Here is a 45,109-nt window from a genome sequence, read left to right as displayed (position 1 = left end):
TTATTAAGGAAAAAGCCGCAACACAGCCTGTTTCTTCTGATTCTGAGCCTAAAGATGATGAGGAATGTCCGTTCTGATGAAATTTATTTGTTTAGCAAGTAGCAGCTCAGGTAATTGCTGTTACGTTGAAATAGATAGAACAAACCTACCTCCAGTGAAATTGATGCTGGAAGTAGGTATCCCTTTTAAAGAAATCATGTATAAGGGACTTAATCAAGGAATCAAAATGTCTGAGATTGATGCAGCAGTCGTAACACATGGACACGGTGATCATTGTTGTGCTGCAAAGGATTTTGTAAGCCACAGAATACCATTCTATGCAAATGAAGATGTGCTTAGTAAATGTGGTGGAAATCCAAAGAATAGGCTCGTACACAATGAAATGCGTTATCTAGCGAAGGATACGCTAATCATACCGTTCAACGTAGAACATGATGCTCCCAATAGTCTTGGTTTCGTGATTTGTACAGACAAGGAAACATTGCTATTTGTTAATGATTGCAAATTCTTCAAAGCTGATTTGTCTGATTATAAATTCGATTATGTTTGCATCGAAGCGAATTATGATGGTCAGCAAATGCATTTTGCATATGAAGATGCGAAACAGAAAAATGATTATCAGAATATAGCCAGATATGAACGCTTGTTCGATAGCCATATGTCATTAGCACATTGTCGTGACCATTTAAAAAAGCTGAATTTATCTCAATGTAAGGCAATCTTTCTGATGCACTTGTCGGATAGACATGCCAATGAAAATAAATTCAAGGAGACTATTTTTGAAGCAACTGGAATCAACACTTATGTGTGTAAAAAGAATGGAGGTATTGTATGAACTTGTGGATAGAATCTCAGGATAAAGAATACTTAGGAATTTTCAAAAAGTTTCAGCAGTGCCATGCAGAAATACTTGGATATGATGAAACATGGGAAGATGACAGCAAAGTTGTACTTGGTTATTATGCGTCACCTGAGCGGGCTAAGGAAGTTATGTGCGAAATTAAAGAATTTCTTGGTACGCCGGCCATGGAGGATGGTGCATATTTATATCTAAACAATGTATTTGAAATGCCGCAAGAGTAAGGAAAGGGAGGGAATAAAATGAAACAGACAAAGAAATCAATTATCGAAGCATGTCATGGAAAAATCATGGAGAAGGCTGATTATGCATTAGAACAGGTATTGGCAAATATCAATGATATGAATACTGACGAAAGAAAAAAAAGAGCTATCACGATAAAGTTGGAATTCGCTCCGCAGAATGAGCGAAAGGAAATCAAAATGGCGGTTCAGGCATCGGTAAAACTTGTGCCGGCAAACCCAATCGAAACAACGTTATTCAATGTCATGGAGCAGAATAAAGAAACTGGTGAAGTGGTTAATGTTTTAAAGGAAATGACAGGGCAGGCACCAGGGCAGATCAATTTTGAAGGTGACATCATCGAACCGGAAGTATTTGTAATCGGCATGGAAGCAGAAAAAATCATCACAAAGGAAGAAGCCAATAGGGCAGGAGGAGAAGCATTATGTTAAAAGAAGCATTGCAGTATGTAGCTAGATTAGCTACCGATTCACAGGAAATCATCGTAAAAGATATTAACGGTGAAACTTATGTAAAGGGAGATGCACATCGCATGCCTACAGACATGGCATCTAAAATGAGACTCAATAGTTTGGATTCCACAGTAGACTATATTAAAGATTGTATCAGTGGTTGTAAATTTGTGCTTCCGTATGTTGTCAATGTTGGATATAAAGAAATTGATGTATATAGCGGACTCAATGAACGTCTGGAACGTAATGTTTTGATCGAAACAACACCTTTATTGCCTCGTATATCATTTGATCATTGGATGGACATGGAATCATTTGTAATCCAGTTGAAAACTTGTTTTGTTGAAACTGACAATTTGAATAAGTTGGTCGCTATTGTATCATCCATTACCGATGAATCGAAGGTTTCAATGGAGGATGATGGATTTGGACTGAAAGTATCTCAGGTGAGCGGCACCACCATTAAAAAACCGGAAGAATTCCAGATTAACCCGATTGTGCGACTTGCTCCATACCGTACTTTTACCGAATTAACTCAGCCAGAAAGTAGATTCCTGTTACGTGTTCGAGACGGCGGTAAAATGGCACTTTATGAAGCTGATGGAGGAATGTGGAAATTAGAAGCACAGCGAAACACATCGGATTATCTGCGTGAAGCTCTGGCTGAAGAGATTGCAAATGGCACAGTGGTGGTAGTCGGATAATGCAATTTACCGTCTATGGTGAACCAGTAGCAAAAGGAAGACCTAAGTTCAGCAGACAGGGAAATTTTGTAAGATCATATACTCCGACCAAGACAACGAATTATGAGAATTTAGTGAAGCTCTCATATGCTGAAGCGTGCCGTGGATTGAATAATCCTTTAGAGGGGGAAGTGTCAATGAGAATTGATGCTTTCTTCTCTATCCCAAAATCAACCAGTAGAAAGAAAAAAGAGTTGATGAACACTGGATTGATAAAGCACACAAAGCGCCCTGATGCAGATAACATTGCTAAAGCCATATGTGATGCACTGAATAAGGTTGCCTATGCCGATGACAGCCAGATTGTGCATCTTGAAGTAAATAAGTATTACAGTGATATCCCAAGGGTAGAAATCACGATTGAGGAGGTACTACATGAACGATGAAAGCAATGAAGTTATCACTTTACAAATTAATGACAAACTACGCATTTTGAATGGTGATAACGACAGCTTTATTTTACAGGAAGCTTATATATCAGAAAAAACGAACACTTTACAGTGGCGTAATAAGAGCTATTACAGCGACATTTTGACTTGCCTATAGCAATCCTCCGGAGAATGCCAATCGAGCAGGGAGATACCATTGCAACGTACACAGAGCGTTTTGAAATGTTGTATCGGTTTCTATATATTGATTTTCTCGGAAAAGTAAACTTGAATGCGAAAAGTCATGGGGGTAAGGGGGGCAGTGAAAGAAGGGGATGAAGAAAATGAAACTGAGTGATTTAAAAACGGGTATGTGGGTTAAAACAAGGGATGGGTGTATGTATCTTGTTTTGAGAGATCACGTATCTATAGGAGATGGCATATTCATTGATAATTCTGGATTTTTAAAATTCAAAAATTATAACGATGAAATGATAGATGTTGATAGCACTGAATACGATATAATCGAAGTGTTTATACCAGATTTGGATACGTATACATTAAATGGAGATGTTCTAACATCTATCTGGAAAAGAAAAGAATTGCCGAAATTAACATCATTTGAGAAAGAATTTCTAAAAGCTTTAAAGCCTAAATACAGAAATGGTTGGATTGCTAGAGATAACAATGGACATTTATATGTGCATGATAGAGAGCCAATAAAATATGAGCAAGGTTGGGCAGGCGGAGAATGTGATGAAGTTGGTAGTTCACCCATATGGTCATTATTATCTGCTGATCAATTTGCGTGGTGCAAAAGGGAAGACGAAGAACCGTGGCATATTCCGGATTTGTTAAAGGAGGCATAAAGTATGGCATCATATAAAAGGCATCTGAATAAAGACTATACTGTCATGCCTAATCATCATTTACGAAATAAAGATTTATCGTTAAAAGCAAAAGGATTGCTTAGCATGATGTTAGGGTTACCTGATGATTGGGATTATTCAATCAACGGTCTGGTGGCAATATCCAGAGAAGGCAGAACAGCTGTTGAAAATGCTTTGAAAGAATTAAGAGAAGCAGGTTATGTTGTCATACGTAAGTTATATCCTAATCAAACAGATAGTAGAATCATTGAATATGAGTACAATATCTACGAATTTCCACAAGGCGAAAATGTAGCGTGTCAAGACATCATATATCAAGAAGCACATAATCAAGGCACAGGTTTTCAGCCCCTTGAAAACCACCAACAATTAAATACTTATAAATCAATTACTAAAGAATTAAATACTTATGATAATAAAGAAAATATAAAAAGAAAGAATCAAGGCGAGATTATGGCACTTTTTGATTCCTTCTGGAAGACCTATCCGAGAAAGATTGCAAAGAAGAAAGCGCAGCAAGCTTGGAAGAATGTATGCAAGAATAAAGAGACATACAATGCCATCATGAAAGCATTGACAACTCAGATAGTTGCATACAAGTGGGATAAGAATAATCGGTATTGTCCTCATCCTACAACTTGGTTAAATCAGGAACGTTGGAATGATGTTGTGGAGGTACCAAATGGAGCAGTTGAAAAATCTTCTGCCGACTATGGAATCAAGGTCGTGTGATAACTCTGATGAACGACCTTATGAAGAAAAAGCTGCGGAATGGAAAAACGATGAAGTTGGAATCCTTGATAAAACAGACGGTATAGATTGTCCTATATGTAAAAACAAAGGAATCATATTCGTGGCAGAGAAGGGGAACCCTGTTCTTAGTCAAAAGCCGTGTGAGTGCATGGCAAAAAGAAAATCAATACGTTATGCGAAAGATAGTGGTTTAGCTGAATTGCTTAAGCATCGTGTATCAACATACGAAGCTAAAGAGCAATGGCAAATTGACATAAGGAAAATGGCAGCTGAATACATCATGAACAAGCATAATGAGTGGTTTTGTCTTCTGGGGCAATCAGGGGCAGGGAAAACGCATATATGTTCTGCGGTTGCAAAAACGTTTATAGACAGAGGTATTGAAACTAAATATGTTGTCTGGAATACATTCATTCGTGAGCTGAAAGCGGATATGCTGAATGACAAACGTATGATGTACCAATATCAGGTGGTGCCAGTGCTGTATATAGACGATTTTCTGAAAGGGAGATTTACCGATACTGATATAACGTTGGCTTTCGACTTGATCAACTACAGATATAACAATAAATTAACTACGATCATTACAAGTGAATTGACATTCAGCCAGTTAATGGGAATTGATGCTGCTATTGCAGGCAGAATCAAGGAACGCAGTAAGGGTTTCTTTATGGAAATCAGTAAAGGTGATGATAAAAATTTCAGGCTTAAGTAATTTGTACGTGTAGCGGTGTTATAGCGAGGTGAAAGGTGTTGCCCCTTCGGTGCTCACTTCCGCCCGTTACACGCCATGGAACAGCCATATGAGGCGCTGATAACGAATCAGAAGGGAGTGAGGGATATGCGGATAGCTAAAAGAGCAGAATTGCTAAAAAAATGGGAGCAGGAGCATAAATCGTTCCGAAGTGAATTGGCAGAACGGATAGGTATTACTCCGGTAAGCATCAATAATTATTTGAAAATATACACAGGTACGATCAAGCAGAAGGAGTTCTGGAAGGTTGCAGGTGAAATGATGGGAGTAGATTTTGAAGCTGAAACTGAAGAACCAAGAAAATATGAGAAGGTTGTATTACCACCTTACATTGCAACAACGCTTAAATCAAAAGGTAGGACTGTGATTGAAAGCAAGTACATATCACGATATGGGAAAAAGAGAATTATGAACTATTTGGCTAAGCAAGGACTGAAGTGCAGATTTGACGTAGCCGGTACAGAAGAAGATCCGACTAATATTTTGGAGATAGTGTGTAGATAACAACACGAGGAAGGAGAGAGATAAGTGACTGAAACTAATATGACAACTTACGATAACATCCTGGATATCATCATAAGACGTCAAGGTGAGTTAAACATCAGCAACCGTAAACTTGCAAAAATAGTGGCTGTTGGTTATCACTCAATGAACAATTATTTATCGTATAAAAACAGGATGCCAGTCGATGTGATGTTTGCTACTATGCACGCATTAGGCATTAAGATGGTAATTCAAATATGCAAAGAATAAAAAAAGCTCTGAAAAACAAAGGTATTGTATACAGTCAATCGTATGATGGGAGTCAAATCACCATTGGCGAATATCCGAAATATATCATCGTCTATATGACAGATATAGATTACACTTCACTCGATTATCCTCATACAGGGACGTTTTACTGGCAAATATCATGGAATGACTGGAAGAAAAGCTCAACACCTAAAAGTAATCAGGCTAATACATCAGCAGAAGTAATAAAAATCATAAAACTAGCCATGTACGAGCTCGGCATATCAAAGAACACAATACAAGAGACACTGTTTTTTTGAAAGGAGAAGAAATGAAAAAAGTAATCAATCAAGTAATTACAGAACATTACGCATTATACAACGGAGATTCCTGCGAAGTAATGCAGGGTTTACCGGATGAATCAATGGGCTATTCAATTTTTAGTCCACCTTTCGAGGATTTATACACTTACAGTGACAGCCCGAGAGATTTAGGCAACTGCCGCAGTACAGAAGAGTTTTATAAACAGTTTGGCTATATCGTAGCTGAACTATTCCGGATAACCAAACCAGGGAGATTAGTCAGCATCCACTGCATGGACCTTCCTACAACAAAAGCAAGCGATGGATTTATTGGTTTACGAGATTTTCCGGGCATATTGAGAGAGTTATTCCAGGATTATGGATTTTACTACCATAGCAAAATCACAATCTGGAAAGATCCGGTGGTTGCTATGCAGCGAACAAAACATATAGGATTGTTGCACAAGCAGTTAAAAAAAGATAGTGCTATGAGCCGTCAGGGCATTGCCGATTACATTGTTACGATGAGGAAACCGGGAGAAAACAAAGAACCGATAACGCACACGAATGAATCATTTCCGGTAAGCAAATGGCAGGAATATGCATCGCCGGTATGGATGAACATCCGACAGAGCAACACTCTCAATCGTACATCAGCGAGGGAAGAACGAGACGAAAAGCACATATGCCCTTTGCAGTTAGACGTTATAGAGCGATGCGTTGAGCTGTGGACAAATCCAGGTGATACAGTGTTTACCCCATTCTTGGGTATCGGATCAGAAGCATATCAATCCATAAAGATGCACCGTAAGGCTGCAGGGATAGAATTAAAAGAATCATATTTTGGACAGGCAGTGAAAAATTGTGAACGTGCTGCAAACGCAGAAGAACAGCTGGAGTTTTTGTTTGAAGGTGATGAAGAATGACATATGAAGAGTTTTTAAAGACTAAAGAATACACAATAGAACCATCTGGATTTACTGCCACAAACCTTAATGAAAACCTATTTGACTATCAGCAAGCAATAACAAAATGGGCGCTCAGAATAGGAAAAGCTGCTTTGTTCGAAGATACCGGGCTGGGTAAGACCATCCAGCAATTATCATGGGCGGATGCGGTAGCAAAACACACAGGTGGTACTGTGCTGATTCTGGCACCATTGGCGGTGTCAAAACAGACTGCACAGGAAGCTTCAAAGTTTGGTATCACTTGCAATCTGGCAGAAGGTCAGGAAGATATAAAACCAGGCATAAACATCACAAATTACGAAAAGATACACAAATTCGATACGGATAGTTTTTCCGGCGTTGTCCTAGATGAAAGTTCGATTTTGAAATCATACACAGGGGAAACAACAAAAGACCTGCAGGAACGTTTTGCTTACACACCATACAAATTATGCTGCACAGCAACACCAAGCCCTAACGATTATACAGAGATAGGGACAACAGCTGAGTTTCTCGGTGTCATGCCGCGTGGCGAAATGTTAGCGACATTCTTCATCAATGATTCAATAAAGAAAAAAGGAAAGAATGATCGCATTGGATGGCGCCTGAAACGCCATGCGGAAAAAGAGTTCTTTCGCTGGATGGCAACATGGAGCATGATGATAAAATCACCGGCAGACCTTGGATATGATGGAGAAAAATTTGTATTGCCGAAATTGCATGTAAAAGCAAATATATTAAAAAGTGAGCCAGATGCAGAGAGCTTATTTGTGGAATACGCAGAAACGCTGCAGGAGCGCAGAGAAGCTCGAAAGCACAGCCTTGATGAAAGAGTGATTATGGCGAAGAATATCGCTCAGACAAAAGAGAATTGCTTGATATGGTGCGATTATAACAATGAGAGTACCGCATTACATAAGGCTATACGTGGATCCGTAGAAGTGAAAGGATCTGATACGCCAGAACATAAAGAAAAAGCTATGATGGGATTCACATCCGGAGACGTGAAGTATCTTGTAACAAAACCATCTATCTGTGGATTTGGGATGAACTGGCAGAACTGCCATGACATGATATTCTGTGGATTGTCTGACAGCTACGAACAGTTTTATCAAGCAATACGCAGGTGCTATCGTTTTGGTCAAAAGCATGAGGTGAATGTGCATGTCATTATCTCAGAAAAAGAAATGAATGTGCTGAACAACATCAAGCGAAAGCAAGCTGACCATGAACGTATGAGTGCCGAAATGGTAAAAGTAATGAGTGAAAGCGCAAAAGTAGAATTGTTCGGTCAGCAACGTAAGAAGACCGACTACATACCGGAAATCGCTATGGAGGTACCGAAATGGCTACCATTTTAAATAAGAGACAGCAGTCAGTAATAGCAGGTCATGCCATAGTAAAAATTGAGGATATACTCAAAAAGTGCGGTCTGGAAAATGTCCTTGTCACTGTTAATGATAAAGATTATGTGGCACTAGATGAAGTAAAGAAAGCGATAAGAGAGTTATATGAAGGAGAAGAAAAATGATGAAAAGGATATTAGACGTTTGCTGCGGAAGTAAAATGTTTTATTTTAATAAAAATAATCCTCTTGTGCATTTTAATGACCTCAGAAAGTTAGAGGAACCGCTTTGTGATGGAAGAATGCTTAAGATACATCCAGATACTCAGTGGGATTTCAGACACCTGCCTGTACCGGATAACACCTATGACATGGTTGTGTTTGATCCGCCGCATTTAGTAAAGGTTGGAGATAATTCATGGTTGGCAAAGAAATATGGAAAATTACCGCCAGAATGGAAACCATACTTGAAACAGGTATTTGATGAATGTATGAGGGTGCTTAAACCATATGGAACGTTGGTATTCAAATGGAATGAAACAGATATAAAGCAAAAAGAATTGTTTGAAGTATTAGATACTATACCGATATTTGGAGATAAAGGTAGAGGGAATAAGACTTATTGGTTTGTGTTCATGAAGGAGAGTGAAGAAAAATGAAAGTATTAAAATTTAGAGCATGGGATTTAATAGAAAACAGAATGCTGCAATGGGGTGACATCATGAATCTTCCTGCATGGGAGATTTTTCCGGGCACACCAGAGCAACGTGCATTTATCGTCATGCAATATACAGGATTAAAAGACATGAATGGCAAAGAAATCTATGAGGGAGATATCATAGACATACACCAAACCGTTAATGGATGTAATATGTTTTTGATTGTGTGGAGTGATGTTGGATTCGGTGCTCGATATTTAATTGACGGTGAAATATCAAGAGAATACGAATATGGCATCGAAGAATTGTTGGACGTGTACATTGGAAAATACGAGAAAAGTGTCGAAGTCGTTGGGAACATTTATGAAAATCACGAATTGCTGGAGGTTGTGAGCTTATGATCAACAGAGTCGTATTAGTCGGCAGGCTTACAAAAGACCCAGTACTGCGTAAGACTGCAAACGGTGCATCGATTGTTTCTTTTACTGTAGCATGTACCCGCCGCTTCAAGCAGGAAGGACAGCCGGAAGCTGACTTCATCAACACGGTAGCATGGAATAAAACAGCGGATATCGTAGCGCAGTATACACATAAAGGCTCACTGGTCGGCGTGGAAGGAAGGATTCAGACACGCAGCTATGACGATCAGAGTGGGAAACGCGTTTATGTAACAGAAGTTGTCGCAGACAGTGTACAATTTCTGGAAAGCAAAAGCACAGCTGCAAGCAATGCGAACAGCAATGCCTATGTACCTGATTATGATCAGGTAAGCAATCAGGGCTACCAGAGTGACAACGGACAGTCCTACTCCAATGACTTTACAAGCAGTAGTACACTGGATATCGCCAGTGATGATCTACCATTTTAAGGAGGGTGTAAGATGCAGCTATTGATAAAAGATTTAAACATCAGTGATACTATCAACAATCAGTGGATTATGGATAATTGTTATATAGCAGGCGGGGCGTGTGTGAGTAATGCCACACGCCAACCTATCCATGATGTGGATATCTATTTTAAGACTAAGGATGCAAGAGATTTATTTATCGAGCAGGCAGGTGATGATAAATACATCACTAAAACATCAAATGAGTGGCAGGCTTTACTCATGTACGACAGCCTGCTCACTGGTAAAGTAATCGAGGTTGGAGACGATAAATGTTTTGATGAACTTAAGATTAAAATTTCATCAGACAAAAGAAAAGATAATGTTATCTACCTCATTGAAGATTACGCCGGATGGATAGAAATACCAGAACCATTATTTCAGAAGCAACGATGGATGTTTGACAATGGATATGATTATGTGCTTTTAGAGAGAAATCATTTTGAAGTAAATGATAAAGATTTCCTAGGAAACAAAAGTATCACTTTAAAAAGAAATGATATGGTTTATCAATTTATCTTACGATTTTATGGTGACGCGCAGGAAATGATGGATAAAACGTTTGATTTCCAGCATTGTAAGATTGCATATGATCTGGCAACCAGAGAGTATATAACCACGCAGGAAACATGGGAAGCTCTGTCAAAGCGGGAGCTGCATTATGTTAACTCATTTTATCCAGTGTCATCACTTAAAAGGCTTTATAAGTATGGTGGCCGAGGATTTAGCTGGAATAATGATGAGTTTGTAAAAATTATCCGAGATATTCACAAGGTTGATACGGACAACAAATTCGTGATGGAAGACCAGCTTATCGGATATTATGAGGATTTTGATTATAATGATGTATTCTGTGATTAGGAGGTAAAAAATGAATAAATACCAAGAAGCATTGAATATATTTTGTGAACAAAACACGTTCAAAGATATTTCAAAAGATGTTTTAAATGAAAACTATAAATTACTGCAAGAATTAGTTGATAAATCCACAACTAAATGGATACCGGTCGAAGAAAGACTGCCAGAAAACGAAAAAGATATCGGACGTAATTATTTAGTCACGCTGAAATATAGTAATTTAAATAGTATTATTGCCACATGTGCTAGGTTTGAGCCTAGCGGAAGATGGTTGCGATATTGTGCAATCGGGGAAGTTGATGTAACCGATGAAGTTATTGCATGGATGCCGTTGCCGGAGGCATATGAGCCACAAGAGATGATTTAGAATTAAAAGATCGGAGTGATAATTTGTCTGACAATCATATTGAAAATGGGTATGAAAGAGAATTGAATATTGACGTGCCGATGAGTGTTAAACCTTATGTGTCAGCAGTTTATGGAATTGAAAAGAAACTGAATGATCTACTGTCATTTAAGGTTGGCACAGTCTGTAAAGAGCAACTAATGGATTACGTGGAGCAGGCTATATATTACGCTCTTCTGGCAGGTATGCAGCAACAGAAAGAGATTAACACAGGAATCATGATGGATATGCAAAGGCAACTTGATATCTTAATTAAAAGGGATGGACAAGCTGCGAAAGAAAGGAAAGAGAAGGTAGGATGTTGATTAGAATAACAAATGAGTTAACCGATATATCGGAGAACTTGCGGCCGATTAAAGGAAGGGTGTATGAAGTTGTCGACACAATAGCAGGGAAGTATAGGCCGAATGACAATTACCGGCATGTGATTGAGGTAAAAAGGCAGCAGATATCCATTGCTCCGGATGAGTATAAGGTGGTGAGAATATGATTAAATTACCTGAAATTAAATTCCCTCCGGAGAATGTCATGGCATATAACACATGGCTCAGAATGGTTTGTAATCCAAACAATTTTAGTTTCTGGTATGAGAGAGTTAAGGATTGCGGATTAAAAATACCGGCAAGTGCTTATTATCAGTTTACATATGATGATGTAAGAAAATATATTGGATATATCTATGGCGAAGACAAAGATATGAATGCAAAGAGAAAAGAATTTTGCCGAAAAATATTGATTCCATTGCTTGATGATTTCCTTCATATTAAAAACAGAAAGAGTGATGAAATCTTTATTAAAAATGCTGTGTTTTCAAATAAATTTACATTTTCCGACTGCCATATTATTGATTTTGTGCCTTTGAAGGATGTGGTAAAGAAATTAGAGAATATAAATTATACAGGACTTCTTGTTGGAGCAGAAGGATTTAATGAAATTGTGTTGAGAGAGTATATTCATCCGAAATTAAACTTTGGAGAAATATATAATGGCATGGCTCTTCGTCCGGAGTTTAGAGTATTCTATGATTTTGATAAGCAGAAGTTGTTGTATACGGTGAATTACTGGAATTATCAATACTGTGAAGAACATTTAAGCGTAGAGGATAAGGCTGTATTTTCAAATGCTGAAGCACAGTTAAATAAATACTTTAAACAGCATGTAGACGAAGTTGAAAAATTGGTTATTGAGCATATGCCTCGTGCATGGCTTGAAGGTAAATGGAGTATCGACATTATGATGAATGATGAAAATGATTTCTACCTTATTGACATGGCTCTAGCAAAAAACTCAGCGTATTGGAATCCAGAACATGAAGGTAAAAGTAATGAGTAGGAATACACTGTCACGCAAGGCGGTGATTCATAAACTGCTTGAGATAAAGCAAAGTTTTAGCCTTCCACTGAGCAAACAAAAGGCGATTTACAAGGCGATAACTGATGTTAATTACAGGATTGCTGATGATTGTAAGGTTGAAGAAAAGCCAGTAAATATGTTTGTAAATTACGGCGATAAACCGCATGAACTTAAGACTATCATGCTTAAAATGTATGTGTGCCCAGCGTGTGGAACTGGAATTAGGGAAGTGAATTATCATGGTATGCTCAATAAACCATTTCCAAAATTTTGCTCTGAGTGCGGCAAGGCATTAAAAGCATCATCATAGGAGTAATAAAAAAGGACTGCCCCTCGCAAAAGCAGTCAAGAAACAATGTATAACCTATTGCTAATTATAGCATAGGAGGAAAACAAATGGTAGAGATAACAACAGAAGAAATTGGCTACATGAAAAAAATCTTAGAGTGCTATTACTTTGCACAGGATCAGCAACAGAAAGAATTACATAGTGCTCTTGAACTTCAAATGCTGCTTGAACAGGAATGCAAAGTGTCTGGTATGTCTTATGATAGCTATGGCAATGGATGTTCAGTGAGCTTCCCAGAAGGCTCATATTTGCAACAATTGAGTATCGAAATCGCAACTCATGATGTTGAGGCTAAACGCTGGATGCAGAAGTTTAAAGGTCTGGACAAGACACACAAGATAAATTACCGCCTTAACCGGCTTCCAAAAGACCAGAAAGAAACCCTGCTGAACGTATACCGCCGTGGTATCAGCGTGTACAAGCTTGCAGAGAAGGCTGAGATAAGCACTCAGGCATATCATGATCGTATCAATACAGCGATTAGACATATGCTGAATGTAGAATAGAAAATCATAATTTCAATAGAGAAAGTAGGCTAGGTGACTGGTCTGCTTTCTTGTACAAATTTTTCAGGAAATTTTCGCTGTTGCGTAGCAGGCCGGAACAGTTTTTACCTATTACACCCCCTTTTCCCTAGCACATAGGGGGTACACACATATTTTACGAAAACCCTTTATTTAAGGCGTTTTTCGTCACTTTGAAAATGCGAAAGTAAGTGAAAAGTTGTTGACTGGATAGCATAATGTAGGTGCAAGGCAGGAGATACCAAACAGAATGACCACGAATCATTACCTGTCTTGCATCATCCAGAAGGTGGCAGAAAATCCTTAGTATAAAGCCGTTACAAAATCCCGGGACGTGCGGACATTATACAAGGAGGTGATGCCATGACACAGCTTATCAAAGAGCTGCGGCTGTTGATCAATGCTATTGCTAGATTGATCCAGACAATAAAAAAAGAAGGCTAGCCCACGACAGCCGCCTTCTGGTTCTATTTTATAACAATTTGCCAGTAATGGCAAGGGAGGAAACAAAATGACAAGAGAAGAATTTGTAAATAATACTGGGTGGAAAATGACATATGAAGAATTCCTTATGTGTGATTGTACAATTTGTAATAAAAAGGATTGTGTGCACAGGGATGCATTTAGAAGAATGCCCCGCATAGATGGCGGTTTGGGGCTTTGTCCTAATTTAAAGAAAGTGCAATGAGTAATTATGAGGGGTTCTTCCCCTCTTCCCTAAGTGGGAAAGGAGGAAAACAAAATGGATGAATTAACAATTTTACGAAGAGCTCGTATACAAACGCTTAATCTCATTGAACAGACAAAGAAAATCAATGAAAGAACTATCAGAGAACATGGCAGAGAAAATGGCTTATCGCTCTACTGGCTACAAAAATTTGGCGATGAAGAAAGATATTTGCATGATAAAATCGTGGAATTAGAAAACAAAGGATAGCTTTATCAAGTCACTGAAAAAGGGGAGAGCGGTAGGACACATCCATGCAGTGGCAGAAAGACAAAGACAGAAGCGAAAGCAGGAGGAAAATGAAAATGGAAAAAATCTATTATGAAATCAATGAGGAAATGGCGAGACAAGCGAAGGCTATGCATTCAATGGATGATTATATTGCAAATAGTGAAACAGACAGCTATAGAAAAGTTGTTGATGAAGTATATGAAATAGGACAAGAGGCAAAGAAAAGAACAATAGAGGATAAACATGAATATGTTGATTATTTATGTGATAAATTTGCAAAAAAATACGCTGAGTATGTTAATAAGGGGCTTAGCATTAAGATGCAATGTCCCTCAATGCTGGTATGCGGCCCTGCGAATTTTCCTACCAGAAAAAAAGAGAAGCAGAACATTGCAAGAGATAATCATAGGAAATATTATGATGATAAAATTGCACCTATCGTTGCAAAACTCGAAAAGTTGGGAACAGGCGCAGATGTTATTTGTGCCGGCGATCCATTGGCAATTGAAAAATTGAATGACAAGTTGGAAAGTCTATTGGAAGACCAGGCGAGAATGAAACAGGAAAATGCCTATTACAGAAAAAATAAAACAATGGTCGGATGTGAAGGAATCAGCGATGAAGAAGCTGAAAAGATGGATCGTTATATTGCTGAATACAATGGATCAAGAGCGCCTCACATGAGTTTCTCGCTAACCAATATCAATAACAAAATCAAGGCAGCAAGGCAGCGGATTCAGGAACTTTCCAAAATCAAAGAAAAAGGTACTGAAGAAATTGCAACGGAATATTTTAAAGTAATTGAAAATGCGGAAATAATGCGGTTGCAATTGATGTTTGATGGCAAGCCTGACGATAAGATCAGAGCTATATTAAAATTAAACGGCTTTCGGTGGTCACCTAAAAATGGAGCATGGCAGAGGCAATTAACAAATAACGCTAGATGGAGCGTTAAACGAGTGATTAGCGCTATCAAGGATATGGAGGCAACATCATGAAAACAGTAAAATTACAAGGGATATACTCACCACAGAAAGCTAAACCAGCGGGTATGCTGGTTAAGGGTGATGTCGTGGTGTGGAACTTTGGCTATAAAAGCGAAGTTGTAGACATCATTATGAGCAAAACCGGCAAAACGATAACCGTCTTGCTAAAAAGCGGTGATGGAATCACCAGAACAAGGCGATTAGGCGTCAATACATTAATCACTATTGAGGAGATGGGCAAAAAATGAACAAATCTAGCATAATAGGCATTTATAACGCCTCAGCGCAAGAAATATCCATTGATTACAACGGATCTAATTATCTTATTGTATTTGGAGAGCATGTAAACGGAGGATATTTTGCGATTATAAATCATGGTGTTTGCGGGGATCTGGCAGGGCTTAAGGATGTTGACTACAACGCCGAGAGCATCGGCAATGCTGTTAAAAATTATGATACAGGTAAGATCCTTGCACTTGCTATAGCGGCGTTTGCGGAGGTGTAACATGCCTTTACAAAATATCATATTTATCTATGTGTTTTACAGAGTATGCCGCCTATTATGGGAGGCGGGGATGGAGGAACAGAGAAAATGAAAGATAAAGTGTTAATGGCTGCCGGAATCGTCATTGTAGCGGTTATCAGCTTTGTGACTGGATTATATGTGCAGCGTGAGCGTATTACTCACAACGCTGTTGTGACCTACGAGGAGCGCAATGGCACTACATGGGTTTATATGTCTATTGATGGCAATGTGTACGCATACGACCCCGTAACGGGGCGCAAGGAGGAATAAAAAATGGATAATAAAGTGATGACATGCAAGAGTTTAAAAAGTAATGGTGTAAAACTATTTGAGCGTGATAGGTATAACGACGGCCTGTATATCGGCAGTTATACATATTACTACTGCCAAGGTGATAGGATATTCTGCCACGAATATAACCGTAATGATCTCACTTACACAGGTGGGGAAAACTGCTGCTATCCTGTGGTTGTTGATGCAAGCAAAGAAGATAACTGGTTTGAGATAATAACATGTGATATTAGGGATTTATCTATATTTGATAAAATCAATGATATGATGGATTATGTATCCTACCATCACGATATGGCGTGGGATAAATTAAAAATTGAGTTATTAGCAATTTTGGGATGGGATGTTAAAAATGATTAAAGTAATTTTTAAAATAATGGGATGGTGCATCTTGGCACCTGTAGCTATCGCCGTTGGTATGCTGCAATGGGTACTAAAATCATACAAATGAGTCGGCCTGATCTGGTCGGCTTTCTTTTGGTTTTCCACCTGATTTTACTGAGTTTTCCACTTGACTCATCAAGTTGACAAATCTTCAAAATTGTGTTATTCTTTGGCTAAGTTATAAAAGGCAGTGCTCTTGTGAGTGCTGCTTTTTTTGTTACTCTCTGGTTGATTATAAGCTTGTTTTAAGGCTGTATAACTACACTCGTTAAAGACACTATTACACTGGTTAAACAGCTCTTAGATAGCTTTAAAACAGTGATGTATAGAGTATATAGCTACTACCTAGGCTAGTAGTTTTTTAAAAGCTTTAAAAGCTTTAAAAGATCTTTAAAAGATTAAAAGATTTAAAAAGAAAATAACACAAAAGAAAAAAAGTGAGGTGAGAACATGAAGCCACATTACAAAGGATTTTACCAGTATTGCAAAGGCAGAGCGCTGAAGGATATTGCCAAGGATTTGAACACTACAGAAGGCACTGTAAAGAGCTGGATGACCAGATACCACTGGGTTGATAAACGCAATTCTTGCAGGACTGATGACGGTTCGGTGGATCTGGAAAAAGCCAGAGGATTTCTGAAGGGGAAAGGCAACGTGGAGCCAGTACCAAGATGGGAAGCTGTAGAAGAAGACCAAGGCAAGAAGACTCTTAACGACATGTTAGCGGAATCACCTCATGACGATGATTTCAAGCTGTTTGTACAACAGACATTAACTAATTCAGTACGTAGTCTAGGAGTATCTAAAGCTACTACAGATTATGAATGTCAGTTGCGTATAGTAGAGTATTTTAAAACATGTATTCATGATGGTTATATACCAACAATGGAAGGTTTATGGCTATGTTTAGGTATTGGTCAGACTTGTTTTTATGATTGGTGCAACGGAAAATCGGGAACAGTTCGTGCGGAGCTATTACAAAATGCAAAACTTTGTATTCACGAGTTCAACACACAGCTAGCAATTGCGGGGCGTATGGACAAGGTTTTATACATGTTCATATCCAAGAACCGGCAGGACATGAAAGACCAGGTGGACACCGTTGTAACTCACAACAACGTTCTAGGCAGCACAGCAGATAAAAACGAGATAGCTAACCGGATAGCTGAGCAAGCTGACAACCTGCCTGATGATGGCTGATTAATGGCTATAAAGAGCCGAATGTTAATAGATACTTAACAAAAAACACGATAAATAAATGCTTTATAGCTGTTTTTGTTAGCTTATATGCTTTGGTTTGTTAGCTTATAAAGGCTACGCGTTAACATGCTGCATCCGGTTCTGTGGTAGCTTGCTTCATGGATCAATCCAGCTGATCAAAAGGCATGACCCCACCCCCTCCCTATAGGCCAGAATGCATATACCCCCTTCTCAGTCCCATCACCAAATTTTTTGTAAAAAGGTGCATACTTTTCTCTCCATTTTAGCCCTTAAAATCTATCATTTGAGACCTACTTGGTGTATACTTAAAACAGCAGGAAAAAGGTGGTAAATTGCATACACGGCTATGCATACTGATAGGAGAGGATTTCTATGATATTTGAACAAAATGAATTATGTGAAATATATGTAAACCTTTTTAATTGGCTTGCTGGTCATTCTTCAGGGAAAAGCCACGCTTATAAAAGTTACCATAACAGTATGGATAAAAAAATATGGAAGCCATTATTCTCTAAAATTGAAGAAATCCAGATTAAAGAGACAAAAACAAAAGAAGAAATTGATTTTTTAGAAAAAGTGATATATAGAGGTGATATGCATAGGTTACAAATCGCAAAAAAAATGAAGAACGGATATATTGACCGTAGAGAAAATTATTTTTCATGGTCTAAAACAATTAATGGTGTTACAGCAAAACCACTTTCATACTGTGGTAATTGTCTACATATATTAGCTAACACAAAAAATGAATATGCGTTTGATGTATTTGGATTCTTATATCATATTATTACTTATAGATATAAATTTATGCCATCTCAAGATTACGATATAAGAATTTTATGCCGGTACGAGGAGGAAGAAGAAATAGTATTCCCTGTTGCAAAAAATACTATAATTTCTGTAAGTATTGAAAATGTTAAAGATTTAAGCAAATATCCTAATAATAATTTGATTAAGGAGAATGAATGGTTTAGAAAGTAATAAATACTATTCAATCACAATTTATGTAGAAATAAAGCGGGAACACTGGCTCATCGGTGATGCGGTGAGTGACGAAGCGTTAAGTGTTGGTGTACAAGAGGCGGTAAGGTACACAAAAGACCTTTCAACTTGCGGGAACTGCATTAGTGCCAACATAGCGGCCGTAGCGCCGATAGTAGACTGAACACCTCTCATGGAAGTGTCCCATTCAGTCTTTTTTATGGCTTAGCTTGGTATCTGGAAATCTTTCGGAGGTCATGTTGTTGGCAATAAATACTTTCCATTAAGCCAATAATAACCAAGTTCACAGTTATGGAAGCTGTGAAACCTTTAATTGGGTATCGTTACGAGTTTGGAACCGCATATATAACGATGCCTACCTATCAGTGATGATGACTTGGCGGTTCAAGGAATTTAGCTTGATAGGATTATTTGTATCAGTGGCGGAATAGGTAGACGCATAGTATTACAACAGCTTGCGTGGTAAAGTACACGAAGAGTATGGCGAGATGCATTTCGACTGGTGCATTATGCAAGGTTCAAATCCTTGCCTGATACAATTTATCTGATCCACGAACGTGGAAACAGGATCGAGAACGCATTGCGTTGTCTGAACAGCGGTAAGGAATCCTACGGGACTTACTGCGGCCGTGGCGGCAGGCTGAAGACCGTTGCTCTGGAGTGTATGCTGAACACTATCCCCTCTACGGCAGGAGGAAAGCCAATTGTAAAGCACATAGAAGCCGCCCGTTATATGGGAACCGGTTGTACATGTGCTTTTCTATTTGCTCAAATTGATAGATTCCATAACCTCGGCATAAGGGGAATCGCTTACTGAAACCGGATGCCAAAGACGATAGCAGACAGTAACCGGCTTAAAATCTGCACATACACGGAAAAAGGGAGAGAACCTCCCTTTATATACCTCTGGTATAAAGGAAACATGACGGTCTCCAAAACCGTTGCTCTCAGTTCGATTCTGAGGAGGTATGCCAATATTTCCGATTAGCCAAATGGAAAGGCAATGGACTTTGAATCCATGAGTTCTGGTTCGACCCCAGAATCGGAAACCATTTAACACTTCTGAACGGTTGTATTTGGGATTGAAGTAGCTAGCATTAGGATGGGCTTGCCTAAATACGTAGAACGATACCACGTTCATTCGTATACACGGTTTCACTCAAATAATAGAGTGATGTGGCAGTACATGGTTTTTCTCCTCCAACTTGCGTAAATATACCTCCCTTTCTGTTTTTATCCTTTATGTTTATGTACTGCAAAATACAAAAAAGCTGCACAGTACCTATCGCCTTGTCTGTGTGGCAAATCATTAACTATTTTTTTATATCCCTTTTCATGTTATATTATTATAGAAAGGGTGGATGAAAATGATTAAAGAATTTTTAAATTGTTTAACGGCAAATCAACAGCCGAAGTATCACGTATCAGAAGAAAGGGATATTACATTAGATAGAAAAAAGATAATTTATTTAGTTAATCAAATTGAATATTTTACCAACTATAGAAAAGAACGTTTCTATATAGCGATTTTCCTTTTTGTTTTAGTAGCATTAGAAATTGCCATGGTTATTGTGAAATATGAGGTCATAATAAGGGTAATGGAAAGCATAATGGCTCCTCTGATAATATCAGGAATGATACTCTATATGGAAACTAAAGGTGATTCATACATTGCTCTAATGAATTATGAAAATGAATTATATGATATATGTGAATACATAAGGTTAAATGATAGCCTAAAAGAAAATGAATATTATATATTATTATATATCAATACGAATAAAGAGAAATATACAAGAAAAAATCCATTTGATGCAGATAAAGCGAGAGGTTTAAAATGAAAGTGAGATGATGGTGATGAAAGTCATGTATTATATGGAGGTTAAATGAAGACGATTGAATTAATTAACATCCTTCTTGAACAACGTGACTGCAAAAGATACCAAAATCTGGATGATTTATTTGAACTTCTACGAATATATGAGCCTGAAGACATGGTGCATGCACACCGGCTTAATAAGGTAGTTCGTGATGTGTCTGTAAAGCAATCAAAAAATGCATTTTTACCAATATCAGAGAGAGAACGTTTCATACAACTGTATAAGCGTTCTCTTTTATTTGATGCGCCGATAGATTTTGATGCGTATTTGCTTTATGTAGAATTTGATCGGGACCCAGATAAACGATTCTATTTGCCACGGCGAAAAATTCTAAAGGATAAGCTTATTCGGCACCTTCAGGACTTAGCCGATGATGTGATAGACATATTAACGATTTCAATGCCACCAGGTACCGGTAAATCAACTGCCGGTATTTTCTTTTTATCATGGCTAATGGGAAGGAATCCAGAAAAATGTAATCTAGCATCTGGTCATGCTGACGGATTGACCAGAGGTTTTTATGATGGTGTTATGTCTATAATCACTGACCCCGAGTATCTTTGGCACGATGTGTTTCCCGATGTTCAATTGGTCAATAAAAGTGCAAAATATGAAACACTTGATTTGGATAAGGTTAAGCGATTTCCTTCGTTAACTTGTAGAGCTATAGATGGATCCTTGACTGGAGCAACACGATGTGAAGGAATACTTTATGTCGATGACCTTGTATCCGGTATAGAGGAAGCTTTGTCTATTGATCGTATGGACAGGCTGTGGATGAAATACTTTAATGATTTGAAGTCACGTAAGAAAATGAAGTGTAAAGAACTCCATATAGCAACACGATGGTCTGTACATGATCCTATCGGTCGGCTTGAAAGAGACAACGAAAATAATCCTCGAGCAAGATTTATTTGCATTCCAGCTCTGGATGAAAATGGTGAATCCAACTTCAATTATGATTTTGGCGTAGGCTTTGATACTGAGTATTTCAAAAATATTGAGAAAGATATGGATGAAGTATCATTCTTGGCGCTTTATATGAATCAGCCTATTGAGCGTGAAGGACTACTGTTTCCGGAAAAAGAACTCCGGTATTTCAATGGGATACTTCCGCAGATTAAACCAGATTATATATATTCCGCATCTGACGTTGCGTGGGGCGGTGGAGATAGCTATTCACAACCATTTGGTTATCAGTTTGGTGAAGATGTATACATCCCTGATTGGATATTTGATAAAGGCGATAAGACAGTGACAAGACCAAGAGTAATTGGCAAAATGTCGATACATAAACCACACCTATCGAAATTCGAAGCAAACAATGGTGGTCATGAGTATTCAGATAAAGTGGATGAAGAATTGAGGAAGATTGGCGTTCATATGAATATCACATCGGAAGTGTCTCCGAGCAATAAGTCAAAGTTATCAAGGATAATCAGATGGGCACCGGATATAAAACGCTTCATCTTTGTGGATAAAGCCAATAGAAATAAGGAATACGACAAGGCAATGAAAGAATTGACAACGTTTCTTCAGACAGGAAAATCACCACATGATGATTCTCCGGATAGCCTCGCTATGCTGGCAGAATTGATATATGAAGGTGGAATAAGTTATGAAATCGGGGATAGGCCGTTTTAGAAAGGAAAAGGGTATGGAAAAGAAAAGCAGAGAGATTAGAGCAGCGCCGCCTGCACCATGCAGTAAGAAAACAGAGTGCAAAGGTAGAGTATGCAGCAATCCGGCATGTGAAGACTGGCGCATCTATAGAAACAAGTATTTAATCAAAGGGTAAGCAGCACTATATGTGCTTTTTTATTACCAGAAGGGAGGTGGATAGATGATAGAAATAGAATTGTTTGGCAGACAGGAAATATTCATACCACGGCAAGAAATAACGGAAGAAACACTTCCTAAAATATTGGCAAGGGCAATGGCTATCCATTCTACCAATGCAGCGCAGATACATTATCTTTGGAATTACTATAAGGGAAAGCAACCTATTCTTGAAAGAGTAAAGAGAGTACGACCCGAAATATGCAATAAGCTAGTAATCAATCATGCGTATGAAATCATGAATTTCTACATGGGATATGTTTTTGGTGATCCTATCCAGTATGTGCAGCGAGGAATACACGGCGCAAAAGAAGGATACTCCGATGTAAACAATGTATCTATGCTTAATGAGCTTATGGCTGATGATGATAAAGCTTCAAAAGACCGGGAGTTAGGTGAATGGATGCTTGCCTGCGGTGTCGGATACCGGATGACAATGCCGGCAGTTGATGACGATGCAGTATTTGAAACTGAGATATTAGACCCTAGAGTTACATTCGTTGTGAAGGATACTGGCTTTGGTAAGAAGCCTTGGCTTTGTGTGACATTTAATAAAAAGATGAACAAGGGATTTGAGTATTATGAAATGTTCGGATATACCAAGGATGTGTTCTTCGCCTGTGAGGAATTCAATTCCACGTTTCGGAAGTATCGAATTGTAAATCATGTCTTAAACCGTTTACCTATTGCTGAATATCCGTTAGGTACCGTCAGGCTTGGCGCTTTTGAACCGGTGCACTCTATTATGAATGCTATTAACAATATGGAATCAAATAGAAGTGATGGTGTTGAACAAAAAATTCAAAGTTTCTTAAAATTTTTAAATTGTGATATCGTCCCAGAAAAATTCGATGAATTCAGGGAAAAAGGCATGATAAAGATTAAGGTTCCACAAGGTAGTAGAGGCGATGTTGAATATGTAGAGGTTGATTTAAACCAAACGGATTCACAAATATATGTAGATTCCTTATACCAAAAAATGCTGCAAATTGCAGGTGTACCAGACAGAAATGCTTCTGCCGGGGGAAATACCGGGCAAGCACTTATTATCGGTCAGGGATGGTCTAACGCCGAAGCTAGAGCGAAATCCATAGAACTTTCATTCAAGCGTAGTGAAAAGCTGTTTTTGAAGATGGTACTGAGAATTATCCAGGATACGTTGAATGTAGAGCCACAATTAAGGCAGCTGAAACTTTGGGATATTGATATCAAGTTCACACGAAATAAAACGGACAGCATACTAGTTAAGGCACAAGCGTTACTTAATCTGCTGGAAGCAGGAGTGCATCCACGTATTGCATTTACTATTTGTGGACTGTTTAACGACCCAGAGCAGGCGTATGTTGATTCACAGCCATACTTAAATGCCAAGTGGCTAAGAGATTTGAAGACGAATGTACAAGAAGGCAATATCAAAAATGAAAATGATGTATTGCCTAAACTTCCGGTAACCGGATAATGACCTGAATAAGTCATTACGAAAATAAACTGTTCATTTTTTATTGGTCTTTTACTGCTAGACCTAAAACAAGAAGACGTCAGGAGATGGAGAACTCCTATAAAAGCCTAGATGGAAAGGATTGAGTAATTATGACAAAAGAACAATTATTAGCTGCCGGGCTTACAGAAGAACAAGCAGACAGTGTACTTGCAATGAGGGGAAGCGAGTTGACAAATCTTAGAAACCAGATTTCTGATTTAACACAGCAAAATACGCAGTTACAGGCTGATTCTGCTGAATTAGCAACCTTGAAACAGCAGAATTTAACAGCAGAGCAATTACAGCAGCAGGCCATTGACGAAGCTAATGCTGAAAAAGAAAAATATCAGAAGATGGCAAATAAACTGGAAGTTGAAAAAGTCCTGATTACTGCCGGCATGCAGGAAGATGATTATAAGGATTTTATCGACGGTATTGTTACAAGTGATAAAGATGCATCTGTATCTGTAGCAACAGCTATGGCAACGACCTTTAAAACAAAAATGGCGGCCGCTGAAGCGCAGGCAAAGAACGATCAGCTGAAAAATACACCACGCCCAGATGGCGGAGATGGTAGCAACGGAGAAACGAAACCAAAAGATGTTCAGTTGGCAGAACAACTGGCTCAAACCGCTAATACGCAGGGTGGATTCACAGCATATTTGAAAGGAGAATGAAATAATGAAGGTGACTTATAGAGAGTTTGGTAGTGGAATCAACGTAGTAAGTAATGAGCATTTTGTTGCTATTCCATATCATGTTGATTTTAGCGAAGTAACAGAAATAGCGTATGGTGAAGTAAAAGTAGTTAAGGCAGGAACACCAATGGCAAAGAATGGCATCAAGGCCACGGTAACAGAAGGAAAATCAAACGCTATCGGTATACTGATGCATGATGTGTATGATGATAACCCAAATACTTCATTGATAGTACATGGTTTTGTCGATAAAGCAAAGGCAGAGAAAAATACTGGTGAGACTTACGATGAAGCTACACTGGCGGCATTGCCGATGATTCAACTTTTATAGGAAAGGAGATTGAAAAAAATGAGATTGATTGATGTATATAGCGCCAAAGCGTTAGCAGCTTATTTTACGCATGCGCATAGTAATGACAGACCATATCTTGGACTGACATTATTTCCGAGAAAGAAAAAGATGGGATTGGATTTAAAATGGATCAAGGGATATAAGGGGTTGCCTGTACCACTGAACCCAAGCGCATTTGATACGAAATCAAAAGGCAGAGGGAAATTGAAAATGCAGGATGTTAGCACACAGATGCCTTATTTTAAGGAGCATGTAATGGTTGATGAAGAAGATGAACAGGAAATCTTACGTGTTACTGAGGCTGGCGATCCGTATGCTCAGCAGGTACTTGACCACATCTATACTAAAGCAGATGATTTAATTATTAGCGCAGATGTCGTAGCTGAACGTATGATTTGGATGCTTCTGGCAGCAGAAAATGGTAAACCTGGTATTGATATCACAGCTGATGGTGCGAGCTATCAGTATGATTATGATGAATCTGGTGAGTACAAGGCAGAACACTTTGTGGAATTGACAGGCACAGATATGTGGAGTGACCATGAAAATTGTGATCCTATTGCAGATGCTCAGATGGTAATTGATAAAGCATTGGCAAAAGGTGTTATTCTTAAGGCAATGGTCATTAGTCCTAAGACGATGAGTAATCTTGTTAAAAGTAAGAAAATTGCTTCATATATCCTTGCTCAGAACTCAACAGCAAACATTTATATGAACAAAGCCAGAGTCAAAGAAGTCTTTAAAAACGAACTCAATATTGAAATTATTGTTTATGAAAAGCTCTTTAAAGACTATGATGGCAAAGACAAGGCATATTACCCTGATACGATGGCCACATTCTTACCAGAAGGCGCTTTAGGTAATCTGTGGTATGGAACATCCCCGATTGAGCGAAAGGCGTTGGGATCAAAAGATGCCAATGTATCTCAGGTTAATACTGGAGTAAACATTATGGTAACTCAGGAACATGATCCTGAAAATACAAAGACAGTGGTAGATGAAATCGTATTGCCGTCATTTGAATGTATGGATTCAGTATATTTGCTGAAGCATAGTGCGTAGGAGGTAAATGAATATGGGAAGACCGACTAATGCTGAAATCGCTGCAAAGAAAGCCGCAGAAGAAGAAAAACGTAAAGCTGATGCATTGGCTCAGCAAATTAATGGTGCTGAAGAAAGCGAGAGTGATTATGCTAACAATGCAAATCCTGATGTCGCTCAGGATGACGGTAAAAAGGTTCCGACTGACCTGCCAGAAGATAAACCGGAACCGGTAACCGCAGAACCTGTAGAAGATATGCCAGAATCAACTATCACAGCGCCTACTTCTAAAGCAGATTATGTAACATACGATCACACGGTCAAAGTAAACGGAAAATTCTACGCAACTGGTGAAAAAGTACCAGTACACTAGGTTGGTTCATGATGACCTATGATGAGCGAAAGCAATTACTCTTCCGCCGGATAAAGGATGGTCTTCCTGCTGATCTGCTTGTGAATCAAGGAGATGTCATGCCATTGAGCATTGACACTCCTTTGGTTCCATTTAATGCTGAATTGAGTCAGTATCTTGATGATTTAATGCTCATGGCTAGAGAAATCATCTTTGAAAACCAGTATCCATTTGACGATCAAGAGAGACCGGCTGATGTCATGCCAAGATATCACATGTTGCAAATACGTATCGCTATAGAAATCTTTGTTAAAGAAGGGGCGGAGGGAGAAATCGTTCATTCTGAAAGTGGTGTATCCAGAACTTACACAAGTTCTGATATATCACCTGCACTTTTGAATCAGATAACTCCTATGTGCAGCGTATGAGGATGTTGAGCAGAAACAAGCAGCGGTTATATATTGCATCACAAATTATGGATGATGAGCTTGTGGATTCACATGGAAATCGACCATTTGATAAACCGTTTTTATTTTGTGAAAATCTGGCCAGTGTAGATGGGAAATCTGAAAAAGAAGAATATGGTGATCGTGTGAGAAATATGTATAAATCGGTTGTCATGCGTAAGAAGTGGGAAGGCAGCATCAAAGAAAACGATGTAGCATATCTGGATGGCATTACACCGGATGGAGAAGCTCAGAACGGTGCACATGCAAATTATCGTGTCGAATCCGTAAGAAACACATCATTGAACATGATGACTGTTTATTTTGATAAATTGCCGTAAAGAGAGGGGTAATGCAGTGAAATTGGTAAATGTTAAGAATCCGAATGTTGAAATTGATATTCGTGATTATCTGGTGCCGGACTATCTTGGCACCCATGAATGGAAGTTGCCTGATAAAAAGGTGAATAAGAAACAGTCAAGCAAGCAATTTGATATTCAGAAGGATAAGAAAGAAGATAAGTAATGTCTGTAATCAAAAGACACTTTCAAGTCAATTTGAAAGGTATGAAGCTCATGCAGAAGAAAATTGATAATCTGCAAAATGCTATGCCACAACTTGGACAAAGATTCATAGAAATGTCGCTTGATTATCTGTATGAGAGAGCTGCTTATTACATTGAGTCTTCTACTGGCAACGGTGGATATGAACCAACTGCTGAATTATTGGCTGGCTTGAAAAGGGATTATGAGTTAGGGAAAGTGTTTAATGACTGTGTTCATGCAGCTTGGGTTGAATATGGTACTGGAATGATTGGCACCGGTACACATCCAAATCCTCCGACCGGTTATCAGTATGATGCCAATGCACATGGGGAACAAGGTTGGACATATCCAGGTGAAGATGGTAAGTTTTATCATACTCAGGGATTACCAGCACACCGGTTTATGTATAACGCTATTACTGATTATCGAATGAACTATAAAAAGATTTTCAGCAAGGCGTTCAACGAAGTTGTGGGAGGTGCTATCTAATGAATCAGGAATATTTTGATATCGTCTTCCAAGGATTGAAAGATCATATCAAAACACATAGTGAAATTAAGGCAAAGGTATTAGACAGGCCGAATACGGAGATATATCCAAAAATCGTTGTTACTGAAATAACTAATACTTCTACGTTAAATCTGGGTAGGATGGAGTCATATTCGTTATTGGGGTATGAAATAGGTATTTACGCAAAAAACGCAACTATCAATGGTAAGGCTATGGATGCCATGGATATTGCTCGCTATCTACAAAGCGTAGTGGCTGATTATATGGATTATGAAATTCATATGAAACGAGCAATGACCGACTATAAAGATAACATTGATAATTCGCTGTACTGTATCATCATGCGGTATAACGCAAATGGGAGCGACTATCGAAGTCGCTTCTTTTAAGGAAAGGAGTTCATTATTATGAATAGTTTGGATTTTGGAATTCAAAAAATGACAGAACGCTTTTTTTCAGGAATGGGTTCATGTCTTTGTTACAAAAATGAAAGTGGTAAATTTTCTGTTCTAGTATTAACAGAAACGGTACCGGCTTTTGCTTCAACACCTGAAGCTATTGAAGCAAAATATACTACTTCTGATACAACAACAAAAATCGAGGGTATGAAAACATTGGAGGATAAGGAATTTGAATTTTTTGTTCACCGTGATTCAATCAATCGTCTAGAGAAACTTAAAGGTAAGGAATTAGAATTACTGCGTGTTAACGCTGATCTAACTGGTGAACGTGTCAATGGTACATTGTCTTATACTATGTCTGATAGTCAGAATGGCGAAGCTCAAAAAGGTAATATCAAGATTACTCCTACGGACTATATTGGTTATGTTGAGAATGTATTACCTCTGGTACAGGCTACTGTCACCTTTAAAACACCGATTGATTGGAAATGCGAGTTGGATAAAACGGATGGTACGTATACAAAGGATATCGAATTGAATTTTGCCGAAGGAACATTCACAGCTACAGTAAAAGATTCAACTATTGCTACAGCTGCTGTTTCAGATAATAAATTAACAATCACAGGTAAGGCAGAAGGCTCTACGATTGTTACCCTGAAAGCTTCTTGTGAAGGTTATGCTTCATGGGAAACTACAATCTTAGTTATCGTTCCAAAGGCAGTCGTAGCACCTGGATCGTAAGAATCGAAACAACAGCGCTCGGTCAATGCCGGGCGCTTGTAATTTAATAGGAGGAAAACAAAAATGAATATTTGGACATATAAGTATAACGGAAAGGACTATCCTTTCAAATTGACTCGTGCCGCTCGAAAGGCCATCAATGAATTACAGTTTAAAATCTTTGATGAATTGCAGAATCCTGAAATCCTGACAATGGCAGGTGAACTTAGTGAAATCCAGCAGAAACTAAATGCTGCTAAAATGGAAGATAACAAGAGTGAAATGGAAGATAACAAGAGTGAAATGGAAGATAACAAGAGTGAAATAGCTCAGTATGAAGCAGAATTGAATGCTCTTTCTATCAAAATGATGCCACTAATGAAAGACTTTGTTAAGTTGCAGTCGAACGACATTGATCCTGAAGAAATTGCAGCTATCCTGCTGAAAGAAAATAAAGACCTGAAAGGGGAAATGACGGATCAGTTCATTGATGACATGTTCGATGATATGGTGAACACTCTTGGTATGGAGAAATTCGATGAAAAGATGGTTGAGATTACCGCTAGAGTTTTTACAGTAATCCAGTTACTGAAAGACAAACTGGAAGCAATCAACACTGTGAAAAAGGAGAAAACCAAGAATCCTCTGCCGATGTCGTAGTTTATAAGAGCTATGAAGAATACTGCTATGCAGTAATGATTCCAATAGCTATCGAAGCAGGTATGCCATTGGATGAATTTTGGTACGGCGAAGAAGAATTATTCTATTCTTATGTAAAGGCGTATCGTAATCGTGTCAATTACACGTCCTGGATGAATAATCTCTATGCCATGAAAGCATTAGAGGTTGTTGTGAATAATCTAATGCCTAACGCTGTAAATATTGGATTTGGTGGCGGAAAAATAACTCCGGTTCAATATTATGAGAAGCCAATTGACTTTGAAGCTGAAGCAGAGAAGCAGAAACCTGTTACTAAAGAAGACCTTGAATCAGAGTTTAGGCGGAGAATGAGTGTATTTTGATAGAAAGAGATATTCAGTATTTCTACTACCTGTGCTATGATATTGGTATCTAGGGAGGGCATGGAAATGGAAACAATAGAAATATCATTTGACAGTAAAAGAGGCAGCAACAAAATATTAAATGATATTGTGTTATTTACAGGAAAAACACATATTGAAAATTTATTTTATGGAGTATGTACATTCGATGTAAATAAATTAGAATATATTGCATTTTCAAGGAAATATATATATTGTAGATCATTAAACAAATTTAAAATTTCTGGAGAAGATGTCTTTTGTTTGATTATAGTTCCATGGATACAAATAAAAAAAGCAATGCTTTATTCTGGTCAAATCAATTTGATTCTGGATAACAATATAGTTGTTGCTTTATATCTTTCCAGCAGTGATACTAAAGTATTCTTATCAACCATATTGTTAGCCATTAATGATATATTGGATTATTCAGCATTTGAAATCATTAATGACACTTACAATGTGTTTAGAGCAAAAAGGGATAAAGCGTTAGGAAATATCCCGTATAAAGAACTTGGTATTAAAAATACATTTGTGATTGAACCAGATAAAGTGAAGGACATTAAGCAGGATGGCAGTAATGATAAAGCATCAAGCTATAATTATTGTCCTCATTGTGGTAAGGAGCTTGATTCAGCTTTTAGTTACTGCCCTTTCTGCGGAAAAGCAATATTGGAGCAAGAAGTGGAAGAAATTAAACAACGTACAGTGTATACAGCTCCTAAAATAAATAAGACTTCTACACCAACGTATAAAGCACATACTGTCTCTCCCAAAAAACAGTATAAAGCAAACAAAAAGGCAGGTATTGTCTCATGCCCTAAATGTGGTAGTACTTCCATCACAACGACAAATAAGAAAATCTCCATAGGGAAAGGTGTTGCAGGAGCCGCCGTAGGATCACTTGTTAATCCTGTTGGAACAATAGTAGGCGCAGCTGTTGGCGCTACACATAGTAAGAAAATATACAATGTCTGCATGAACTGTGGGCATAAATGGAAACCATAAAATAAAAGACCTCATTCGTTGGGGTCTTTTATTTACATCCAAGGATGCTGTTATTTTTTATAGAAAGGCAGGTGATATGAATGAGCGAAGAATATAAAGTCGGATTTGAATTAGAAGTTGAAACCAGAACTGCACAAGAAAATTTAAAGGCATTTAATAAAGTACTTGGCGATTATACTAATATGATAGTTAATATGGCTACAAACAGTAAATCTATTAGCAACGTAACAAGAATGATAGAAAGGTTAGGAAATATTAGCACTAAGAGAGCACAGGATAATCTTAAAGATATAAGCAAAGTCATGCGAGATATGGATTCTGCTTTCAATATTGATATTTTCAAATTACTATCAGGACAGATTAACACAATGGATTTAGCTGCTAAATCGTTCTTAAAAACTGCTTCCAGATTCAATAAAACAGATATGTCAGGGTTAGAAAATTTCAATCTTAATCCAATCGTAAAGCAGCTAGATTTGATTAAGAATGCTGATGTATCTGCTTTGGATAAATTTAAAAGCTTATCAAGCTCCGTTAATGAAATCACATCAGGAATGAAACGATTGAATGATATGGAGATATCTACAGCCACAAATAATGGTCTTACTACTAAAATGAGTAAGATTACTGAAATGGTTACTCAATTCACAACCGCTTTTGAAAACGTTAAAACCGAAGGTGTAAGCGCTATTGTCAAAGCTTTAACTGAGCTTCCCAAGGCTATGCAGGCTATGGAAAAGCTTGACCATAGCAAGGTTGGCCAATCATTCGACACATTAACTCAGAAACTTCAAAAATTCTTGGCTGAATTAAGAGAGAGTTCTTCTGAGATTCATGCGTTTTCAAACATTGTATCCACACTCGGCAAGGGAACGAATACCAACCCTTTAACTAGTGGATTGCGAAATGTACAGCGTGAAATAAAAAATACCGGTACTGAGAGTGATAAAACAAATAGAAAATTGAGTAATATGCTTTCATTTGGGAAGGTCTATGCTTTTTACAACCAACTTCGCCATTATGGTACTGGTTTCGCTAACATGCTGAATAAAGCGATAGATTTTACGGAGATTGAGAACTACTTCAGCCGTGCCATGGGGAATATGCGTAGTGAGGCTATGAAGTTCCAGAATCAGCTATCTGACATGTACGGACTAGCAATGCCATCTATGATGCAGGCTCAGGCTACATTTAAAAATCAGCTCGGAGCGCTTGGTGATTTGTCTGAAGATATGTCATATATGCTGTCTGAGCGATTAACAAAAATGTCTCTTGACTATGCATCGTTGTATAATGTTTCTGTTGACTCCGCTGTTACAAAGTTTCAGGCTGCTCTGAGTAAGCAAGTAAGACCTATACGTAGCCAATCTGGCTATGATATAACACAAAGTGTACTAGGTGGAACGCTCGAAAGCATAGGAATCTATGACAGGCAGATACGTGATTTGAATGAAGTAGAAAAACGTTTAATTATCATCCTTACGTTACAGCAGCAAATGGCTCGATCAGCAGCAATGGGGGATTTTGCCAGGACTATCGAGCAGCCGGCAAACCAGCTTAAAATACTACAGCAGCAGATTGCCGAAGTAGGCCGTTGGATATCTGCTGTTTTTTATGGCGTGATTGGAAAGGTTTTACCGTATATTAACGGTTTTGTGATGGCGATAAAGTCATTGATTCAAATGTTTGCTTCATTCCTCGGCTATGAACTGCCTGATTCATCTGGATCTACAGGCAGTATTTTGGACAGCATGGATGATTCGCTCGGTGGCGTATCTGATGGCATGGATGATGTAAATGCAGGTATTGACGATGCCAATAAAGGATTAGATAGCGCAAAGAAAAAGACTAAGGAATGGAAGAATTTTCTTGCAGGTTTTGATGTTGCGAATGTAATCCCCGATCAAAGTACTGATGATTCTTCTTCAGGATCTGGTGGTGGAGGTTCAGGCGCTGGTGGTATGTCTATTGATCCACGATTATTAAAAGCGTTACAGGATATGGATTATATATTTGACAATATTAGAATGAAAGCTATGGACATTCGTGACCGGCTGCTTGAATGGGCGAGTATTCTTGGTAAGGTGGTTGATGATAATATCTTTGAACCTATCCGCAATAGTTGGAATAAATATGGTTCTGGTATATTGAAGAACATTACTGAAACCAGAGATAACATTGTGCATATTTTAGGCGGGGTTTTTGATGTTGTAGCAAAGAAATGGAAACCATTTTTTCAAGCTGCATCTGATTTGTTCTTTAGCCTACTAGATACAGCTTCACTTGTTACAGATACGATATCGACATTCTTCCGACATGTATGGGATTCCGGCGGTAAGTATTTATTTGAATCATTGTGGGATTTAGCTACAGCGTTTTTGGAATTAGCAACCAGTGTAAACGATAACTTTGTTAAGCCAATAATAAACTGGTTTAAAAGAAGTATTGCACCAGTATTCGGTGATCTTGTTGGCACTATTCTTAAAGGTGCAGGGAAGATTGTAAAAGGTTTTGCAAACGTTATAACATGGATAGCAAAATGTAAACCCGTAGTTGTTACTTTGGGATCAGCCTTTACAGCTTTGTTTTTGACGATTAAGATAGCAAAAATTGTAGAACTAGCAACAGCTCTAGGTGGAGCTCATAGTGTATTACGTACTTTTGGGGCTTTGGCTTTGCAACACAGTAGCACTTTAAGAAAATTATGGCAAGTATTCTCTGATGGTTATTCCAAAATAACAAATACAAAAAGTGTTTTAAATGTTTTTAATACTACTTTATTAAATACCAAAGCTGGAGAAGCGTTTAAAAAAGTGATGAATGGTATCGGCGATAAACTTCTCAATGTAAGTTCAAATATGTTGGAAGCAAGTGGGAAAGCAACATCACTAGGATCGACTATTATCGGTAAATTAGGAGCAGCATTTAGCTGGCTTGCAGCAAATCCAGTAGTGGCTGTAGTGGCAGGTTTAACTGCTGTAATAGCGGCCGTCGCTTTACTTGGTTCAACTCAAAAAGAGAAGAAGTATGAAATGGATGATTATTCCAAATCTGTACAGGATCAGATTAATGCTCTTGATGAATTGAAAAAGTCTATGGATGATGCTAAAGCTTCAACAGATAAAGAAATTTCTTCAAAGATGGCTGAATACAAACGACTTGAACAAAATGTAGATATATTGCGCCGTATGGCTGGAGAAACAGGCTATGTGGATAGTATCGAGCAAGCTAAGCAAAAAGTAGAAGCTATCAATAAGGAACTTCCGGGAACAGTAAAACTGACTAAAGAAGGACGTATTGAATGGCTGAAAACACCTGATGCTATTCAGAAGAATATTGATAAGCTTAAGGAAAAGGCCAGACAAGAAGCATATGAGAAGCTCTATGTTCAGTATATCCAAGCTCAGATTGAAGCAGAAGCAAAACAGGCTGAATCAAGGGATAAGTTGAATAAATTAAGTGAACGTAAACTTGAATTGTCTAAGCAGATTCAACAGGCAGCAGCTGATGGTGACAGTGAAAAACTTGGGAAATTGAGTGATGATTTAAACCAAGTGAATGCTGATTTAGATGGAACTGAAAAAGCTCTAAAAAAAGCGAATGATGCTGTAGATGCCGCAAAGAAAAAGCAAGATGGTCTTGATAAGACCTTAGGAAATGTTTCCTCTTCTACAAATGGACTCACTGAGGAACTTGGTAAATTCTACGCACAGTTTGGTTTGAGTGATAAAAAAGCGGCTGAGTTTGAAAAACTTGCTACTAAGATGAAAGAAACCAATAAAGTAATGGATTCTTGTATGAAGGATGGCAAGGTAATAAACAAGAAAGAGTATGACGATACAAAAAAGACACGGCAAAAGCTTGTTAAGGAATATGCAGAGAAAGCAAAAAAGTATAAGTTATCATCTAAAGATATCATTGATATTGCTAAAAAGAATGGTGTTAATTTATCCAAAGAAGAATTAGAGCAAGCTAGAAATTCTTTAAAGAATGCAGAACAATCAAAGAAAGATATTACTAAGGTCAAAAAGCAGCAGAACGCAGAGCTGTTATCGCTGTTAGACAAACTTGGCATTGACAAGGATTCTAAGCTTGGTAAACAGTATCAGGATGAACTGAAAAAGGCGCAGGAAAATGGTACGAAATCCGGTGAGGACTATATCAAGAATATCAAAAAGGGAATTAGCAATGGTGATATATCTCCAGATGCTCAGGCACAATGGAATAAAGGTCAGAAGATTTTCGATAATCCATTGACTGTTCTTGCTAAAGTTATGGGTGCTGATTCTGCGGGTAATAATGCATGGCAAACAATGAACAGGATACTGTCAAAAACAATATGGGGTAAAGCTGAGATTGGTAATAAATCCAATGCTGCATGGGATGCATATAATTGGTTTGATAGTTGGTTCAAGGCAGGACCACACACAATATGGGGGCAGTCAGCACTTGGAAATAAATCTAATGCAGCAAATGAAGCTCTTGAATGGTTCCAACAATATTTTAGGAAGCACCCTATTGAAGCAACCCTTTCTATTGTTTCCGGATCAATAGATTTAGCACTTGGAAAAGTCACAGGTTGGATGCAAAAAAAGGCTGAAGGTGGATTTGTTGATACAGGACAAATGTTTATTGCTCGTGAAGCGGGACCGGAGCTTGTCGGTACTATGGGTGGGCGTACAGCCGTTGCAAATAACGATCAGATTACATCCGGTATCTACAGGGCGGTTCTGCAAGCTTTACGTGACGGTGGTGGATTCCAAGACCGTGGAGGTGACTTATACATCACTATTCAGAATGAAGATGGTTCTAAGACCACTAAAATCATTAAGGACTACAAAAAACAAATGATATTTTCCGGAGGTAAAGGAGGTGTGCCAGTATGATAAAGACGGTTGATCCTATTCTGTATCTTGGCGGTGTTAAAGTCAAAGACCCTTCCAGTATTACGATTCAGCGTAATAAGCTATGGTCACAAGGCTCTGGACGGTCACGCAGTGGTAATTTCTGTGGTAAAGTACAGGCACTCAAATACCGTATTGATGTGCAGTGGTCATGGCTGACGGAGGCTGAAGCTGCTCAAATTTGCGCTTTACTTGAACCAGATTATATCGATGTGAAATTCCGTGATCCTAAAACAAAACAAATGAAAACGATTCGTGCATATGCTGGTGATGAAGTTTACAGCGTGTACAGTTATGCTATTGAAAAGGCAGTCTATGAGGGGCTGCCTATTTCTTTGGTTGAGAAATAAGGAAGGGGTGTCGTTTATGACAACAACAATTACTGAAAAAGAAGAAGTGAGAAAAACATTGAAATCAGAATCAAAAAATACTGACGGTGTTACTGTGGTGACTATGGAAGCATCAGTGACAAATATGGATTATAACACAATCAGTTATCATGTAAATATCGTGAATATTGCTGAATATGCAAAAGATAAGGTGAAGTATGATACTGATATCGCAGCCTTTAAGCAGCGTTACGATGAGGCTGTTACAGAGCTTGTGGTAATCACAGAAGGGAGTGTAGAATAATGAAGTTAAGAAGTGGTCAGCTTATTATGCTTATGAATGGATTGTCAAATGTGCAAACTGCAATCAGTCCAAAAGTCAATTATAATGTGAGCCGTAATAAGAAAATTCTTATGGATGAAATAAAAGAATATCAGGATGAAATCACAAAGTTGCAGAAGAAACACTGTAAACTTGATAAAAATGGTGAACTGGTAACAAAAGAAAAAAGTAATGAAATCACATTTAAGAGCAAGGAAGATAAAACGGCTCTAACTACTGCAATCAATGAAATCAATAATACAGAGTGCGAATTGCCAATCAGGATGATCAAGCTTGATGATATCTCTGTGTCTATTTCTCAGGCTGAAATGGATGCTTTAGAATTTATGATTGAAGAAGAATCTGATAAATAAGAGAGCGAGGTGGTGTAAATGTATAGCACCTCAGAAAGATATAAGAAAGCTATAGCAAGAGATATACAATGGTGGGAATCAAAGCTAGTCATAGACGGTACAGAGTATTTTGACTTTATGAAGTTGGATGGTAAGCTTGGGATTTGCGCTGAAGAACACCTTTCCTTCGGAGGAACTGTTTCTGGATACCTGGATGTACAGATTCCAGAAATGACTTCTTCTGTGCAATTTATAGGGCGAAAGGCCATTTATTATGTTGGATTACATCTGGAGGATTACAATATTGGTGAAGAACCAGATATTGAATGGATCAAAATGGGGGTCTACAACATTGTCGATCCTCAACTTAATGATGATGTCGTAACATTTACAGCATATGACAATATGTATAAGACACAGCAGGGATTTTTTAGCAGTCTTTCAAATAGTCAGCCTGTAGCGGCTGTTCTGAGAGAGCAATGTGCCAAGATAGGTATTATATATGCTGGCGGTGATTCTGGTGAATCTATCAACGTAGAAAAGCTACAGGGACTGCAAATGCGTGATGCTATCAGCTATATAGCATCATTTTGCGGTAAAAACGCAGTTATGGATCGTGATGGTAACTTGGAATTAAGATGGTTCTCTGCTGTTGAATTCACAGCAAATCCAGACATATGCTCACCAACATTCAGCGTTGGTCAGGCAGACACTATTGTTAGACGGATTACATGTGCTGTAGATGCAGAAACAAACCTGAACGCAGGCAATGATACTGGCAGTATAATCACTTTATCAAATCCATGTATGACACAAGCACAGCTGAATGCGATATACAACAAAGTGAACGGATTTTCCTACCGTTCATGTTCTGTGAATATCATTATGGGACATCCTGAGCTTGATGTAGGTGATATTATTTCTGCGCAAGACTTAGATGGATCCATTTATAAAGTGCCCATCATGATTATGGATATCATAGATGATAGTGGAATTCAACAGACAATAACATCTAGCGCAAAAACAGAGCAGCAAGAGCAGTATTCTTTTCAGGGGAATATCTCACAACAAGTACAAACAAATTACAGTGAGTACATAGCCACAAAGCGATTGCTTGCAGACACAATCATTGCATATGATGGTAAGTTTGGAACCATTACTACTGATTTTCTTACTGTAAATCAAAAAATTACAGCACATGAAGGTGAGTTCAGTACATTTAAAGCTGATACAGCGGCTTTCAAGATTGCGACAGCTGAAGAATTTACAGCTATTCATGCTGCAATAGATAATCTGGATGTTAATACAATCAATGCAGCTCTAGCTAAAATAAACGTTATGGAAGGAAATCTAGCCACTATTGATACCATCATAAATGGCCATTTTACTTCTGATAGCGTTCACTCACTGATAATCAATGCAGAAAACACCGTATTCTCTAACTCAGTTATAAAGTCGGCCATGATAGACAGTGTAGCAGCTGATAAAGTAACTGCCGGTACGATTGATGCTAGCAGCATACACTTTAAGTCACAGTCAGGTCGATTAGATATCTTTGGTGAGACCCTCCAGATTAAAGATATCACAAGGCCAAGAGTACAAATTGGCAAAGATGCATCCGGAGACTACAACATGTATGTCTGGGATGCCGCCGGGAAGCTGATGTTTGATGCAGCCGGCATAACTGCATCTGGTATTCAACGACCAATTATCGTGGATAGCATGGTGGCCGATAATGCCAACATATCGGGAGATAAAATCAACATCACATCATTGGTAAAAGAGATTAACGACGGTACAGAGGTGATAAAGTCTAGCCATATTTTGGTGGATGGAGCTAACCAGTCTCTATCTGTGGTGTATAACACTATCACCGGTGATTTAAGTACATTAAGTACAGCATTATCCGTGGAGCAAGGCAAAATCTCATCATTGATTACCGATGTGTCACAGGCTAAAGGTGATGTCTCTACGCTTAAGACCAATTACAGTAGTCTTACGCAGACTGTGAATGGCATTAAAAGCATAGTAGGGGAGCATACCTCCACTCTGACAAGTGTAACGAGTAAACAGACACAGTTTGAACAAAGTGTAAATGGATTGACTGGCAGAGTGTCTTCAGTTGAATCCACTGCATCTTATACATCAACTAAGCTTAATTCTTTGGTTGCTGATGTTAACGGATTTAAAACAACAGTAAGCGATACATATGCGACCAAGGATACCGTAAATAACATAAGCTCAACCATCACACAAAAGGTGGATAGTTTATCAGTGGGTATCAAGGAATCATATAATCGAATAAATCTCATAGAGAATTCTGATTTTACAAATGATACAGCTTGTTGGAACAAATCATTAGCGTCGACATGTACAGGCGGCAGAGCGATGACATGGGGAAGCAGTACAGGGCGTGCGCTTTGGTTGGAATCAAGTGCATTTGATGGAACTGCGAACAGTAACTGGTTTCAACGTATAGACATAGGACGTAAGGTAAAAGGATTTTATATGTCCACTGAATTTTTGACAAATTCCGATTATGTGGCTGGGCCTACAAATCCACTTGCAACTTATATTATCAATATATATTATACCGATGGCACCAGAAGTTCAGGGTCTGTCAGAGATACATCCCATAAATGGGTGCGGGTAGGCAAGTTTGTAGAGGTTGAAGATAAAGAAATAGAATATGTAAGAGTATATCTTTATGGTAGAGACTTCAAAGGACGCATAGCTTTTAATAGACCTTTCCTATGCGAAGCTAATTCAGCTATTGATCCATCTTACTGGGCGCCTGCTCAATCAGAAGTGACAGGCAATATGAGTGTTGTGATCAATTCTGGAGGATTACGTGTAAATAATGGAGCATTATCCATTTATAACAATGCTGGGAGTAGGGTACTGTATGGTGATACGAACGGAAATCTAACTATGACTGGGACGGTCACTGCCACATCTGGTAAGATTGGCGGGTTTGACATCGGAGCATTAAGATTGAGTGCACAAAACAATGGTAAATATACTGTAATGCAAAGTGCCGGGACGTATGCTTTTTATGCAGGCAGCACAGCAGAATCTATGACAGGTGCTCCATTTTATGTGACACATGAAGGAAAGTTAAAAGCTGACAATGCATTATTGACGGGATCATTTACAAGTCTTGGAACAGAAAATACAAAGGTAGTAATAGGTAATGGGCGCATGGATTTGTTTATTAACAGTAATCATTGTGGAGGAATAGCATCATCTTACACTAGCAGTACCAGCAGAGGTATATTACTATCGGCTGATACTGGCGCAAAGTTTTTATCATTGGGACAAACAGATATTGACGGTAATAGCGGTGCATCATGGTACACACTGAATTTTGGCTTAAATCCATCAGGTTGGACGGAGCGACATATATTTTTAGGGTCATCGAACTTTCCAGTTCAGCCTAAAAATGGAAAAGGTTATGTGGTCGTTTCTAATGTTACTGGAGGTGGTTTCCGCAATATTAGGCAAATATATCATGGTCATCCTGATAGCAGCACTGATTATCTGCAATACGAAGATGTCACAGGAGCAGATTATTATTGCAAAACATCATGGGTATCTGATGCTAAACTTAAAGCAAATATTATGGATACTGATGTATGTGGACTTGATGCAATAAGGAGATTTAAGCATGAATCCTTCGTCTTTAAAAAGACAGGATTACGAAGATCAATAGGCTATATAGCACAAAATCTCCAAGAAATAGATCCGCAGCTTGTCGAGAATTTGGGTGGTACACTAGCGATAAATCCAGAAGTTGTCATACCATATATCTCTAAAGCAGTGCAAGAACTAGACTGTATTGTAAAAAATAGCGAACTATCCGTATCACGGGAACTGAGTGATTTAAAAAGCAAAAATAATGAATTAGAGAGGAGGGTGGATACATTGAGAGAAGAGATAGTGCGTTTAAACAATGAGTTATTTGATACAAAATCCGCTTTATCTGCTTTACGGAGTTGAGAAAGGAAGTGATCAAAAGTATCTCGTTTTAAAGGGTGTACGTCAACACCCTTTTAATTTGCTCAAGAGAGCGGAAGGAGAAGAAACATGGATATGCTTTACACTGTTTTACTGGCAGACCTCAGCATGGTACTGGTCTGCTACGCTATTTTACTACTGGCTTTTGCATCTAACGTGGTGCTGAGCCTTTACCACAATATCAACATCACAGGGGAGCACTTTGACGCTAAACGGCTGTGGCAGGGCGTTAAAAAGGCCTTGGTGCTGGTCTTTGGTACAATGCTGATGGTTGCTGCTGTAGATGCAGCCACTACGCTGCTCACGCAGTATGTGCCAGATATCAATGAGCAGGTGCATGACCTCATCACCGTGGCTATGATTGCCGCTACAATCGGCGTAGCAGCATGGCGCTATATCAAGGATGCATACAGTACGTTTATCAATATCCTTAATGGCAAGCCCTCTGAGGTCGCAGCTGCGGTGGATACAAAGGAGTAAGACATGTCGGATGTAATTATTGTGGCTCTGATTGGAGGCGTATGCACAGCCATACCGTCATTGATAGCAACGGTAGTGATCAACAACAAATCGACAGCTGTCATGCAGTATAAAATAGACGACCTTACAAAAAAAGTGGAAAAACACAACAATGTTGTAGAACGTATGGCGGTTGCAGAAAACAGTATCAAATCGGCTCATCATAGAATCGATGACCTTATGGAAAAATAGGAGGAAACAAAAATGGCATTTAAGAAAAGAACAAGCCTGTCCGGATTAACAGGCAGTAATTGGATGGATTGGGCGCTACGGCGTACAGGAGTGGCAATGCCAAACTGCTTTACCTATGCTACAGCTCGTATCAGCGAGATTTTAGGTCGAGAGGAGTATTTGGATAGCCCACGTGTAAACGGGGCGCAGGAGCTATGGGACAACTACTCAAACGGGTTTAAACGCTCAAAATATGCTGTAGAGGGTGCACTCATGATCTGGCAGTCCGGACAGTGGGGACATGTTGCAGTATGTGAGGAGCTTATTGACACCAACACAATCGCATGGTCGCAGTCAAATTACGGCGGTAAAAGCTTTGAGTATATCAAGGGCAACCCTAATGGTTATCTGGGCATGAAATTTTTAGGATATCTGGTACATGATAAACTGCCGAAAGCAGAGGCAGCAAAACCATCCACTAGTAAGCCGACTACAACCGGCATTAAGGCGGGCAATAAGGTCAAAATCAAGTCCAGCGCTAAAAAGTACGCTACTGGCCAGACAATCCCCGCATGGGCTAAAGGCAAGACATATACCGTACAGCAGGTATCTGGCAGTAAGGCGCTGATTAAAGAGCTTGTGTCATGGGTTAAAACATCCGATTTACAGATGACCGGCGCAGCTGCGGTGATTGCAGTCGGCAAAAAGGTCAAAGTTAAAAAGACGGCAAAGACCTATGCAACAGGGCAGAGTATTCCGGCGTTTGTAAAAGGTACGACTTACACAATCATGCAGATTAGCGGCGAAAAGGTGCTGCTGAAAGAGATCATGAGCTGGGTACGTAAGTCAGACTTGGAATAAGAAAAATCACCACTCATTCCTTTGGGAGTGGGTGTTTTTTTTTATGTATAGTTTGACAAAAAATTACAAAAAATGTATTATTTAGGTGTGATAATCATGAGGTGAGGGTATGGATTGGACGGGTTTAAATCAAATAAATACTATTTTAGGTATAATCAATGGTGTGGTTGGTATCATTAATATAGGAACAGCTTTTTGGGGGTGGCTAAATCATAAAAATAAGAAACAGTTTATGGAAAAGCTAGAAAAAGAGCGTATATCTGCTCAAAAAGAAAATGCAAGAGTATGCCGTACTTGCAAAAGCAATTTCAAGGCACGTATCACCTCACTAGAACAGACCAATAATAAGTTATTAGAAAAAGTTTCAGGATAGGAGGGGGTTTTATGATATACATCATTATAATAAGCTTGATTATAATTATTGTTCCGCCTATTTTTATAATACTCAGTAATTTAGATTATAGGAAAACGATTATAAGTGAATGTTCACAAGTTTACGGTATAGAATTAAATACCATAAGTGTAAAATATACAATATTAGAAGACAGGGTAGCTAAATATCCTATGATGAATAAAGAAATAAAAAGACTCATCAAACTGGAAAAAGATAAATATGTAGATATAAATAAGCTAGTAGTTGGTAAATTTAAAATATCTGATTTGGTACCTTTGTGTAAAAGTATACAGTTGTTTAATGAAATTGAAGAGTGTAAGGATAAGGGCGTTATTGATTTATTTGATGATGTGAGAGAAATGAATCATAAGATAGCAACAGTAAGGTCGCCTTTAAAATGCAAGATTAATGGTATGAAATCAAAAATACAATTCTTTATTATATTGATTATAGTTAAGCTATTTAACAAATTTAAGGATTTTACCCGGCAAGATATAGAACAAGTTGAGAAAGATAACGATTTTACAGTTGATTCAAATTTAGGTTTACTTAATTAGCTACTCTCCACACAAGAGAGTGGCTTTTTTATTTACATTTCAATATATAAGTAGTATAGTATATAAGCAATCACCTAATGATTGTATTCCCTGTTCTCTCTATTAAATAATTTTTTCATGGGGGATAAAAAAGCCGACATTTAGCCGGCTTTTTAAATATGGCAAAACAAATGAGATACTGATGTGATTAGATGAAGAAACTTCTCGTAGTGGAGGAGCACTACAAGAATAGTATGATTATGTATTCTCGTATTATTCACAACTTTTTTTGACTGTCTTTTTTGTTTGGCATGGGATAATACTTATAAAGAAAAGAGTCGTTCATAGCAGCTCTTTTCATGAATTAAGAAACTGAGGTGTGAGTAATAACTATCACTCATTATAATATATGTTAAAACACAAAAAAGTGCAGAAAAAACAAAATACTTGAAATTAAAAATATATATGATAGAATATTTTCGCCTGTTGAATATTGCCTAGGTATTGAACAAAGGCGGCCACTATCTTTGGCGAAGTTCGGATTTATCCGAACTTTTTTATTATCTTGCTTAATAACGCTAAAATATTCATAACGTATTTACAAATGTTCATATAAACTATATAATGATTACGTTGCCGCCCATTAAAAAGAAAGAGATACCTAGGCAGTATTTTGCGGCACTTGACCACCTTAATGGTGGCTTTTTATTATTTTATAGACTTAAAATCCCGTATTTGATGATTTATTTACTTTTTTAAATTTTTATGTGAGATAATGTGCACGGCAGCATAGATATCTTACTCTCCCCCAAGTCCGTATCATATCTTACAAGCGCTGCCGGCTCCCGTTTTGATTTCCGGGAGTCTTTTTTATGGTTTCAAGCTCTCAATAAACCACCTGAATTTACCGGGACCCATATACTCATAGTATATAGTCCTTGTTGCGCCACCGATCTGCACCACAAACATTTGACCACCACCACCGCAGTTTTTGCTATGGCATTGTGGTTTATGGCGTATGATCTTGTCCACCTCATAACGCTCCCCATCCCATATCAACGCCAGGGGAGTGATATCGCCCATTTTATCGACGAGCATTTCTACTTCTATATATTTTTTGTACATTCTTTGCATACTGTCACCTCATTGTTTATGATGATACCACTATTTTTTATAGATACAATAGGTAATGTATTGCCATTATTTACCAGCCCTTTTTGACGGCGTTTTATATTACAATATTATCCTGCAAAGGAGAGTGTAAAAATGAAAAGAATAAGCAGAGAAGCAGCATGGGGGATACTGTCAAACCACAAAATAGTGATTTTGGGGCATGGGGAAGCATCGGTTGAGGAAACAAAAGACATTATTAAGCATACGCTTGATATTGTGCCGGATGCAATTAAAAATATGATCAAAGACAATACATTGCATCCAAAAGTCTATGAAGGGTTAGGATATGAGGAAATAAGATGGGAAGACGATAATACACTGATCAAGAAGCATCTGAATGAAGCGTTTCTGGAAAAAGATATCTTATATATCAAGGAATATAAAGACAATTGTTTAACCAGTACAGCAATGCATATAATTGATCTTG

62 protein-coding genes and 1 tRNA gene are annotated in these 45,109 nt (G+C 38.2%); 62 read left to right on the top strand and 1 reads right to left on the bottom strand.

Translation table 11 applies throughout. The features are described 5' to 3' along the window. Positions 1 to 163: 163 nt before the first annotated feature. The 61 genes from ACLRVU_RS14275 (at position 164) to ACLRVU_RS13975 (ending at position 43,530) form a co-directional block, all read left to right on the top strand. Positions 164 to 835 carry an MBL fold metallo-hydrolase gene (locus tag ACLRVU_RS14275; RefSeq protein ID WP_412892265.1) on the top strand — a complete coding sequence of 224 codons (672 nt, stop codon included), beginning with the start codon at positions 164 to 166 and terminating at the stop codon, positions 833 to 835. Next, positions 832 to 1,083 (top strand): hypothetical protein, encoded by a 252-nt coding sequence (locus tag ACLRVU_RS14270; RefSeq protein WP_142419603.1) that lies wholly within the window; start codon positions 832 to 834, stop codon positions 1,081 to 1,083. The genes ACLRVU_RS14275 and ACLRVU_RS14270 overlap by 4 nt, the downstream gene beginning before the upstream one ends. A gap of 18 nt (positions 1,084 to 1,101) precedes the next feature. Next, positions 1,102 to 1,533 carry a hypothetical protein gene (locus ACLRVU_RS14265; RefSeq protein WP_055201048.1) on the top strand — a complete coding sequence of 144 codons (432 nt, stop codon included), beginning with the start codon at positions 1,102 to 1,104 and terminating at the stop codon, positions 1,531 to 1,533. Then, positions 1,527 to 2,258 (top strand): hypothetical protein, encoded by a 732-nt coding sequence (locus tag ACLRVU_RS14260; RefSeq protein WP_412892264.1) that lies wholly within the window; start codon positions 1,527 to 1,529, stop codon positions 2,256 to 2,258. The genes ACLRVU_RS14265 and ACLRVU_RS14260 overlap by 7 nt, the downstream gene beginning before the upstream one ends. Next, a complete protein-coding gene (locus tag ACLRVU_RS14255; RefSeq protein ID WP_142419605.1) occupies positions 2,258 to 2,683 on the top strand; it encodes a RusA family crossover junction endodeoxyribonuclease in 426 nt (141 codons plus the stop codon). Before ACLRVU_RS14260 ends, ACLRVU_RS14255 begins: the two co-directional genes overlap by 1 nt. Next, on the top strand, positions 2,673 to 2,843 hold the full coding sequence (locus ACLRVU_RS14250; protein ID WP_185957943.1) for a hypothetical protein: 171 nt from the start codon (positions 2,673 to 2,675) through the stop codon (positions 2,841 to 2,843). The genes ACLRVU_RS14255 and ACLRVU_RS14250 overlap by 11 nt, the downstream gene beginning before the upstream one ends. Before the next feature lie 166 nt (positions 2,844 to 3,009). Then, positions 3,010 to 3,534, top strand: a complete 525-nt coding sequence (locus ACLRVU_RS14245) for a hypothetical protein (RefSeq protein ID WP_142419606.1) — start codon at positions 3,010 to 3,012, stop codon at positions 3,532 to 3,534. A 3-nt stretch (positions 3,535 to 3,537) separates the two neighbouring features. Continuing rightward, a complete protein-coding gene (locus ACLRVU_RS14240; protein WP_142419607.1) occupies positions 3,538 to 4,287 on the top strand; it encodes a helix-turn-helix domain-containing protein in 750 nt (249 codons plus the stop codon). Then, a complete protein-coding gene (locus ACLRVU_RS14235) occupies positions 4,238 to 5,023 on the top strand; it encodes an ATP-binding protein (RefSeq protein ID WP_185957944.1) in 786 nt (261 codons plus the stop codon). The genes ACLRVU_RS14240 and ACLRVU_RS14235 overlap by 50 nt, the downstream gene beginning before the upstream one ends. A gap of 126 nt (positions 5,024 to 5,149) precedes the next feature. Then, complete coding sequence (locus ACLRVU_RS14230) at positions 5,150 to 5,566, top strand: hypothetical protein (RefSeq protein ID WP_142419609.1); 417 nt, start codon at positions 5,150 to 5,152, stop codon at positions 5,564 to 5,566. A 24-nt stretch (positions 5,567 to 5,590) separates the two neighbouring features. Then, positions 5,591 to 5,815, top strand: coding sequence for a hypothetical protein (locus ACLRVU_RS14225; RefSeq protein WP_142419610.1), 225 nt, complete (start codon positions 5,591 to 5,593; stop codon positions 5,813 to 5,815). Then, a complete protein-coding gene (locus ACLRVU_RS14220) occupies positions 5,803 to 6,114 on the top strand; it encodes a hypothetical protein (RefSeq protein ID WP_142419611.1) in 312 nt (103 codons plus the stop codon). Before ACLRVU_RS14225 ends, ACLRVU_RS14220 begins: the two co-directional genes overlap by 13 nt. A gap of 11 nt (positions 6,115 to 6,125) precedes the next feature. Next, a complete protein-coding gene (locus ACLRVU_RS14215; protein WP_142419612.1) occupies positions 6,126 to 7,022 on the top strand; it encodes a DNA methyltransferase in 897 nt (298 codons plus the stop codon). Then, positions 7,019 to 8,404, top strand: a complete 1,386-nt coding sequence (locus tag ACLRVU_RS14210; RefSeq protein ID WP_142419613.1) for a DEAD/DEAH box helicase — start codon at positions 7,019 to 7,021, stop codon at positions 8,402 to 8,404. The genes ACLRVU_RS14215 and ACLRVU_RS14210 overlap by 4 nt, the downstream gene beginning before the upstream one ends. Then, a complete protein-coding gene (locus ACLRVU_RS14205) occupies positions 8,389 to 8,574 on the top strand; it encodes a hypothetical protein (RefSeq protein ID WP_412892263.1) in 186 nt (61 codons plus the stop codon). The genes ACLRVU_RS14210 and ACLRVU_RS14205 overlap by 16 nt, the downstream gene beginning before the upstream one ends. Next, positions 8,571 to 9,047 (top strand): methyltransferase, encoded by a 477-nt coding sequence (locus ACLRVU_RS14200; RefSeq protein WP_412892262.1) that lies wholly within the window; start codon positions 8,571 to 8,573, stop codon positions 9,045 to 9,047. Before ACLRVU_RS14205 ends, ACLRVU_RS14200 begins: the two co-directional genes overlap by 4 nt. Beyond that, positions 9,044 to 9,448 carry a YopX family protein gene (locus ACLRVU_RS14195; RefSeq protein WP_142419615.1) on the top strand — a complete coding sequence of 135 codons (405 nt, stop codon included), beginning with the start codon at positions 9,044 to 9,046 and terminating at the stop codon, positions 9,446 to 9,448. The genes ACLRVU_RS14200 and ACLRVU_RS14195 overlap by 4 nt, the downstream gene beginning before the upstream one ends. Beyond that, a complete protein-coding gene (locus tag ACLRVU_RS14190) occupies positions 9,445 to 9,915 on the top strand; it encodes a single-stranded DNA-binding protein (RefSeq protein WP_142419616.1) in 471 nt (156 codons plus the stop codon). Before ACLRVU_RS14195 ends, ACLRVU_RS14190 begins: the two co-directional genes overlap by 4 nt. A gap of 12 nt (positions 9,916 to 9,927) precedes the next feature. After that, the gene (locus ACLRVU_RS14185; RefSeq protein ID WP_142419617.1) at positions 9,928 to 10,794 is read left to right on the top strand and encodes a hypothetical protein; all 867 of its coding nucleotides are present in this window, start codon (positions 9,928 to 9,930) and stop codon (positions 10,792 to 10,794) included. A 10-nt stretch (positions 10,795 to 10,804) separates the two neighbouring features. Continuing rightward, positions 10,805 to 11,158, top strand: coding sequence for a DUF551 domain-containing protein (locus ACLRVU_RS14180; protein ID WP_142419618.1), 354 nt, complete (start codon positions 10,805 to 10,807; stop codon positions 11,156 to 11,158). 23 nt (positions 11,159 to 11,181) lie between these two features. After that, a complete protein-coding gene (locus ACLRVU_RS14175; protein WP_065531528.1) occupies positions 11,182 to 11,502 on the top strand; it encodes a hypothetical protein in 321 nt (106 codons plus the stop codon). A 181-nt stretch (positions 11,503 to 11,683) separates the two neighbouring features. Further along, positions 11,684 to 12,529, top strand: a complete 846-nt coding sequence (locus ACLRVU_RS14170; protein ID WP_142419619.1) for a hypothetical protein — start codon at positions 11,684 to 11,686, stop codon at positions 12,527 to 12,529. After that, positions 12,522 to 12,860: a hypothetical protein gene (locus tag ACLRVU_RS14165; protein WP_412892261.1), complete on the top strand. Its 339-nt coding sequence runs from the start codon at positions 12,522 to 12,524 to the stop codon at positions 12,858 to 12,860. Before ACLRVU_RS14170 ends, ACLRVU_RS14165 begins: the two co-directional genes overlap by 8 nt. 86 nt (positions 12,861 to 12,946) lie before the next feature. After that, on the top strand, positions 12,947 to 13,405 hold the full coding sequence (locus ACLRVU_RS14160) for a hypothetical protein (RefSeq protein WP_142419621.1): 459 nt from the start codon (positions 12,947 to 12,949) through the stop codon (positions 13,403 to 13,405). A gap of 529 nt (positions 13,406 to 13,934) precedes the next feature. Then, positions 13,935 to 14,111: a hypothetical protein gene (locus ACLRVU_RS14155; protein WP_157126673.1), complete on the top strand. Its 177-nt coding sequence runs from the start codon at positions 13,935 to 13,937 to the stop codon at positions 14,109 to 14,111. 54 nt (positions 14,112 to 14,165) lie between these two features. Then, on the top strand, positions 14,166 to 14,360 hold the full coding sequence (locus ACLRVU_RS14150; protein WP_142419622.1) for a hypothetical protein: 195 nt from the start codon (positions 14,166 to 14,168) through the stop codon (positions 14,358 to 14,360). A gap of 95 nt (positions 14,361 to 14,455) precedes the next feature. Continuing rightward, complete coding sequence (locus ACLRVU_RS14145) at positions 14,456 to 15,379, top strand: hypothetical protein (RefSeq protein WP_142419623.1); 924 nt, start codon at positions 14,456 to 14,458, stop codon at positions 15,377 to 15,379. Continuing rightward, entirely contained in the window at positions 15,376 to 15,615 is a 240-nt protein-coding gene (locus tag ACLRVU_RS14140; protein ID WP_142419624.1) for a hypothetical protein, read from the top strand. Before ACLRVU_RS14145 ends, ACLRVU_RS14140 begins: the two co-directional genes overlap by 4 nt. Next, on the top strand, positions 15,612 to 15,872 hold the full coding sequence (locus ACLRVU_RS14135; protein ID WP_142419625.1) for a DUF6618 family protein: 261 nt from the start codon (positions 15,612 to 15,614) through the stop codon (positions 15,870 to 15,872). Before ACLRVU_RS14140 ends, ACLRVU_RS14135 begins: the two co-directional genes overlap by 4 nt. 87 nt (positions 15,873 to 15,959) lie before the next feature. Further along, the gene (locus tag ACLRVU_RS14130) at positions 15,960 to 16,163 is read left to right on the top strand and encodes a hypothetical protein (protein WP_142419626.1); all 204 of its coding nucleotides are present in this window, start codon (positions 15,960 to 15,962) and stop codon (positions 16,161 to 16,163) included. Positions 16,164 to 16,166: 3 nt separating this feature from the next. After that, positions 16,167 to 16,544: a hypothetical protein gene (locus tag ACLRVU_RS14125; RefSeq protein ID WP_142419627.1), complete on the top strand. Its 378-nt coding sequence runs from the start codon at positions 16,167 to 16,169 to the stop codon at positions 16,542 to 16,544. A gap of 474 nt (positions 16,545 to 17,018) precedes the next feature. Then, entirely contained in the window at positions 17,019 to 17,768 is a 750-nt protein-coding gene (locus ACLRVU_RS14120) for a phage terminase small subunit-related protein (protein ID WP_142419628.1), read from the top strand. A 393-nt stretch (positions 17,769 to 18,161) separates the two neighbouring features. Further along, on the top strand, positions 18,162 to 18,770 hold the full coding sequence (locus tag ACLRVU_RS14115) for a hypothetical protein (RefSeq protein ID WP_142419629.1): 609 nt from the start codon (positions 18,162 to 18,164) through the stop codon (positions 18,768 to 18,770). Between the two features lie 999 nt (positions 18,771 to 19,769). Beyond that, positions 19,770 to 19,843, top strand: a tRNA-Gln gene (locus tag ACLRVU_RS14110). Between the two features lie 315 nt (positions 19,844 to 20,158). Continuing rightward, positions 20,159 to 20,632 (top strand): hypothetical protein, encoded by a 474-nt coding sequence (locus ACLRVU_RS14105; protein WP_142419631.1) that lies wholly within the window; start codon positions 20,159 to 20,161, stop codon positions 20,630 to 20,632. A gap of 45 nt (positions 20,633 to 20,677) precedes the next feature. Beyond that, positions 20,678 to 22,315 (top strand): hypothetical protein, encoded by a 1,638-nt coding sequence (locus ACLRVU_RS14100; protein ID WP_142419632.1) that lies wholly within the window; start codon positions 20,678 to 20,680, stop codon positions 22,313 to 22,315. Further along, on the top strand, positions 22,290 to 22,469 hold the full coding sequence (locus ACLRVU_RS14095; protein WP_257322962.1) for a hypothetical protein: 180 nt from the start codon (positions 22,290 to 22,292) through the stop codon (positions 22,467 to 22,469). Before ACLRVU_RS14100 ends, ACLRVU_RS14095 begins: the two co-directional genes overlap by 26 nt. Positions 22,470 to 22,514: 45 nt before the next feature. Beyond that, complete coding sequence (locus ACLRVU_RS14090; protein WP_118002531.1) at positions 22,515 to 23,969, top strand: phage portal protein; 1,455 nt, start codon at positions 22,515 to 22,517, stop codon at positions 23,967 to 23,969. A gap of 131 nt (positions 23,970 to 24,100) precedes the next feature. After that, positions 24,101 to 24,667, top strand: coding sequence for a hypothetical protein (locus tag ACLRVU_RS14085; protein ID WP_118002532.1), 567 nt, complete (start codon positions 24,101 to 24,103; stop codon positions 24,665 to 24,667). A gap of 4 nt (positions 24,668 to 24,671) precedes the next feature. Further along, complete coding sequence (locus tag ACLRVU_RS14080; RefSeq protein WP_118002533.1) at positions 24,672 to 25,019, top strand: hypothetical protein; 348 nt, start codon at positions 24,672 to 24,674, stop codon at positions 25,017 to 25,019. A gap of 18 nt (positions 25,020 to 25,037) precedes the next feature. Next, the gene (locus ACLRVU_RS14075) at positions 25,038 to 26,102 is read left to right on the top strand and encodes a major capsid protein (RefSeq protein WP_055201347.1); all 1,065 of its coding nucleotides are present in this window, start codon (positions 25,038 to 25,040) and stop codon (positions 26,100 to 26,102) included. 13 nt (positions 26,103 to 26,115) lie between these two features. Then, entirely contained in the window at positions 26,116 to 26,454 is a 339-nt protein-coding gene (locus ACLRVU_RS14070; protein ID WP_118002534.1) for a hypothetical protein, read from the top strand. Between the two features lie 98 nt (positions 26,455 to 26,552). After that, positions 26,553 to 26,861 (top strand): hypothetical protein, encoded by a 309-nt coding sequence (locus tag ACLRVU_RS14065; protein WP_412892260.1) that lies wholly within the window; start codon positions 26,553 to 26,555, stop codon positions 26,859 to 26,861. A gap of 2 nt (positions 26,862 to 26,863) precedes the next feature. After that, positions 26,864 to 27,220: a hypothetical protein gene (locus tag ACLRVU_RS14060; protein ID WP_142419634.1), complete on the top strand. Its 357-nt coding sequence runs from the start codon at positions 26,864 to 26,866 to the stop codon at positions 27,218 to 27,220. 16 nt (positions 27,221 to 27,236) lie between these two features. Continuing rightward, the gene (locus tag ACLRVU_RS14055) at positions 27,237 to 27,404 is read left to right on the top strand and encodes a hypothetical protein (RefSeq protein WP_185957945.1); all 168 of its coding nucleotides are present in this window, start codon (positions 27,237 to 27,239) and stop codon (positions 27,402 to 27,404) included. Next, the gene (locus ACLRVU_RS14050; protein ID WP_142419635.1) at positions 27,404 to 27,913 is read left to right on the top strand and encodes a hypothetical protein; all 510 of its coding nucleotides are present in this window, start codon (positions 27,404 to 27,406) and stop codon (positions 27,911 to 27,913) included. Before ACLRVU_RS14055 ends, ACLRVU_RS14050 begins: the two co-directional genes overlap by 1 nt. Then, complete coding sequence (locus ACLRVU_RS14045; protein ID WP_142419636.1) at positions 27,913 to 28,323, top strand: hypothetical protein; 411 nt, start codon at positions 27,913 to 27,915, stop codon at positions 28,321 to 28,323. The genes ACLRVU_RS14050 and ACLRVU_RS14045 overlap by 1 nt, the downstream gene beginning before the upstream one ends. 18 nt (positions 28,324 to 28,341) lie before the next feature. Then, positions 28,342 to 29,076, top strand: coding sequence for a hypothetical protein (locus ACLRVU_RS14040; protein WP_142419637.1), 735 nt, complete (start codon positions 28,342 to 28,344; stop codon positions 29,074 to 29,076). 63 nt (positions 29,077 to 29,139) lie between these two features. Next, complete coding sequence (locus ACLRVU_RS14035; protein ID WP_065531524.1) at positions 29,140 to 29,715, top strand: hypothetical protein; 576 nt, start codon at positions 29,140 to 29,142, stop codon at positions 29,713 to 29,715. A 68-nt stretch (positions 29,716 to 29,783) separates the two neighbouring features. Further along, on the top strand, positions 29,784 to 30,077 hold the full coding sequence (locus ACLRVU_RS14030; RefSeq protein ID WP_142419638.1) for a hypothetical protein: 294 nt from the start codon (positions 29,784 to 29,786) through the stop codon (positions 30,075 to 30,077). A 66-nt stretch (positions 30,078 to 30,143) separates the two neighbouring features. Further along, positions 30,144 to 31,103, top strand: a complete 960-nt coding sequence (locus ACLRVU_RS14025; RefSeq protein ID WP_055201365.1) for a zinc-ribbon domain-containing protein — start codon at positions 30,144 to 30,146, stop codon at positions 31,101 to 31,103. An 80-nt stretch (positions 31,104 to 31,183) separates the two neighbouring features. Beyond that, entirely contained in the window at positions 31,184 to 35,989 is a 4,806-nt protein-coding gene (locus ACLRVU_RS14020; RefSeq protein WP_142419639.1) for a hypothetical protein, read from the top strand. After that, positions 35,986 to 36,357 (top strand): hypothetical protein, encoded by a 372-nt coding sequence (locus tag ACLRVU_RS14015; protein WP_055201369.1) that lies wholly within the window; start codon positions 35,986 to 35,988, stop codon positions 36,355 to 36,357. The genes ACLRVU_RS14020 and ACLRVU_RS14015 overlap by 4 nt, the downstream gene beginning before the upstream one ends. Before the next feature lie 16 nt (positions 36,358 to 36,373). Beyond that, positions 36,374 to 36,640: a hypothetical protein gene (locus tag ACLRVU_RS14010; protein ID WP_142419640.1), complete on the top strand. Its 267-nt coding sequence runs from the start codon at positions 36,374 to 36,376 to the stop codon at positions 36,638 to 36,640. Next, positions 36,640 to 37,032 (top strand): hypothetical protein, encoded by a 393-nt coding sequence (locus tag ACLRVU_RS14005; protein WP_142419641.1) that lies wholly within the window; start codon positions 36,640 to 36,642, stop codon positions 37,030 to 37,032. The genes ACLRVU_RS14010 and ACLRVU_RS14005 overlap by 1 nt, the downstream gene beginning before the upstream one ends. Positions 37,033 to 37,050: 18 nt before the next feature. Next, on the top strand, positions 37,051 to 41,010 hold the full coding sequence (locus ACLRVU_RS14000) for a tail fiber domain-containing protein (RefSeq protein ID WP_412892259.1): 3,960 nt from the start codon (positions 37,051 to 37,053) through the stop codon (positions 41,008 to 41,010). Positions 41,011 to 41,097: 87 nt separating this feature from the next. Next, positions 41,098 to 41,508 (top strand): hypothetical protein, encoded by a 411-nt coding sequence (locus tag ACLRVU_RS13995; RefSeq protein WP_142419643.1) that lies wholly within the window; start codon positions 41,098 to 41,100, stop codon positions 41,506 to 41,508. Positions 41,509 to 41,511: 3 nt separating this feature from the next. Next, a complete protein-coding gene (locus ACLRVU_RS13990) occupies positions 41,512 to 41,739 on the top strand; it encodes a hypothetical protein (RefSeq protein WP_022300241.1) in 228 nt (75 codons plus the stop codon). Positions 41,740 to 41,751: 12 nt separating this feature from the next. Next, positions 41,752 to 42,579 (top strand): CHAP domain-containing protein, encoded by an 828-nt coding sequence (locus ACLRVU_RS13985; protein ID WP_142419644.1) that lies wholly within the window; start codon positions 41,752 to 41,754, stop codon positions 42,577 to 42,579. A 109-nt stretch (positions 42,580 to 42,688) separates the two neighbouring features. After that, on the top strand, positions 42,689 to 42,952 hold the full coding sequence (locus ACLRVU_RS13980; protein ID WP_008728276.1) for a hypothetical protein: 264 nt from the start codon (positions 42,689 to 42,691) through the stop codon (positions 42,950 to 42,952). Between the two features lie 11 nt (positions 42,953 to 42,963). Beyond that, positions 42,964 to 43,530 (top strand): hypothetical protein, encoded by a 567-nt coding sequence (locus ACLRVU_RS13975; RefSeq protein WP_008728277.1) that lies wholly within the window; start codon positions 42,964 to 42,966, stop codon positions 43,528 to 43,530. Positions 43,531 to 44,379: 849 nt separating this feature from the next. Here the strand turns inward: ACLRVU_RS13975 and ACLRVU_RS13970 are convergent. Then, the gene (locus ACLRVU_RS13970; RefSeq protein WP_142419645.1) at positions 44,380 to 44,643 is read right to left on the bottom strand and encodes a hypothetical protein; all 264 of its coding nucleotides are present in this window, start codon (positions 44,641 to 44,643) and stop codon (positions 44,380 to 44,382) included. Positions 44,644 to 44,775: 132 nt separating this feature from the next. On the opposite strand from ACLRVU_RS13970, the gene ACLRVU_RS13965 reads away from it, so the two are divergent. Further along, positions 44,776 to 45,109, top strand: a 334-nt coding sequence (locus tag ACLRVU_RS13965; RefSeq protein WP_412892258.1) for a hypothetical protein, incomplete at its 3' end; no start/stop codon positions are given.

The organism is Beduini sp. (genome assembly GCF_047239305.1).
Classification (GTDB): domain Bacteria; phylum Bacillota_I; class Bacilli_A; order Erysipelotrichales; family Coprobacillaceae; genus Beduini.
This window is presented reverse-complemented; position numbering and strand designations above follow the sequence as displayed.

Coding starts and splice junctions, on each gene's coding strand:
- ACLRVU_RS14275 (WP_412892265.1), top strand. CDS start 164: ATGCTGGAAGTAGGTATCCCTTTTAAAGAAATCATGTATAAGGGACTT.
- ACLRVU_RS14270 (WP_142419603.1), top strand. CDS start 832: ATGAACTTGTGGATAGAATCTCAGGATAAAGAATACTTAGGAATTTTC.
- ACLRVU_RS14265 (WP_055201048.1), top strand. CDS start 1,102: ATGAAACAGACAAAGAAATCAATTATCGAAGCATGTCATGGAAAAATC.
- ACLRVU_RS14260 (WP_412892264.1), top strand. CDS start 1,527: ATGTTAAAAGAAGCATTGCAGTATGTAGCTAGATTAGCTACCGATTCA.
- ACLRVU_RS14255 (WP_142419605.1), top strand. CDS start 2,258: ATGCAATTTACCGTCTATGGTGAACCAGTAGCAAAAGGAAGACCTAAG.
- ACLRVU_RS14250 (WP_185957943.1), top strand. CDS start 2,673: ATGAACGATGAAAGCAATGAAGTTATCACTTTACAAATTAATGACAAA.
- ACLRVU_RS14245 (WP_142419606.1), top strand. CDS start 3,010: ATGAAACTGAGTGATTTAAAAACGGGTATGTGGGTTAAAACAAGGGAT.
- ACLRVU_RS14240 (WP_142419607.1), top strand. CDS start 3,538: ATGGCATCATATAAAAGGCATCTGAATAAAGACTATACTGTCATGCCT.
- ACLRVU_RS14235 (WP_185957944.1), top strand. CDS start 4,238: ATGGAGCAGTTGAAAAATCTTCTGCCGACTATGGAATCAAGGTCGTGT.
- ACLRVU_RS14230 (WP_142419609.1), top strand. CDS start 5,150: ATGCGGATAGCTAAAAGAGCAGAATTGCTAAAAAAATGGGAGCAGGAG.
- ACLRVU_RS14220 (WP_142419611.1), top strand. CDS start 5,803: ATGCAAAGAATAAAAAAAGCTCTGAAAAACAAAGGTATTGTATACAGT.
- ACLRVU_RS14215 (WP_142419612.1), top strand. CDS start 6,126: ATGAAAAAAGTAATCAATCAAGTAATTACAGAACATTACGCATTATAC.
- ACLRVU_RS14210 (WP_142419613.1), top strand. CDS start 7,019: ATGACATATGAAGAGTTTTTAAAGACTAAAGAATACACAATAGAACCA.
- ACLRVU_RS14205 (WP_412892263.1), top strand. CDS start 8,389: ATGGCTACCATTTTAAATAAGAGACAGCAGTCAGTAATAGCAGGTCAT.
- ACLRVU_RS14200 (WP_412892262.1), top strand. CDS start 8,571: ATGATGAAAAGGATATTAGACGTTTGCTGCGGAAGTAAAATGTTTTAT.
- ACLRVU_RS14195 (WP_142419615.1), top strand. CDS start 9,044: ATGAAAGTATTAAAATTTAGAGCATGGGATTTAATAGAAAACAGAATG.
- ACLRVU_RS14190 (WP_142419616.1), top strand. CDS start 9,445: ATGATCAACAGAGTCGTATTAGTCGGCAGGCTTACAAAAGACCCAGTA.
- ACLRVU_RS14185 (WP_142419617.1), top strand. CDS start 9,928: ATGCAGCTATTGATAAAAGATTTAAACATCAGTGATACTATCAACAAT.
- ACLRVU_RS14180 (WP_142419618.1), top strand. CDS start 10,805: ATGAATAAATACCAAGAAGCATTGAATATATTTTGTGAACAAAACACG.
- ACLRVU_RS14170 (WP_142419619.1), top strand. CDS start 11,684: ATGATTAAATTACCTGAAATTAAATTCCCTCCGGAGAATGTCATGGCA.
- ACLRVU_RS14165 (WP_412892261.1), top strand. CDS start 12,522: ATGAGTAGGAATACACTGTCACGCAAGGCGGTGATTCATAAACTGCTT.
- ACLRVU_RS14160 (WP_142419621.1), top strand. CDS start 12,947: ATGGTAGAGATAACAACAGAAGAAATTGGCTACATGAAAAAAATCTTA.
- ACLRVU_RS14155 (WP_157126673.1), top strand. CDS start 13,935: ATGACAAGAGAAGAATTTGTAAATAATACTGGGTGGAAAATGACATAT.
- ACLRVU_RS14150 (WP_142419622.1), top strand. CDS start 14,166: ATGGATGAATTAACAATTTTACGAAGAGCTCGTATACAAACGCTTAAT.
- ACLRVU_RS14145 (WP_142419623.1), top strand. CDS start 14,456: ATGGAAAAAATCTATTATGAAATCAATGAGGAAATGGCGAGACAAGCG.
- ACLRVU_RS14140 (WP_142419624.1), top strand. CDS start 15,376: ATGAAAACAGTAAAATTACAAGGGATATACTCACCACAGAAAGCTAAA.
- ACLRVU_RS14135 (WP_142419625.1), top strand. CDS start 15,612: ATGAACAAATCTAGCATAATAGGCATTTATAACGCCTCAGCGCAAGAA.
- ACLRVU_RS14130 (WP_142419626.1), top strand. CDS start 15,960: ATGAAAGATAAAGTGTTAATGGCTGCCGGAATCGTCATTGTAGCGGTT.
- ACLRVU_RS14125 (WP_142419627.1), top strand. CDS start 16,167: ATGGATAATAAAGTGATGACATGCAAGAGTTTAAAAAGTAATGGTGTA.
- ACLRVU_RS14120 (WP_142419628.1), top strand. CDS start 17,019: ATGAAGCCACATTACAAAGGATTTTACCAGTATTGCAAAGGCAGAGCG.
- ACLRVU_RS14115 (WP_142419629.1), top strand. CDS start 18,162: ATGATATTTGAACAAAATGAATTATGTGAAATATATGTAAACCTTTTT.
- ACLRVU_RS14105 (WP_142419631.1), top strand. CDS start 20,159: ATGATTAAAGAATTTTTAAATTGTTTAACGGCAAATCAACAGCCGAAG.
- ACLRVU_RS14100 (WP_142419632.1), top strand. CDS start 20,678: ATGAAGACGATTGAATTAATTAACATCCTTCTTGAACAACGTGACTGC.
- ACLRVU_RS14095 (WP_257322962.1), top strand. CDS start 22,290: ATGAAATCGGGGATAGGCCGTTTTAGAAAGGAAAAGGGTATGGAAAAG.
- ACLRVU_RS14090 (WP_118002531.1), top strand. CDS start 22,515: ATGATAGAAATAGAATTGTTTGGCAGACAGGAAATATTCATACCACGG.
- ACLRVU_RS14085 (WP_118002532.1), top strand. CDS start 24,101: ATGACAAAAGAACAATTATTAGCTGCCGGGCTTACAGAAGAACAAGCA.
- ACLRVU_RS14080 (WP_118002533.1), top strand. CDS start 24,672: ATGAAGGTGACTTATAGAGAGTTTGGTAGTGGAATCAACGTAGTAAGT.
- ACLRVU_RS14075 (WP_055201347.1), top strand. CDS start 25,038: ATGAGATTGATTGATGTATATAGCGCCAAAGCGTTAGCAGCTTATTTT.
- ACLRVU_RS14070 (WP_118002534.1), top strand. CDS start 26,116: ATGGGAAGACCGACTAATGCTGAAATCGCTGCAAAGAAAGCCGCAGAA.
- ACLRVU_RS14065 (WP_412892260.1), top strand. CDS start 26,553: ATGCCATTGAGCATTGACACTCCTTTGGTTCCATTTAATGCTGAATTG.
- ACLRVU_RS14060 (WP_142419634.1), top strand. CDS start 26,864: ATGTTGAGCAGAAACAAGCAGCGGTTATATATTGCATCACAAATTATG.
- ACLRVU_RS14050 (WP_142419635.1), top strand. CDS start 27,404: ATGTCTGTAATCAAAAGACACTTTCAAGTCAATTTGAAAGGTATGAAG.
- ACLRVU_RS14045 (WP_142419636.1), top strand. CDS start 27,913: ATGAATCAGGAATATTTTGATATCGTCTTCCAAGGATTGAAAGATCAT.
- ACLRVU_RS14040 (WP_142419637.1), top strand. CDS start 28,342: ATGAATAGTTTGGATTTTGGAATTCAAAAAATGACAGAACGCTTTTTT.
- ACLRVU_RS14035 (WP_065531524.1), top strand. CDS start 29,140: ATGAATATTTGGACATATAAGTATAACGGAAAGGACTATCCTTTCAAA.
- ACLRVU_RS14025 (WP_055201365.1), top strand. CDS start 30,144: ATGGAAACAATAGAAATATCATTTGACAGTAAAAGAGGCAGCAACAAA.
- ACLRVU_RS14020 (WP_142419639.1), top strand. CDS start 31,184: ATGAGCGAAGAATATAAAGTCGGATTTGAATTAGAAGTTGAAACCAGA.
- ACLRVU_RS14015 (WP_055201369.1), top strand. CDS start 35,986: ATGATAAAGACGGTTGATCCTATTCTGTATCTTGGCGGTGTTAAAGTC.
- ACLRVU_RS14010 (WP_142419640.1), top strand. CDS start 36,374: ATGACAACAACAATTACTGAAAAAGAAGAAGTGAGAAAAACATTGAAA.
- ACLRVU_RS14005 (WP_142419641.1), top strand. CDS start 36,640: ATGAAGTTAAGAAGTGGTCAGCTTATTATGCTTATGAATGGATTGTCA.
- ACLRVU_RS14000 (WP_412892259.1), top strand. CDS start 37,051: ATGTATAGCACCTCAGAAAGATATAAGAAAGCTATAGCAAGAGATATA.
- ACLRVU_RS13995 (WP_142419643.1), top strand. CDS start 41,098: ATGGATATGCTTTACACTGTTTTACTGGCAGACCTCAGCATGGTACTG.
- ACLRVU_RS13990 (WP_022300241.1), top strand. CDS start 41,512: ATGTCGGATGTAATTATTGTGGCTCTGATTGGAGGCGTATGCACAGCC.
- ACLRVU_RS13985 (WP_142419644.1), top strand. CDS start 41,752: ATGGCATTTAAGAAAAGAACAAGCCTGTCCGGATTAACAGGCAGTAAT.
- ACLRVU_RS13980 (WP_008728276.1), top strand. CDS start 42,689: ATGGATTGGACGGGTTTAAATCAAATAAATACTATTTTAGGTATAATC.
- ACLRVU_RS13975 (WP_008728277.1), top strand. CDS start 42,964: ATGATATACATCATTATAATAAGCTTGATTATAATTATTGTTCCGCCT.
- ACLRVU_RS13970 (WP_142419645.1), bottom strand. CDS start 44,643: ATGCAAAGAATGTACAAAAAATATATAGAAGTAGAAATGCTCGTCGAT.